This window comes from Solidesulfovibrio sp. DCME, assembly GCF_049995385.1.
Lineage (GTDB): Bacteria > Desulfobacterota > Desulfovibrionia > Desulfovibrionales > Desulfovibrionaceae > Solidesulfovibrio.
The window spans coordinates 3,503,396-3,560,815 of the sequence record NZ_CP188261.1 but is presented as its reverse complement, the minus strand read 5'-3'; the positions used below and the strand labels follow the sequence as shown (position 1 = coordinate 3,560,815).

Sequence of the window (57,420 nt, the reverse complement as noted above, 5' to 3'; positions counted from 1 at the left end):
GGCGGCCAGGACCGCCTCGAAATAGTCGGCCAGCGCGCGTTCGGCCGTGAGCACGTCGGCGTCGTACTCGGACAGCCCCAGGGCCGCAACGAAGCGCGCCCGCCGGGCGGCCGGCAGTTCCGGCAGTTCGCCCTTCCAGCGGGCGAGGGTGGCGGCGTCAAGCGTCAGGGGCACCAGGTCCGGGTCCGGGAAGTAGCGGTAGTCGTTGGCCTCTTCCTTGGCCCGCATGGAGGCGGTGATGTTTCTGGCCGCGTCGTAGAGCCGGGTCTCCTGGACGACCGTGCCGCCGTCGTCGAGGATGTCGGCCTGGCGTTCCACTTCGTATTCGATGGCCTTTTGGACATGGCGGAAACTGTTGAGGTTTTTAAGCTCCGCCCGGGTGCCGAAGGCCTCCTGGCCCACCGGGCGCAGGCTCACGTTGGCGTCGCAGCGAAACGAGCCTTCCTCCATGTTGCCGTCACAGATGCCGAGGTAGACCAGGATGGCCCGCAGGGCCTTCAGGTAGGCCACGACCTCCTCCGGGCCGCGCATGTCCGGCTCGGAGACGATCTCGATAAGCGGCACGCAGGCGCGGTTTAAGTCCACGTAGCTCAAGTTGTCGGCGGCGGAGTGGATGTTCTTGCCGGCGTCCTCTTCCATGTGGATGCGGGTGATGCCCACGCGCTTCACCCGGTCGTCCACCAGAACGTCGACATGGCCGTGCTCGCAGATGGGCTGCTCGTACTGGGAGATCTGGTAGGCCTTGGGCAGGTCGGGGTAGAAGTAGTTCTTGCGGGCGAAGACCGAGACGGGGTTGACGGCGCAGTCCGTGGCCAGGCCCATCTTGGCGGCGTATTCCACGGCCTTGGCGTTGAGCACGGGCAGCACGCCCGGCATGCCGGAACAGACCGGGCAGACGTTCTCGTTGGGGGCGTCGCCGAAGCGGGTGGAGCAGGAGCAGAAGATTTTGCTCTCGGTTTTGAGCTGCGCGTGCACCTCGACGCCGATGACCGTCTCGTACCTGGCCATGGAGGGCTCCTTGGGGGGCGCCCCTTTTGGGGGGCGCCGTGAAATTTCGCCCGGGGGTGTACCCCGCATCCGGCAAAAGGGTCAATGGCGCGCCGGGCGCGGGGTTGCGGCTTTAAGGCGGTTGTTTTTTCGCAAACAGGGGCCTACAAGAAATCGGTCCGGTTGCGGCCCGTCACGGCCGGCGGACAATACTTTTCATCGCGAGGCATGCCATGGGCAACTCCATCATTCCGGCCGGCCGCGGCTTCCGTATCGCGGTCCTCGCCCTGTTCCTGCTCACCCTGTGCGCCGCTCCCTGCCTGATGCCGTCCCTGGCGGCCGCCCAGGAGGATTACGAGGCCATGATGCCCGAGAGCCTCAAACGGGAACTGCGCCACGCCGAAAGCGACTACCGCGACGCCATCCACGCGGTCAACGCAGCCACGGCCGAGCGTATCGCCCGCAAGGCCGCCGGCGCGGCCGAGGACGAACTGCGCGCCCTGGACGAAAAGGTGGGGCAGCTGGTGACCAAGGCCGAGAAGCTCAAGGTCAAGGCCGATTACATCGAGGAACTCTACGAGGCCAAGGTGAAGGAATACAAGACCAAATAGGGCGCCGGACCATCGCGTCCGCCCATTGCCCGACCGTCCTTCCGAGCGCACTGGCTTGCGGGAAGGGCGGTCGGGTTTTTCATGTGCAGCCGACAGTGGCGAGGAGGGTGAAGGGGCTACCGGTGCGTTGGGCCATGTGGAGGCTGTCCGCCAAGCTGGTCGCGGCCTGGCGGGCCAGGGCGCCCAGGGCCGGATTTTCGGCCTCGAGGTTTTTTGCGGCCAGGGCTGGGCTGTCCGCGGCATACCAGGTGACGTAGAACACCGAGCCGTCCTGGCGCGCGGCCGAGCCCTCCAGGGTCAGCAGGTTCGTGTCGTAGCTCCAAAGGGTCGCGCCCGCGGGCGAGACCGTAAGCAGGTTTCCCGCATCGCCCACGGTGACGAGGGTCGTGCCGTCGGGCAGGCGCTGGGCGCCGCTCATCTTGGACGAGTACATGTCCGTGGGCCTGGCCGCGACATAGGACCAGACGATGCTGGCTGCCTTGTCGCCCAGGCCGGGGCTGGCCGCGGCCGCGTCCGGCACGTTAATTTCCAGCACCCGCGAATAGGTTCCCTGGGGCCGGTCCACGCCGTTGTCGAAAACCAGGATGTCGCCGGCCCCGGGCAGGCCGTCGTCGATCCATTTGGCGTTGTGCTGGCCGAAAAGGACCTGGTCGGCGGCGGTGCCGGCCCGGTAGGCTCGCGGGTTGCCGTAGCGCCACAGCAGGTCGCCGGCCGGCCCGGCCGCCCCGGCCGTGGTGGTGCCGTGGTCGATGACCCACAACTCGTTGTAGTTGCGCGAGCTTACAAGGATGGTGTCGGTCGCGGCGTCGTAGTCCACGCCGTTGATGTGGGTCCAGCCGTCGGGGTAGAGGCAGCGGCCCTGGTAGTTGACGTCGATGCGTTCGGGATGGGCGGCCACGTCGCCGTAGTTGGCCTTGGTTGGGGCGTTGTCCTGGATGATGTGGTCGATGGCCCGCCACTCCCAGACCACCACGCCGCCCGTGGCCCCCACGGGCATGACCTCCACCATCTTGTCGGCCACCAGCACGCCGTCGCGCAGTTGCGACGGGTCGCGGCCCAGGGCGATGGCCTCCTCGGCGGGGATGACCTCGGCGGCGATATACAAGATGTTGCCGTTGGGCAGGACCGTGAAGTCGTGGTGCTGGAATTCGTGATCGCTGGAGTCGAAATACTGCCACACCAGCTTGCCGTCCCAGTCGTATTCCTCGATAACCCCGCCCATGCCATGCAGCATGTAGTCGCTGCCGACCTTGCCGGCCCGCAAAAGATGGCCGTCGTCGGTGAGCACGGCGGTCAGGCCGGCGGTGTAGTCGCTTTTCCAGGTGTGGACCACGCCACCCGTATCGGGGTCGACCAGATAGGTGTAGGTCGAATCCTGGGGCGCGATCAGAACATAGCCTGAGGCGGAAGATTCGCTCATGCGCAGAGTACCGGGCTGGGCGGTTGCGCGGCGGGACGCATGCCGTGGTTCCCCGTTACAGCATGTCGCCCGGGTTTTCCAGTCTCCAGGCCCGCCAGGCGGCGGCGAAATCGAGGAAGCCGGCCACCCGGTTTTGCCGGTCGTAGGCGTGGGATTCCTCGGGGCTGGGGGCGATGGACCAGCACCAGGCCCGGTCGGGCGGCGGCAGGCGCAAGCCTTCCAGGGCGTCGCGGCTTTCGAGCAGGGCGCCCGCGGCCACGCGTTCCCAGGCCGTGTCGCACACCAGGCAGACCCGGCCGGGAAGCCCGGCCAGCCAGTCGCAGTGGGCCGCGACCAAACCCCGGTAGAAGGCCTGGCGGTCCTGCTCCGGTATTGCGCGGCCAAGCAGGCCGTAAAAGGGGATGGGCAGCTGGGAAGCCAGGTTGACCGAAGCCGTGAAATCGGGCCGCAGCCCCGGCACGGGGTCGGGCGGCGGCACGGGCAACGGCAGGGGCAGGCGGCCCTTGGCGGCCAGCCGGGCCGTCTCGGCCAGGCCCGTGGCATCGGCGGTCACCAGCCGCACCTGGGGGTGTTCCCGGGCCAGGCGCCGGGCCGGCCGGGGATGATGGGCGTCGACCAGCACGACCTCGGCGAAACGAGCGGCCAGCCCGGCCACGGGCACGTCCAGGCAGGCCCCGGAGCCGAGGACGAGTGCCGTGCCGTGACCCGGGGCGGTGCCGGCCGCCTCCAGGACCAGGGCCTTGGTGGCCTCCAGATGGGAGGCCCAGGCCGCCCGGCAGCGCCGGTGGCGGGCGTCGATGGACACGGCCTCCCGGTCCTGGCCCAGGCGCCGGGCCACGGCCGAGCCCCGGTCCCGCCACAGGGCGAACAATTCTCGCAGCATCGTCAGCCTCCCCGGCCTGGGTAAAACACGGCAGCCTTCGGTGCAAGCGGTCGCGGCAGCGGGTTCCTTGACAGCCGGGACGCCTGCTCCTAGGGTCGAAAATACTGCGGAAAAACGGTTCGCCAAGGCCCGGCCGGCCGGCCGGCAAGGAGGATTGCATGCGTTACTGCGGTTGGATTTTCGGCCTGCTCCTGCTTCCGCTTCTGGCCGCGCCCGTGGCCCTGGCCGCCGGCGAGGCTGGTCAGACCCAGGCCGCGCCCCAGGCCCGGGACATCGCCCCCGAGGCGGCCGGTTCCATGGAGGCCATGTGCGGCTACCTCAAGTCCCTCGCGAGCTTCCGCTTCGTCGCCGAAGTGGAAACCGACCAGCTCTACCCCAACGGTCAGGCCATCCAGGTCTCCCGCACGGCCACCGTGGCCGTCAAACGGCCGGACAAGGCCTATTCCCACGTCGTGGGCGACGACCGTGACCGGGTCCTGGTTTACGACGGCAAGACCGTGACCATCGCCGACCTCGACCGGGGCGTCTATGCCGTGGCCGACGCGCCGCCCACCCTCGACGCCACCATCGACATGCTGTCGGAAAAATACGGCCTGAGCGCCCCCCTGGGCGACCTGCTCTACGCCGACCCCTGTCCCGAGATGCTCGAAAACGTGCGCACCGGCGACTGCGTCGGCACCCACCAGGCCATGGGCAAGGCCTGCGACCACCTGGCCTTCACCCAGAAAAATGCCGACTGGCAAATGTGGGTGGAAAAGGGCAAGGCGCCCGTGCCGCGCAAACTCGTCATCAACGACAAGGAACTCATGGGCTGGCCGCAATACCAGGTGACCTTCACGGATTGGGAAGCCAATCCGCGCCTGCAAGCCGGGCTTTTTACCTTCAAGCCCCTGGAAGGCATGCGCCGGATCGAGTTCCTGCCCCTGGTCGAAACCTCGGACAAATCCAAGTGAGGCGGCCGACATGAGACAGTCATCCCCGTATCGTCGCGCATGCGCCGTTTTCGTTTTCGTGGCGGCGCTGTCCCTGGTGTTCGATGCCCCCCGCCTGCTGACGTTCTCGGGGCTGTTCGCCGCCGCGGCCGAGGCCCGGTTCGGCGGTGGTGGCGGCCCCCATGGCGGTGGCGGCGGGCCGCATATGGGTGGTGGTGGCGGCGGTGGGCCGCATGTCGGTGGGCCGCCGCCCGGCGGCGGGTTGCGCTTCGGCGGTGGCCCGCCCGTGGCACCCCGCCCGTCGGTCCGTCCGCCGGTAGCCCCGCGCCCCGGCGGCCCCGGCTTCGCCCCCGTGCCCGGGCCGGTGCCTGTCGCCCCCGGCTTCGCGCCGCGCCCGGTCGGCCCCGTGCCCGGCCCGCGCCCTGGCTATCCGGTCCCCGTGCCCGTGCCGGGTCCGCGTCCGGGTTATCCGGTACCCGTGCCGGTGCCGGGGCCGCGTCCTGGCTATCCGGTACCGGTACCCGTCGGCCCGCGCCCGGGCTACCCGGTTCCGGTGCCGGTTCCCGTTCCCGGCCCGCGCCCGCCCATCGGCCCCGGCCCTTGGCTGTGGACCCTGCCGGCGGCCGCCGTGGCGCTCACCGTGGCCGGCGTCACCTATTACAACTACCATAATACCTGCTACATCGAACAATACCAGGGCGACCGCGTGGTCTACGTGCCCGTCCAGGGCCCTTGCCCGCCGCCCGGGTATTGATGCGCAGACGAGGGACGGGAAGCGGGGGGAGGGAAGATGCCTCCGGCGGCCAGGAGGGGCGTTGCCCCTCCTGGACCACCCCACTGGGGGGCGTGACGCCCCCCAGGCCCCCCCGGCGGCGTCGGTGGCGGGGGGACTGCGGTCACCGGGAGGGCCGGCCCTGTGCGGCCCGAAGATGCGAGGCCGGAATTTCGCCTTTCGATGCCGTCGCTGCGCTCCTGGCTCGAAAGGCGAAATTCCGGCCTCGCCCAGCCGTCGGCCCTTCGGGCCGAGGGGTGTGGAATTTTACTTTGAAAGCCTTTTTATAGAGGAAAAAGTCTTTTCATAAAGTGCGGCGCTTCGCCGCTGGCGCCCGTGGTCGCGCAATGGGGCCTTGCGTGCTGGCCGGCTTTGCGGTCAGTGCCGCAAGGCCCCATTGCGCGACCACAACGACCGACGCCCCGCCGCCCGACGTTCCCGGCCATGCCCCTGCCCGCCCCATTGAGGGGGTCCGGGGGGTATCATGCCCCCCGGCCGCCGGAGGCATCTTCCTTCCGCCCTCCCGCCTCTCCGCCGTTCCTCTTCCCTTCGCCGCTCTTCCCGCTCGCCTATCCCTTCGCCTTGCCCTGGGCGGCCACGGCGGCCACGCTTTTGGCGATGGCCTCGGGGTCGCCCAGGTAGAAGTGGCGCAGGGGCTTGAGGGCGTCATCCAGTTCGTAGACCAGCGGCACGCCGGTCGGGATATTGAGATCGCTTATGGCCTCGTCGCTGATGCCGTCGAGGTATTTGACTAGCGCCCGCAGGGAGTTGCCATGGGCGGCCACGAGCAGGCGGCTGCCGGCGGCGATGGCCGGGGCCATGGTCTCGTGCCAGAAGGGCAGCACCCGGGCCACGGTGTCCTTGAGGCATTCCGTGGTGGGCAGTTCGTCCGGGGTGAGGCCCGCGTAGCGGCGGTCGTGGCCGGGGAAGCGCGGGTCCTCGGGCGTGAGTGCCGGCGGGCGGGTATCGAAGCTGCGCCGCCAGACGAACACCTGCTCCTCGCCATATTTGGCGGCCATTTCCGCCTTGTTGAGCCCTTGCAACGCCCCGTAATGCCGTTCGTTGAGGCGCCAGTCCTTGGTCACCGGCAGCCACAGGCGGTCGAGGCCGGCCAGCACGATGTCGAGCGTCATGATGGCCCGGGACAGCACCGAGGTCAGGCAGGCGTCGAAGTCGTAGCCGCCCTGGCCGAGGAGGGTGGCGGCCGAGGCCGCTTCGGCCTTGCCCTGGTCGGTCAGGCCGACGTCGGTCCAGCCGGTGAAGCGGTTTTCCAGGTTCCAGGCGCTTTGTCCGTGCCGCAGCAACACCAGGGTGTGCATGGGTTCCTCCGCGAGGGGTTCGGCCGTATGGCCAGGGCTATTGGGGTGCGTCCTTGTCCTTTTCCGGGCACTGGAAGTTGTCGCCGGTCATCATGCGCATGGCGCACAGCGCGCCGCACATGGCGCATTCCTTTTCCTGGCTGTGCTTGGCCCGGCGCGTGCGCACGAGTTCCGGGTCCAGGGCGAAGCCGGTCATGGCTTCCCAGTCCAGGGCGGCCCGGGCCTGGGACATGCCCAGGTCGCGGGCCACGGCCGCCGGGCGGCCCAGGGCGGTTTCGGCGCTCTGGGCGGCCACGAGGCTGGCCTTGATGCCGGCCCAGACGTCGTCGGGCGCGGGCAGGGTCAGGTGCTCGGCCGGGGTCAGGTAGCACAGGAAATCCGCGCCAAAATAGGCGGCCAGCGCGCCGCCGATGGCTCCGGCGATATGGTCGTAGCCCGGGGCGCAGTCCGTGGTCAGCGGCCCCAGCACATAGAGCGGGGCGCCGTCGGTGAGGCGCTTGATGCCCTGGATCTGGCCCTGGACCAGGTGCAGCGGCACGTGGCCGGGGCCTTCGATCATGGTCTGCACGCCCTTGGCCTTGGCCCGGCGGGCCAGCTCGCCCAGGTTGATGACCTCCTCCCATTGGGCGCCGTCGCCGGCGTCGGCCCCGCAGCCGGGGCGCAGGCCGTCGCCGAGGCTGATGGTCACGTTATGGGCCAGGCAGATGTCGAGGATGTCGTCGTAGCGCGTCAAGAAGGGGTTTTCCGCGTCGTGGCGGCGCATCCATCGCCCGAGGATGGAGCCGCCGCGCGAGACGATGCCGGTGACCCGGCCGGCGGCGGCCAGGTGCGCCCCCCGGCGGGTGATGCCGCAGTGCAGGGTCATGAAGTCCACGCCGGCCGCGGCCTGTGCGGCGATTTCGGCCAGGATCTCGTCCTCGGTGAAGTCGCTGGGGTCGCCGCCGCGGCTGACGTGGCGCTGGGCCAGGGCGTACAGGGGCACGGTGCCCAGCGGCAGCGGCACGGCGTCGAGGATGTCGCGCCGGATGGCCTCGAGGTCGCCGGCCGTGGACAGGTCCATCAGGGCATGGGCGCCGGCTTTGCGGGCGAGCCGGGCCTTGTCCAGTTCCATGGCCACGTCGGTGACGAACATGGAGGTGCCGATGTTGGCGTTGACTTTCACCGTGGCCGGCTGGCCGATGAGGGTGGGGATGACGCCCTTGTGGGCGGGGTTGGCCAGAACGACCATGGTGCCGGCGTCCACGGCCGCTTCAATGGTCTGGGGAGCGAGTCCCTCGGCCTCGGCCAGGGCGGCGAGGTGGTTGCGCAGGATGCTGGAACAGATCGGATTCTTGCTTCGGATGGACATGGGATATCCTTGCGATGGGTTGCGGATGGACCGGGGTAGCACGAAGGCGGCGAAAGCTCAAAGGCGCGGCGCAGCGGGTTCGGGGCTCGCGCGGCCGGGCGATCGGTTTCAAGGACCATGCCGCTGGGGATGCCGCATCAACCCGACTCTGGGTTTTCTCCCCCTGGCCCGCAACCACGCGTCCGCGCGGGGCCTCGGCTGCGGCCGCCCCGGCGCGGAGGCTCCGCCCGGTAGCGGATGCGTTGCGCCATTGGGTCAGCTATATGGGCAGCCCGTCGTGTTCTGGATCGGGGGGGCATCTCTTTGGAATTGTTACACGCTCAAAGTTATTATTGCAACGTTGTGGCTTTGCCGGGTATAGGCCAAACAACAGGCCGACACCTGTGGCCGCTTGAGGTCTTCCCAGACGGGAAACATGGCAGCTTTGCTTGTTTTGTCAATGAGATCAGTGGAGTGCATCTCGTGATGCGTCTGCTTTTACATCAGGGAAAGACCGTGAAAGGAGTGACTCATGGGGCGCCGAGTTGATTCGCCTGACTTGGAGTTTCCTCTCTTACTCGTGGGATTCTTGTTATGCCTGGCCGTCGTGGCGGGGGAGAGCCGCTGGGCCTCGGCCTACAGCCTGCCGACCACGGGGCAGACGCTTTGCTATAGCGACTCTGCCCAGATCACCTGCCCGCAGGCTGGCGAGGACTATTTTGGCCAAGACGGGTACTACCAGGCCGGCATGCCCATGTCCTACACCGTACCGGGCGACGGAACAGTCAGCGACAACGTGACGGGCCTCTTGTGGGACAGGAATCCTTCCACGACGCAGGTGAGCTATACGAACGCGTTCACCTATTGCGGGACGTTGTCCCGTGGCGGGTATGGTGACTGGCGGGTGCCGTACGAGCGGGAATTGGTCACGCTCATCGACCTGGGAACATCCCAACCGACATGGAACAGCATTTTTAGCGGCTTGTATACGAATGCCGGCTACTTTTCCGCCAATGCCTATGCCGGCGACGCCACGAAGCAGGTCGGTGTCTATTTTCGATATGGAAACCTGCTTATCGAGGAGGCTGCCGATCTGGGCTATGTGCGATGCGTGCATGGCGATGCCGTTTCGAGTTCATTCACGAACAATGGCGATGGAACTGTTTCGGACACCACGACAGGGCTTCTGTGGGAACAAGAGGGAAGCGCGTCCACGATGTCCTGGAAGGATGCCCTGGCCTACTGCGAAGCGCGGGAAACGGCAGGCTTCACGGATTGGCGTTTGCCAAATTATAAGGAATTGTTATCCATCGTTGATTATACGAAATACAGTCCGGCAATATATTCTGAATTTTCCGCGAACTCCAGTTCGTATTGGACCAGTTCGACTCGGTACGGGTATCCGAATAACGGAATATATGTGAGTTTCGATACGGGTTACGCGAGTTATTATTACCAGAAAACGTACACCGAGTACGCCCGTTGCGTGCGCGGCGGCACGACCAACGTCGTCGTCGCTGTCTTGTCCGGTACGCCTCCCTCGCCGACGCCGGCGCGCACGGCGACGATCACCGTGGGCGGCAGCGGAGTTGTGGCCTATAAATATAGCCTCGACAGCGGCGGCTGGAGCGAGGCGGCCTCCATCTCCACGCCGATCGCCCTGACCGGGCTGTCCGTCGGCAACCACTCCCTGTCCGTAATCGGCGAAAACGGCAACGGCGTCTGGCAGTCCACGGACGCGCCGACCACGGCGGCCTGGACGGTCATCGCCACGGACACGGCTACCGTGCCGTTGCTGCTGCTCGGGCAGTGAGCCCGGTGGCCCGCCCGCCGGAAATCCGCCGGGAAGGGCTTGCCAAGACCATAAAAAGGCGTTAGTTGACCTCGCTTGCCCGTATGGGACATTCAAGGAGTCGCGAGATGAAAAAAGATATCCATCCGAAAACCTTCAAGGCGACCATCCGCTGCAACTGCGGCTACGAGGCCCAGGCCCTGTCCACCAAGGGCGAGCTGATGCTCGTGGAAGTCTGCTCCCAATGCCATCCGTTTTACACCGGCAAGCAGCGTTTCCTCGACACCGCCGGCCGTATCGACCGTTTCCGCAAAAAGTACGCCAAATTCGAAAAGAAGGCCTAGCCTGGCCCCGTCCCGCGACCGCCGGGCCGGACGGCCCGGCGGCCCAATCAGGGAAGTCGCCATGAAACGCGCCGCGCTCCTCTTGCCGCTGTTGGCCGCCAACCCCACCGTGGGCGGCCAGGCCGTCATGGAAGGCGTCATGATGCGCGACCGGGAACAGTTGGCCATCGCCGTGCGCAAACCCGGCGGCGACATCCTGCTCGATGTCCGCCCGTGGTTTTGCCTCACCGCCGCCAAGCTGCTGAAAAAGCCGTTTCTGCGCGGTTTTCCCATTTTGCTGGAGACGCTGGTCAACGGCATCAAGGCGCTCAACTATTCGGCCCAGGTGGCCGTGGAGGAGGAGGAGGGCGAGATCAGCCCCATGGCCATGGGCCTGACCCTGGCCGCCTCCATCGGTTTCGCCTTGCTGCTGTTCGTGGTCACGCCGCACCTGTTCACCCTCGGGCTCAAGGCGGCCGGCCTGTCCGGCGGCGTGGAGGCGCTCAGCTTCCACGTCTGGGACGGCTTTTTCAAGCTGGCGCTTTTTATTGGCTACATCGTGGCCATCTCGTACCTGCCCGACGTGCGCCGGGTGTTCGAGTACCACGGGGCCGAGCACAAGGTCATCTGGGCCTACGAACAGGGCGCGGAATTGTCCCCGGCCGGGGCGCGCGGTTTTTCCCGGCTGCACCCCCGCTGCGGCACGGCCTTCCTGCTGTTCGTCCTGGCCATCTCCATCGTGCTCTACACCGGGCTTGTGCCGTGGCTGCTCACGTTTTACGCGCCCGAGACCGGCTGGATCAAGCAGGCCTACATCGTCGGCCTTAAGCTCGTCCTCATGGTGCCGGTCAGCGCCCTGGCCTACGAAGTCATCAAGGTGGCCGGCAAGTTCCACACGAGCCTGGCCTGCCGCCTGATTTCGGCCCCCGGGCTTTTCATGCAGATGCTCACCACCAAGGAGCCGGACGACCGGCAGATCGAGGTGGCCCTGGCCGCGCTTCGCGGCGCGGTGGAGCGCCCCGCCGCTTCCTGACCCCGCGCCGTTTCGCCCGGTCTTCGCCAAACCCCAGCCGGGGGACGCAACTGCCGCGTCCCGCTCCCCCGCTTCGGAGTCCCTTCCATGTACGCCAAGCTCGAAAGCATCGAACGCAAATACGAGGAACTGGAAAAGCAGCTGTCCGAGCCCGACGTGGTCACGGACCAGGAGCGTTTCCGCAAGCTTTCCAAGGCCCACAGCGATTTGGCCGAAATGGTGACCGTGTTCCGGGACTATAAGAAGCTGCTGGCCGACCTGGAGGAAAACCAGGAGATGGCCCAGGACCCGGACCCGGAAATGCGCGAGCTGGCCCTGGCCGAGGTCAAGGCGCTCAAGGAGGCCGTCCCCGAACTGGAAGCCCGGCTCAAGGTCCTGCTGCTGCCCAAGGACCCCATGGACGAGAAGAACATCCTCCTGGAAATCCGCGCCGGCACCGGCGGCGAGGAGGCGGCCATTTTTGCCGGCGACCTGTTCCGCATGTACTGCCGCTACGCCGAGACCAAGCGCTGGAAGGTCGAGATCATGAGCCAGTCCGAGACCGGCTCGGGCGGCTACAAGGAAGTCATCGCTTCCATCTCCGGGGACAAGGTCTACAGCCGGCTCAAGTACGAATCCGGCGCCCACCGCGTCCAGCGCGTGCCGGCCACCGAATCGCAAGGCCGCATCCACACCTCGGCCGTGACCGTCGCCATCATGCCCGAGGCCGAGGAAGTCGACGTGGCCATCGACCCCAATGACCTGCGCATCGACGTCTACCGCTCCAGCGGCCCCGGCGGCCAGAGTGTGAACACCACCGACTCGGCCGTGCGCGTCACCCATATCCCGTCGGGCCTGGTGGTCATCTGCCAGGACGAGAAGTCCCAGCACAAGAACAAGGCCAAGGCCCTCAAGGTGTTGCGCGCCCGGCTGCTGCAGATCGAACAGGAAAAGCAGCGCCTGGAGCAGGAAGCCAGCCGCCGCTCCCAGGTCGGCTCCGGCGACCGCTCCGAGCGTATCCGCACCTACAACTTTCCCCAAAGCCGCGTCACCGATCACCGCATCAACCTGACGCTGTACAAGCTCGAAGCGGTGATGGAAGGCGACTGCGACGACCTCTTCGACGGGCTCATCGCCCACTACCAGGCCGAGGCCCTCAAGGCCCAAGCCGACGCGGCTTAGGAAAGAGAAAGATGCCTCCGGCGGCCGGGAGGGGGTTACCCCCTCCCGGACCCTCCTTTCCTGGGGGGCGATTATCCGTCGGCCGTCAAAGCACGGCCGACGGATAATCGCCCCCCAAAAAATGAGCTTCCGGAACTTGGGATCGAGGCGGGAAGAACATGGCTGACGACCGCAGGCGGGCGCCGACGATTCGGGAAATACTGGGAAAGACCGAAGGGTATTTTCGGGACAAGGGCGTGGATGCGCCCCGGCTTTCGGCCCAGTTGCTGCTGGCCAAGGCCTTGGGAATGGACCGGCTGGGCTTGGTGCTGGCCATGGATCGGCCGCTGACGCCCGAGGAGCTCGACGGCTACCGGCCGCTGGTCGCCCGGCGGGGCAAGGGCGAGCCGGTGGCCTATCTGCTCGGCGCACGCGAGTTTTTCGGCCTTGATTTCAAGGTGACGCCCGAGACGCTCATTCCCCGGCCCGAGACCGAACTGATCGTCGAGCGCGCCCTGGAACTCTTTGCGCAAGGCGCGCTTTCGCGTTTCGCCGACCTGGGCACCGGTTCGGGCTGCCTGGCCGTGACCCTGGCCGTGAAATTTCCCCAGGCGCGCGGCTTGGCCCTGGACGTGAGCCCCGGCGCCCTGGCCGTGGCCCGGGAAAACGCCGTGGCCCACGGCGTGGCCGACCGGGTGGCATTTGTGGAAGCCGATTTCGCGGCTTTGCCCGAGGCGGCCGGGGGCTACGAACTCGTCGTGTCCAATCCGCCCTACGTGACCGCCGCCGAATACCGCGAGTGCTCGAAGGAAGTGCGCGATTTCGAGCCCCAAGGCGCGCTCGTGCCCGGCGAGACCGGCCTCGAGGCCGTGCCCGTGGTCGCCCGGTCGGCCATGGCGCGGCTGGCCCCGGGCGGCGTGCTTCTCGTCGAAATCGGCTGGAAGCAAGGTCCCGATGCGGCGGCCCTCCTGACCGAGGCCGGCTTTGTCGACGTGAGCGTGCGCCGCGACCTGGCCGGGCACGACCGGGTGGTCGAGGGGCGCAAGCCCGCCTAGCTCCTCTGGGTTATTGGGACCGCATCCCCACGCTTGGCGCGAAGCCCGGCCCCAGGTCGGTGAGCCCCGTGCCGTCGGCGTTGACCCGGTAGAGGCGGTGCGGGCCGTTGGGTGGCGTATCGGGCAGGGCGGAAAAGTAAATCCGTTTCCCGTCCGGGCTCCAGGCCGCGCTCGCGACGGCGAGGTTCCGGGGCGTCAGCCGGTAGTTCGTGCCCGAAGCCATATCATATATATAAAGTGCTCCGGAACTGTCGCTGGCCCAGCGGTGAAAGGTGTCCGTGCCTGCCGTGGTGCCGACGAGCAGCAGCAGGTTCGCCTCGGCCGGGCTCGGAATGTATGCGTCCGAACTCGACCCTTCCTCTGCGTTGGTGAACGAACCGACCGGCAGGCTGCGTAGTCTCTTGCCGTCCAGTCCCAGCCATTGCACCGTGTCGCCGTTGTGGATCACCACGGCGTCGCATTCCTTGGTGAATCCCTGCAAGGACGCGAACCGTTCGAGGGCGCTGGCCACGGTCGCCGGTTTGGCCTGCGGCCGGGCCAGGTCCAGCACGAGCACCTGCCCGTCCACGAACCAGGCGAGCTTCGAGCCGTCCGGGCAAAACGCCTTCTGCCGCACCGGTTCCTTGCCGCTGCCCAGGCGTGTCGGCTTGCCTTCCCCGCCGAGGGGGACGAGCACGAGCCCCGCGCCCTTGTCCGGGGTGTAGGCCAAGCGCGTGCCGTCCGGCGACACGGCCGGCGCGGTGCCCTTGGCCACGGCCTTGGTGTTGCCCCCGGCCGAGACGACGATGGAGCCGCCTTTTTCAAAGGCCACCACGTCCCGGTTTACGGTCGCGGCCGGGGCCGGCGCCGACAGCCAGGCCGGCCGGTCCAGGTGGGTCTTGCCGGGCAGATACGTCACGGCGGCCATGGGCACGCGGTAGAGGAAGTCGCTCGACATGCCCACCTGGGGGTCGGGGGCGGGCACGGACACCAGGCCCTGGCCTTCCTTGACCTCGAGCAGGTGTACGCGCTGCCCGGTCGTCAGGGGCGGCGCCTTGGCCTTGGTGGCGCCGGTGGCCACGGCCTTGGCCGGATCGGTCACGGCCAGGACCGGGTCGCCGTATTCGGTCAGGACCTGGGCCCGGACCGGTGCGGGCAGGCAAAGGACCAGCAAGGCGAGCAGGGCGGGGGCACGGCGGGAAAAAAACATGGCGCATCCTCCCGGACGGTCTGGCTGTGGCGGCGACGATAGCGACCATGCCCGGGCGCGGCGGCGAAGGCAAGTCGCGACGGATAGCTTGATCAGGCGGCGTCGGCCCCCTTGACCAGGGCCGTGAATGCCGCCTCGTCCAGGGTCTCCTTGTCCAGAAGCGCCTTGGCCACGTTTTCGAGCAGGTCCTTTTTGTCGGCCAGAAGGGCGGCCACCCGTTCCTGGGAGGCCTCCAGGATCTCCTTGATCTCGGCGTCGAGCTTGGCCGCCGTGGCTTCGGAGTACTCCCGCCCGGCCAGGCCGCCCTGGTCGCCGCCGAGAAACACCGGCCGGGCCTGGCGCGGGAAGGTCGCCGGGCCGAGCGTGCGGCCCATGCCGTATTCCGCCACCATGGCCCGGGCGATGTCCGTGGCCCGTTGCAGGTCGTTGTGGGCGCCGGTGGAGATGTCGCCGAAGATGAGGCGCTCCGCCCCCCGGCCGCCCAGCAGCACGTCTATTTTGCCGAGAAGTTCGGTCTGGGTCATGAGGTAGCGGTCCTCGGTGGGTAGTTGCTGGGTCCAGCCCAGGGCCCCGATGCCGCGCGGCACGATGGAAATCTTGTGCACGGCGTCGGCCCCGGGGGTGAAGGTGGCGACCACGGCGTGGCCGGCCTCGTGGTAGGCCACCACCCGCTTCTCCTTGGGGTTGATCACGCGGTTCTTCTTTTCCAGGCCGCCCATGATGCGGTCCACGGCCTCTTCCAGGTCGGCCATGCCCACGGCGTCCTTGTCCTTGCGGGCGGCCAAAAGCGCCGCCTCGTTGATGGCGTTGGCCAGGTCCGCCCCGGAAAAGCCGGGCGTCTTGCGGGCGATGACTGACAGGTCCACGGCCGTATCCAGAACGACCTTGGCCGCGTGGACCTTGAGGATGGCCTCGCGGCCGGTCACGTCGGGCCGGTCCACCAGCACCTGCCGGTCGAAACGCCCGGCCCGCAGCAAGGCCGGGTCGAGGGTCTCGGGCCGGTTGGTGGCGGCCATGATGATCACGCCCACCCGGGGGTCGAAGCCGTCCATCTCGACGAGCAACTGGTTGAGGGTCTGCTCCCGCTCGTCGTGGCCGCCGACGATGGCCCCGGCCCGGGACTTGCCGATGGCGTCGAGCTCGTCGATGAAGATGATGCAGGGCGCCTTTTCCTTGGCCTGGACGAACAGTTCGCGCACCCGGGCCGCGCCCACGCCTACGAACATTTCCACGAATTCCGAGCCGGAGATGGAAAAGAACGGTACCCCGGCCTCGCCGGCCACGGCCCGGGCCAGCAGCGTCTTGCCCGTGCCCGGCGGGCCGATGAGCAGCACGCCCTTGGGCATCTGGCCGCCCAGGCGCTGGAAGCGCTCGGGGGTTTTCAGGTAGTCGACGACCTCCACCAGTTCGGCCTTGGCCTCGTCGCAGCCGGCCACGTCGGTAAAGCGTGTCTCCAGGTCCTTTTCGGCGTAGACCCGGGCCTTGTTCTTGCCGAAGGCCATCACACCCTGACCGGGGTTTAAGCGCTGCATGAGCACGTACCAGATGGCGAAGAAGATGAGGATGGGGATGACCCAGGACAGGATGTCGCGCAGGAAGGTGGACTCGGGCTGGGCCCGGAAATGGACGTTGTACTTGGACAGTTCGTTGGACAGGTTCTGGTCCACCCGGCGGGTGACGAACTCCACGGCCTTGGCTTCGGGGGCGGCCTTGTCCTTCATGGTGCCGGCGATGACGTCGCCGGTGATGGAGACTTCCTCGACATCGCCGGCTTGCAGCTTCTGGAGGAATTCGGAGTAGGGCAGGTTTTTGGGGCCGTAGGTGGAGACGATGAAGTTGTTTAACAGCAACACGCCCCAGATGGCGATCAGGACGTACCAAAGGGAGAATCGGTGATGCTTCTGGAGATTTTTCAAGAGGTTACTCACGATGGGGTTGAAGGTACGGTTCGGATTGCTAGGAAATATAGGTCGTTTCCGGGGCTATGACAACGCGCCCCGGGCGTTGTCGGCCTGGGGGAGGGAAAAAAGCGGCGGATGTTGAAAAAAGTTGTTGCCAAGGCCCCGGGGAGGAAGTAATAACACCACTTCGCGTCCGCGAGAAACGGACGAGGCCGGGAGCGAGGAAAAAAGATTTGACACGCGACCGTGGTTGGGCTAACCCACTGCCTCTTGGGCAGCTGGCGTAGCTCAACTGGCAGAGCAGCTGATTTGTAATCAGCAGGTTGCGGGTTCGAGTCCCATCGCCAGCTCCAGTTTGGAGGGGTTCCCGAGTGGCCAAAGGGAACAGACTGTAAATCTGTCGGCGTACGCCTTCGGAGGTTCAAATCCTCCCCCCTCCACCATAACGCGCGAATGTGTAGGAGACAGGAAGCCCTGTCGCATGGACTACGTGTGACATACGCGGGAATAGCTCAATTGGCTAGAGCATCAGCCTTCCAAGCTGAGGGTTGCGAGTTCGAGTCTCGTTTCCCGCTCCATAAAAGCCTCCCGTGTCCTACGCATGATATAGGCCCACGTAGCTCAGTCGGTAGAGCACTTCCTTGGTAAGGAAGAGGTCACCGGTTCAAATCCGGTCGTGGGCTCCAGTCAAATTCACCTCAAAATCCGAAAGTCAAACCGCTTGAGCAGGGGGACGACATGGGCAAGGCGAAATTCGAGCGGAAAAAGCCGCACGTCAACATCGGCACCATCGGCCACATCGACCACGGCAAAACCACGCTGACCGCAGCCATCACGCGTCTGGCCAGCATGAAGGGCTTTGGCGAATACATTCCCTTCGACCAGATCGACAAGGCTCCGGAAGAAAAAGAGCGCGGCATCACCATTGCCACGGCCCACGTCGAGTACGAGACCGATAAGCGCCACTATGCCCACGTCGACTGCCCCGGCCACGCCGACTACATCAAGAACATGATCACCGGCGCCGCCCAGATGGACGGCGGCATCCTGGTCGTGGCCGCCACCGACGGCCCCATGCCCCAGACCCGTGAGCACATCCTGCTCGCCCGTCAGGTCGGCGTGCCCCAGCTGGTCGTGTTCATGAACAAGGTCGACCTGGTCGACGACCCCGAACTGCTGGAGCTGGTCGAGCTGGAAGTGCGCGAGCTGCTCTCCAAGTACGGCTTTCCCGGCGATGACATCCCGGTCATCAAGGGCTCGGCGCTCAAGGCCCTGGAAGCCGGCGACATCAAGAGCGACGACGCCGCCCCGATCTTCGAGCTGCTCGACGCCTGCGATTCGTTCATCCCCGAGCCCAAGCGCGACATCGACAAGCCGTTCCTGATGCCCATCGAGGACGTCTTCTCCATCTCCGGCCGCGGCACCGTCGTGACCGGCCGTGTCGAGCGCGGCATCATCACCGTGGGCGACGAAGTGGCGATCATCGGCATCAAGGACACGGTCAAGACCACCTGCACCGGCGTCGAGATGTTTCGCAAGATCCTGGACCAGGGCCAGGCCGGCGACAACGTCGGGGTGCTGCTGCGCGGCGTCAAGCGCGACGAGGTCGAGCGCGGCCAGGTGCTGGCCAAGCCGGGCTCCATCACCCCGCACCGCAAGTTCAAGGCCGAGGTCTACGTCCTGAACAAGGAAGAGGGCGGCCGCCACACCCCGTTTTTTTCCGGCTACCGTCCCCAGTTTTACTTCCGGACCACCGACATCACCGGCGTGGTTACCCTGGCCGAAGGCGTCGAGATGGTTATGCCCGGGGATAACGCCACCTTTAACGTGGAACTGATCGCCCCCATCGCCATGGAAAAGGGCCTGCGCTTCGCCATCCGCGAAGGCGGCCGTACCGTTGGCGCCGGCGTCGTGTCCGAAATCGTGGAGTAGGGAATGCGCATCAACATCCAGCTGCAGTGCACCGAGTGCAAGCGTAAGAACTACGCCACGGAAAAGAACAAGAAAAACACCACTGGCCGCCTCGAAGTCAAGAAGTACTGCCCGTTCGACCGCAAGCATACGGTCCACCGGGAAACGAAGTAACGAGGCGCCGGGTTTACACGCAGGGCAGTAGCTCCAACGGTAGAGCATCGGACTCCAAATCCGAGGGCTGGGGGTTCGAATCCCTCCTGCCCTGCCATTTTCGAACAAGGCGTAGGTCATGGCCAAAGAAAAGACACAGGCGACCCCTGGGGCGCCGACCGAAACTCCGGGCGACAAGCCGGCCAAGGCCAAGGCGGCCCCGGCCAAGGCGGCCGCCAAGGGTGGCGAGGCGGCGACCGGACAGAAATCGGGCCTCGTCGCCCGCGTCGAGTCGGCCAAGGAGTTCTTCGAGCAGTCCAAGGTCGAGCTCAAGAAGGTCACCTGGCCCACGCGGCAGGAAACCGTCAAGACCGGCATCGCGGTCCTGGTTTTCAGCGTGGTCATGGCCATCTACCTTGGCGTCGTCGACATGGCCCTTTCCAGGCTCGTGGCGCTTATTCTCTCCTAACGGGTCGTTAACGGGATCGGTCATGGCAGCAAACGAAGGCTCCGGCGGAGAGCGCGCTCCGGCCAGATGGTACATCGTCCACACCTATTCCGGTTTTGAGAATAGGGTGGAACAGACCATCCGCGAGATGATGCGCACGGGTCAGGACGGCGGGAGCATCGAAGAAGTGGTCGTTCCCACCGAGAAGGTCATCGAGCTGGTCAAGGGCGAGAAGAAGACCTCCACGCGCAAGTTCTATCCCGGTTACGTCATGGTCAAGATGTCCATGAACGATAACTCCTGGCACTTGGTCCAGTCCATCCCCCGCGTCACGGGGTTCATCGGCGGCAAGAACCAGCCGACGCCCATGCGCGACAGCGAGGCGGACAAGATTTTGAGCCTCATGGTCAGCCGCCAGGAGCAGCCCCGGCCCAAGTACCACTTCGAGCGGGGCGACGACGTGCGGGTCATCGACGGCCCCTTCGGGGGGTTCAATGGCGTGGTCGAGGACGTCAACTACGACAAGGGCAAGCTTCGCGTGTCGGTTTCCATCTTCGGCCGCCAGACGCCGGTGGAGCTCGATTTCGTCCAGGTGAGCAAAAACTAGGGGCTCGCCCCTTTTTGAAGGATATTCGCAATGGCCAAGAAGATCACCGCCAAGGTCAAGCTGCAGCTTCCGGCCGGCTCCGCCAACCCGTCCCCCCCGGTCGGCCCGGCCCTCGGCCAGCACGGCGTCAACATCATGGAATTCTGCAAGGCGTTCAACGCCCGGACCATGGAGCAGAAAGGCACCATCATTCCGGCTTTGATCACCATTTACGCCGACCGCTCCTTCACGTTCATTACTAAGACCCCTCCGGCGTCCGTGCTGCTGGTCAAGGCCGCCAAGATCGAGAAGGGCTCGGGCGAGCCCAACAAGAACAAGGTGGGCAAGGTTACCAAGGACCAGATCGAGGAAATCGCCAAGCTCAAGCTGGTGGACATGTCGGCCAAGGACCTGGAGGCTGCTTGCCGCTCCATCTCCGGCACCGCCCGCAGCATGGGTATCGAGATCGTCTAACCGGCGCGCGCGCAAGAGGAATTTGCAAAATGGCCAAATACGGCAAGAAATACCGCGAAGCGGTCAAGGACATCGACCTGCAGACGAAATACGATGTCAGCGAGGCCATGGCCCTGACCGTGAAAACGGGCGTGGCCAAGTTCGACGAGACCGTGGACGTGGCCCTGTGCCTGGGCGTCAATCCCAAGTATTCCGACCAGATGGTGCGCGGCGCGGTGTCCCTTCCCCACGGGCTCGGCAAGACCGTGCGCGTGCTCGCCTTCTGCAAGGGTGACAAGGAGGCCGAGGCCCGCGAGGCCGGCGCCGACATCACCGGCAGCGACGAGCTCATCGAGAAGATCAAGGGCGGCTTCCTGGATTTCGACAAGGCCGTCGCCACCCCGGACATGATGGCCACCGTGGGCAAGATCGGCAAGATCCTCGGCCCCCGCGGGCTCATGCCCAACGCCAAGACCGGCACCGTCAGCTTCGACATCGGCAAGGCCGTGCAGGAACTCAAGGCCGGCAAGGTCGAGTTCAAGGTCGACAAGGCCGGTGTGCTCCACGTGCCGCTCGGCAAGCGCTCCTTTGGCCCCGAGAAGCTCCTGGACAACTTCCGGGCGCTGATCGACACGGTCATGCGCCTCAAGCCCTCGGCGGCCAAGGGGACCTACCTGCAGGCCATGGCCCTGGCCACGACCATGGGCCCGGGCATCAAGGTGGACACCCAGTCCGTGCGCAAGTTCCTCGAGGGCTAACCGCCCCGCGAAACCGTAAGCAATTGTCCCGGGCCAGAGGTACGTCCTTTGGCCAGGGACGATTTTTCGATATACAACAGGGCATGGAAGGCGAGTTGAAGACAGCGGGTGGGGACGTTCCCCTTAATTTCCCGCCGAGACCCGGCTTTGGCTCCCTTGAAGGCCCTCCAACCCGCATGTGGAGGTAGGTACCGTGCAACGTGCGCAAAAAAACGAGATCATCGAGAAACTGCGCGCTAAGGCGGACCGGGCCGGCATTGCGGTGGTCACCGACTTTCGGGGCATGACGGTCGAGGAGCTGACGGATCTGCGCGTCAAGCTCCGCGCCGCGGGAATCGACTATCAGGTCGTCAAAAACACCCTGGCCCGTTTGGCGGTGAAAGGCGGCGTCCACGACGCCCTCAAGGACCATCTGAAGGAAAACAACGCTGTTGCCTTCGGCTACGACGACCCCGTCGTCGCGGCCAAAGTCCTTGTGGAGTACGCCAAGACCAGCAAGAAGTTCTCGGTCAAGCTGGCGAGCCTGTCCGGCAAGGTCATCGACGCCAAGGGCGTCACCGATCTGTCGACGCTCCCGAGCCGACCCGAGATGCTGGCCAGGACACTCGGCACCATGAACGCCGTCCCCACCAACTTCGTCGGCCTGTTCGCGAACGTCATTCGCGGCATGCTGTACGCCCTGTCGGCCATCAAGGAAAAAAAGGAAGCCGCCTAATTCGGCTTCCGCCAAAGCGAACGTTTCAGGAGGAACCATTTCATGTCCGAGATCACCAAAGAACAGGTTGTCGATTTCATTGCCAATATGACCGTCCTCGAGCTCTCCCAGTTCATCAAGGAGCTTGAGGAGAAGTTCGGCGTCTCCGCCGCCGCCCCGGCCATGGGCATGATGATGGCTGCCCCGGCCGCCGCCGAAGCCGCCCCGGCCGAAGAGGAAAAGACCGAGTTCGACGTCGTGCTGACCAGCGCCGGCGGCAACAAGATCGCCGTCATCAAGGTCGTGCGCGCCCTGACCGGTTTGGGCCTCAAGGAAGCCAAGGCCAAGGTCGACGAGCTGCCCTCCACCATCAAGGAAGCCGTGTCCAAGGCCGAGGCCGAAGACGCCAAGAAGCAGCTGGATGAATCCGGAGCGACCACCGAGATCAAGTAAGCGCCCCGCGCTTTCGTTTGCAACGGAAAAGAGCGCCCCCTTTCCACAGGGGCGGGGCGCTCTTTTCCCCTTTTTTGTCTTTTGCCCGCTTTCCGAAGCCCCGGCCGGACGTCCCGGCCCGCCCGGGGCGTAACCGGCGCGATGCGCGCTTCGCAAGGCCGATGAGGGGCGCTTTTTAGCCCCCGATCAGAAACGTCGCAGCCCTGCCACAGAGGAAAAAATGGCCCAGCTGACCAAACATTTCGGCAAGATCGTCAAAACGCTGACCATTCCCCATCTGCTCAACCTGCAGATCGACTCCTACGAGCTCTTTCTGCAAAAGGATGTCCCGCCGGCCAGCCGCGAGGACGCTGGGCTCGAGGGTGTGTTCCGTTCGGTCTTTCCCATCGAGGACTTCAATCGAACCGCCTCGCTGGAGTACGTCAGCTATGAAATCGGCGAGCCGAAATACGACGTTCCCGAGTGCATCGCCAAAGGCCTCACCTACGAGGCGCCGCTGCGCATCAAAGTCCGCCTGGTCGTCTACGACGTGGACGAGGAGACGGAAAACCGGACCATTCGCGACATCAAGGAGCAGGTCATCTATTTCGGCACCGTGCCGCTGATGACCGAAAAGGGTACCTTCATCATCAACGGTACCGAGCGCGTCATCGTCAACCAGCTCCAGCGCTCCCCGGGCATCATCTTCGAGCACGACTCCGGCAAGAGCCACACCAGCCGCAAGGTGCTTTATTCCTGCCGCGTGATCCCCATGCGCGGCTCCTGGCTCGATTTCGACTACGACCACAAGGACATCCTGTACGTGCGCATCGACCGGCGCCGCAAGATGCCCGCCACCATCCTTTTCAAGGCCATGGGCATGTCGCGCGTCGACATCCTGCGCTATTTCTACGAAATCGAGCACTTCACCGTCGAAGGGCCCCGCGTCTACCGCCAGGTCCACCCGGATTTCTACCGCAAGGAAAAGGCCTACGCCGAGGTGCGCGACGCCGAGGGCAAGACCATCGTGGCCGTGGACAAGCCCATCACCAAGCGCGCCTGGCGGCTGATGCTCGAAGCCGGCATCGAAAAGATCGAGGTCGACCCCACGACCCTGACCGGCCTGTTCCTGGCCGAGGACATCGCCGACCCGGCCACGGGCGAGGTCATGGCCGAGGCCGCCGACGAACTCACCCCCGATGTCATGGAAAAGCTCAAGGACGCCGGCATCAGCGACCTGCCCGTGCTGCACACGCGCGGCGTGGATACCTCCTCGTCCATTCGCGACACCCTGGTCCTCGACAAGACCACGGACACCATCACGGCCCAGGTCGAAATCTATCGCCGGTTGCGTCCGTCCTCGCCGCCGACGCCGGAAATCGCGGCCAACTTCTTTGAAAACCTCTTCCGCAACCCGGACTACTACGACCTGTCGCCCGTTGGCCGCTACAAGCTCAACGCGCGCCTGAAGATCGACCAGCCGCTCGATTTCCGCACCCTGGCCAACGACGACATCCTCAAAGCCGTCAAGCACCTGACCTTCCTCAAGGATTCCCACGGCCCGGCCGACGACATCGACCACCTGGGCAACCGCCGGGTGCGCCCCGTGGGCGAGCTGGTGGAAAACCAGTACCGCATTGGCCTGGTGCGCATGGAGCGGGCCATCAAGGAGCGCATGAGCCTCCAGGAAGTGGCCACGCTCATGCCCCACGACCTCATCAATCCTAAGCCCGTGGCCGCGGTGCTCAAGGAATTCTTCGGCACCTCCCAGCTGTCCCAGTTCATGGACCAGACCAACCCGCTGTCGGAAGTCACCCACAAGCGCCGGCTTTCGGCCCTTGGCCCGGGCGGCCTCACCCGCGAGCGGGCCGGCTTCGAGGTGCGCGACGTGCACACCTCCCACTACGGCCGCATCTGCCCCATCGAAACGCCGGAAGGACCGAACATCGGGCTGATCGTGTCGCTGACCACGCACTCCAAGGTCAACGACTTCGGCTTCATCGAGACGCCCTACCGGGTCGTGCGCGACAGCCAGGTGACCGAGGAGGTGGTCTACCTCGATGCCACCCGCGAGATCGACGAGGTCATCGCCGGCGCCAACGCCGAACTCGACGAGGAGGGGCGCTTCGTCCATCCCATGGTCGGCGCCCGCATCCGCGGCGACCTCATCATGACCCCGCGCGAGCAGGTGACGCTCATCGACATCTCGCCCAGCCAAATCGTGTCCGTCTCGGCCGCGCTCATTCCGTTCCTCGAGCACGACGACGCCAACCGGGCGCTCATGGGCTCGAACATGCAGCGCCAGGCCGTGCCGCTGTTGCGCTGCGAGCGGCCGCTGGTCGGCACGGGCATGGAAGGCCCGGTGGCCAAGGACTCGGGCTCGTGCCTTTTGGCCGAGGCCCCGGGCGTGGTCCACTACGCCGATGCCGAGCGCGTCATTGTCTGCTACGACGGCGACTTCGCCCCGGAAACCGGCGGCGCGCGCACCTACGAACTGCTCAAGCACCACAAGTCCAACCAGAACACCTGCTTCGGACAGGTGCCCCGCGTGCGCGTGGGCCAGCGGGTGGGCAAGGGCGACGTGCTGGCCGACGGCCCGGGCATCCGCGACGGCGAACTGGCGCTGGGCAAGAACCTCCTGGTCGCGTTTATGCCCTGGTGCGGCTACAACTACGAGGACTCCATCCTCATCGCCGAAAAGGCCGTGCGCGACGACACCTTCACCTCGGTCCACATCGAGGAGTTCGAGGTCGTCGCCCGCGACACCAAGCTCGGGCCCGAGGAGATCACCCGCGACATCCCCAACGTGGGCGAGGAAATGCTCAACGACCTCGACGACTGCGGCATCATCCGCATCGGCGCCAAGGTCGCCCCGGACGACATCCTGGTCGGCAAGATCACGCCCAAGGGCGAAACCCAGCTGACGCCGGAAGAAAAGCTCCTGCGCGCCATTTTCGGCGACAAGGCCCGCGACGTCAAAAACACCTCGCTCAAGGTCCCGCCCGGAATCGAGGGCACGGTCATCGACGTGCGCGTGTTCAACCGCCGTTCCGGCGAGAAGGACGAGCGCACCCGCCAGATCGAGGACTTCGAGCTGTCGCGCCTGGACATCAAGGAAGGCCAGCACATCGATGCCATGGCCACGAACATGCGCCGCCGCATCTGGCCGCTGGTCCAGGGCAAGTCCGTGTTCCAGACCATCAAGGGGCAAAAGAAGGGCGACGTGTTGCTCGAGGCCAACCATCCCGTCACCTGGGAAGTGCTGGAGGCTTTGCCGCTCAAAAAGCTCTCCGGGATCTTCTCCTCCAAGGAAACCAACGAGGCCGTGGCCGAGATCCTCGACGAGTACGACCGCCACGTGCACTTCGTCAAATCCGTCTACGACCAGAAGCGCGAGAAGACCACCGAGGGCGACGACCTGCCGCCCGGCGTCATCAAGATGGTCAAGGTCTACGTGGCCGTCAAACGCAAGCTCAACGTGGGCGACAAGATGGCCGGCCGCCACGGCAACAAGGGCGTCGTCTCCTGCATCCTGCCCGAGGAGGACATGCCCTTTTTCGCCAACGGGCGGCCCGTGGACATCGTGCTCAATCCCCTCGGCGTGCCTTCGCGCATGAACATCGGCCAGATCATGGAGACCCACCTGGGCTGGGCCGGCATGGAACTCGGCCGGCAGCTGGCCGCGCTCATCGATTCCGGCAAGGCCATGGAGGGCGTGCGCGCCGACGCCAAGGCCGTCTTCTCCGATCCCGAGACCGGGGCGCTCATTGACGACATGACCGACGACGAGCTCAAAAAGGCCCTCAAGAGCCTGCGCAACGGCATCGTGGCCAAGACGCCGGTCTTCGACGGCGCCACGGAAGACGAGATGTGGGGCTGGCTCAAGCAGGCCGGCCTGCCCGAGGACGGCAAGGTCACCCTCTACGACGGCCGCACCGGCGAGGCCTTCCACCGTCCCGTCACCGTGGGCTGCATGTACATGCTCAAGCTCCACCACCTGGTCGACGAAAAGATTCACGCCCGCTCGACCGGCCCGTACTCCCTGGTCACCCAGCAGCCGCTGGGCGGCAAGGCCCAGTTCGGCGGCCAGCGTTTGGGTGAAATGGAAGTCTGGGCGCTCGAGGCCTACGGCGCCTCCTACCTCTTGCAGGAGTTTCTCACCGTCAAGTCCGACGATGTGGGCGGCCGCGTCAAGATGTACGAGAAGATCGTCAAGGGTGACAATTTCCTGGAAGCCGGCTTGCCCGAGTCCTTCAACGTCCTGGTCAAGGAACTCATGTCCCTGGGCCTCGACGTGGACCTGATCCAGGACGAAAAAAAGATCGCTAAGGCCCCGCCGCGACGCTAGCGGCGCGTCCGGGAACCCGCCGCCGCCGCCGATCCTCCGGGTCGGCGGCGGGCGGGGGACGACCCCAGACCCGCTCGCCCCTTGTCGCACGGGCCTTCGACATACGCTTCGCGTCCCAACCGCCCGCCGGCGTGCCGGCCGGGCCAGCTGCGGGGAAGCCCTCCCGCCATACGAGGTAACCGTATGTCCCTGGACGAATTGTTCAGCATGCGCGGCCTCGGCCAGACCGCCGTGTCCAGCCGAACGCTCAAATCCATCCGTATTTCCATCGCCGCGCCGGAAAAAATCCGCGAATGGTCCTTCGGCGAAGTCAAGAAGCCGGAAACCATCAACTACCGGACCTTCAAGCCCGAACGCGACGGGCTTTTCTGCGCCAAGATCTTCGGCCCGGTCAAAGACTACGAGTGCAACTGCGGCAAGTACAAGCGCATGAAGCACCGGGGCATCGTCTGCGAAAAGTGCGGCGTCGAGGTCATTGCCTCCAAGGTGCGCCGCGAACGCATGGGCCATATCGAGCTGGCCGCGCCCGTGGCCCACATCTGGTTCCTCAAGACCCTGCCCTCGAAGATCGGCACCCTGCTCGACATGACCATGGTCGACCTGGAAAAGGTCCTCTATTTCGACTCCTACATGGTCCTCGATCCCAAGGACACCAACCTGTCCAAGTACCAGGTCATTTCCGAGGAGCAGTACATCCAGGTCATCGACCACTACGGCGGCGAGGATGCCGTCGAGGTGGGCATGGGCGCCGAGGCCGTGCGCTCGCTGCTGGAAGAGCTTGACCTCGTCAAGATCCGCACCGAGCTGCGCGAGGAGGCCATGACCACCAAGTCGCAGACCAAAAAGAAAAAGATTATCAAGCGCCTCAAAATCGTCGAGGCCTTCCTCGAATCCGGCAACAAGCCCGAGTGGATGATCATGGAAGTCATTCCGGTCATCCCGCCGGAACTGCGCCCGCTGGTCCCCCTGGATGGCGGCCGCTTCGCCACCTCCGATTTGAACGACCTTTACCGCCGGGTCATCAACCGCAACAACCGCCTCAAGCGCCTGATCGAACTCGGCGCCCCGGACATCATCATCAGAAACGAAAAGCGCATGCTCCAGGAAGCCGTGGACGCGCTTTTTGACAACGGCCGCCGGGGCCGGGCCATCACCGGCACCAATGGCCGGCCGCTCAAATCCCTGTCCGACATGATCAAGGGCAAGCAGGGCCGCTTCCGCCAGAACCTGCTCGGCAAGCGCGTTGACTACTCCGGCCGTTCGGTCATCGTCGTCGGCCCGCGGCTCAAGCTCCACCAGTGCGGCCTGCCGAAAAAAATGGCCCTGGAGCTGTTCAAGCCCTTCATCTACGCCAAGCTGGAGGAAAGGGGGCTGGCCACCACCATCAAGACCGCGAAAAAGATGGTGGAACGCGAAGAACTGGTGGTCTGGGACATCCTGGAAGACGTGGTGCGCGAGTACCCGATCATGCTCAACCGCGCCCCGACGCTCCACCGCCTCGGCATCCAGTCCTTCGAGCCGACCCTGGTCGAAGGCAAGGCCATCCAGCTCCATCCGCTCGTCTGCTCGGCCTACAACGCCGACTTCGACGGCGACCAGATGGCCGTGCACGTGCCCCTGTCGGTCGAGGCCCAGATCGAGTGCCGCGTGCTCATGATGTCCACCAACAACATCCTGTCCCCGGCCAACGGCAACCCGATCATCGTGCCCTCCCAGGACATCGTCCTTGGTTTGTACTACCTGACCGTCGAGCGCAGCTTCGCCAAGGGCGAGGGCAAGATCTTCGCCGACACGGGCGAAGTCGTCTGCGCCGTGGACGCCGGCGTGGTCAGCCTGCACGCCCGCGTCACCTGCCGCATCGACGGCAAGCGGGTGCAGACCACGCCCGGCCGCATCATCGTGGGCGAACTGCTGCCCGAGGGCCTGCCCTTCGAGCTCGTCAACACGGTGCTCAACAAGCGCAGCATCGGCAAGCTCGTCGGCGACACCTACCGCATGGCCGGCACCAAGGCGACGGTCATCCTGTGCGACCGCCTGAAAGACCTGGGCTACGAATACGCCACCCGGGCCGGCGTCTCCATCGGCGTCAAGGACCTGACCATCCCGGACAGCAAGGCCCGCATCCTGGACGCCGCCCAGACCGAGGTGGACGACATCGAGGTCCAGTACGGCGAGGGTATCATCACCCGCACCGAGAAATACAACAAGGTCGTGGACGTCTGGACCAAGGCCACCAACGACGTGGCCTCGGAGATGATGAAGCAGATCTCCTGGGACATCCTGCGCGACGAGGCCACGGGCCGCGAGGAACGCAACACCTCGGTCAACCCGATCTTCATGATGATCCACTCCGGGTCGCGCGGCAACCAGGACCAGATGCGCCAGCTGGCCGGCATGCGCGGCCTTATGGCCAAGCCCTCGGGCGAGATCATCGAAACGCCGATCACCTCCAACTTCCGCGAAGGCCTGTCCGTCGCCCAGTACTTCATCTCGACCCACGGCGCCCGGAAAGGCCTGGCCGACACGGCGCTCAAAACCGCCAACTCCGGTTACCTGACCCGCCGCCTGGTCGACGTGGTCCAGGACGTCATCATCACCGAGATCGACTGCGGCACCGTGGACGGCCTGGAGATCTCCCACTACGTCAAGGCCGGCGACATCAAGCAGCGCGTGTACGAGCGGGCGCTCGGCCGCGTGACCATGTTCGACATCCTCGACCCCGAGACGGACGAGGTGCTCATCCCCTACAACACCGTCGTCGACGAGGGCTACGCCCAGATCATCGAGGACAAGGGCTTCAGCTCCCTGACCATCCGCTCCACCCTGACCTGCCAGTCCAAGCACGGCGTGTGCGCCATGTGCTACGGCCGCGACCTGGCCCGGGGGCACCTGGTCAACGTCGGCGAGACGGTGGGCATCATCGCCGCCCAGTCCATCGGTGAGCCCGGCACCCAGCTGACCATGCGCACCTTCCACATCGGCGGCACGGCGGCCCGCGAAATCGCCCAGTCGTCGGTCACGGCCCAGCACAACGGCCGCATCGCGCTCTCGCGCGTCAAGTCCATCGTCAACCGCCAGGGCCACACCATCATCATGGGCAAGTCCGGCCAGGTGTCGGTGGTCGACGACCAGGGCCGCGAACGCGAGCGCTACAGCCTGCCGTCGGGCGCCAAGCTCTATGCCGTGGCCGGCCAGGAAGTCAAAAAGGACCAGCTGCTGGCCGAATGGGACCCGTTTAACGAGCCCTTCGTCACCGACGTCGCCGGCATCATCAAGTTCACCGACATCGTCGAGGGCAAGACCTACCAGGAGAAGGTGGACGACGCGACCAAGCGCGCGACGCAAACCATCATCGAGTACCGCACCACGTCCTACAAGCCGGCCGTGTCCATCGTGGACGACCACGGCGCGCCGAAAACCCGGCCCGGCACCAACAGCCTGGCCGTGTTCTCCATGCCCGTCGGCGCCCTGCTCATGGTGCGCGACGGCCAGGAGGTCTTCGAAGGCGACATCATCGCCCGAAAGCCCCGCGAGTCGTCCAAGACCAAGGACATCGTCGGCGGTCTGCCGCGCGTGGCCGAGCTGTTCGAGGTGCGCAAGCCCAAGGAGATGGCCGTGGTCTCCGAGATCGACGGCATCGTCTCCTTCGGTCCCGAGACCAAGGGCAAGCGCAAGATCATCGTCACGCCCGAGGCCGGCGACGCCAAGGAATACCTGATTCCCCGCGGCAAGCACGTCACGGTCCAGGAAGGCGACTTCGTGGAGGCCGGTGAACTGCTGACCGAAGGCTATCCGGAGCTGCACGACATCCTCAAGATCAAGGGCGAGAAGTTCCTGGCCAAGTACCTCGTGGACGAAATCCAGGACGTCTACCGGTTCCAGGGCGTGGCCATCAACGACAAGCACATCGAGATCATCGTCCGCCAGATGCTCAAAAAGGTGGCGGTCCTCGATTCCGGCGAGACCAACTTCCTCATCGGCGAGCAGGTCGACAAGATCCGCTTCATGGAAGAGAACATGCGCTGCATCGAGGAGGGCCTCAAGCCGGCCGTGGCCGAACCGCTGGTGCTCGGCATCACCCAGGCCTCGCTGTCCACGGATTCCTTCATCTCGGCCGCCTCGTTCCAGGAGACGACCAAGGTGCTCACCGAAGCCTCGCTGATGGGCAAGGACGACGCCCTGCGCGGGCTCAAGGAAAACGTCATCGTCGGCCGCCTCATCCCGGCCGGTACCGGCTACCGCCGCTACATGGACAGCGAGATCCACGTGCCGCGCCAGCCCGAGCGGCCGGACCGCTTCCTGGAGGAGCTGGAGGAAAGCCCGCTGCTCGTGGGCGACGGCCCCATGGAATAACCGGCCGGCCAGCCGAAACGGGCAAGGGACGCCGCAAGGGGCCTCGTCCATCCCAAACACGCAGGGGACTCCGCAAGGGGTCCCCTTTTTGTTGGTTGCGCCCCGGGGAGGGAAGGGGTGCCCAGGTCACCCCCAGGGGCCTGTGTTCCGTAAAAGTGCCTTCTTGCCAGCCTGGTCCCGGGTTCTGCTATTGTGGTCCCCCAAAGAGGGTTTTGCACCAGTCCGATTCCCCTGGGCGAGGCCCCTTGTCGGGAGGGCAACAGGTTGGAATCATGCTGGGATTCCAAAGGGCGGCAGCTCGTTGGCCGCCGGGGGCTTCCCCCTGGCGACGGTGGCAAAAGCCTCGATAAAACAGGCCGGGCGGTTCGCGCCCGGGACAACGGAGGGATGGGCAATGGTCAGCAGGCGTGTGTTGCTGCATGGGGCGGCCCTGGCGGCCGTGACCGTGGCCGGGGGCGGTTTTGCAAGGGGGCCGCGTCCGGCCCTGGGTTCCGACGTGGCCGCTGCGGGCCGGCAGGCGCCGGGCTATTTCCGCCTGCGCCTGGGCGATGGGGCGGTGACCGCCATCTACGACGGCGGCGTATACATCCCGCCCAAAATCCTCCATGGGGCTTCGACGTTGGTTATCGACGCGGCCTTACAGGACAGCTTTATCGATCCCGCCACCGGCGCGCCCACGGCCATCAATGCCTTTGTCGCCGAAGCCGGCGGCAAGGCGGTCCTGATCGACACGGGTGTGGGGACCTATTTCGGCGACAAGGCCGGGCTGTTGCCGGCCAATCTGGCCGCCGCCGGCTACGAGCCGGGGCGGATCGAAGCCGTGCTGCTCACCCACCTGCATTCGGACCATGCCCTGGGGCTGGTGGACGGCGCGGGCAAGGCGGTTTTCCCCAAGGCCACGGTGTATGCCCACGAGGCCGACGTCGCCTACTGGCTGGCCCCGGGGGCGGAAAGCCGCGTGACCGAAGGGCAGCGCAAGGTGCTGCCGGCGCTGCGGGCCGCCGTGGCCCCGTACCAGGCATCCGGCGCCTTCGTGGCCTTCGCCGACGGCGCCCAACCGGCCGGCCTGGAGGCGCAACGCCTTCCCGGCCATACTCCGGGGCACACCGGCTATTGGCTGGGCTCGGGCGAAGGGCGGCTGCTGGCCTGGGGGGACGTGGCCCACGTCATGGCCGTGCAGTTGCCCCATCCCGAGGTGACCATCGACTTCGACGCCGACCAGCCCAAGGCGGCGGCCGACCGCCTGGCGCTGTTGGCCCGGCTGGCCAGGGAGCAGTGCTACGTGGCCGGGGCCCATCTGCCGTTTCCCGGCATCGGGCGCATCCGGGCGGCCGGGGCGGGCTATGTCTGGGTACCGGCCCTCTACCAGGCCGGATAGTGGCGACCGATCCCGGCCCGGCGTTGCACCGGGCCGGCCGAAAACGGGACCGGGGAGGTGCGCGCCGCGTCCTCGAGACACGGGAGCTTTTTCGGGGAACGGGCCATAACGCGTTTTTTTACAATACTGCCGTATTGTCAGGGCGCAGCACGAGGCGGGGGAGGTGCGGCAGCGTCGCCAAGCAACGTGTCCCGGCGATAGAGTTCCTGGAAAAGCAGCAGCCACAGCCCGACCACAACCAGTGTGCCCACCCCGCCGGCCACGGTCGCCCCCACGGTGCCCAGAAGCGCCGCCGTCAGTCCCGATTCGAAGTCGCCGAGCTGGTTGGACGTGCCGATGAAGACCGCGTTGACGGCGCTGACCCGGCCGCGCAGGGCGTCGGGCGTGTCGATCTGGATCAGCGTGGAGCGGATGACCACGCTGACCATGTCGCTGGCCCCGAGCACGGACAGCGCCGCCACGGACAGCGGCAGCCAGCGCGACAGCCCGAAAACGATGGTGCCGCAGCCGAACAGGGCCACGGCCGCGTACATCGTCCGGCCCACCCGGCGCGACAGGGGGAAGCGGGTGAGGTACAGTGACATGGCCAGCGCCCCGATGGACGGCGCCGCCCGCATGACGCCAAGCCCCAGCGGCCCGGTGTGCAGGATGTCCTTGGCGAAGACCGGCAGCAAGGCCGTGGCCCCGCCGAGGAGCACCGAGAACAGGTCCATGGAGATGGCGCCGAAGATGACCGGCCGTTTGCGGATAAACCCCAGGCCTTCCAGGGCGCTGTTCCAGGTGGCCGCCGGCCGGCCGGCGGCCCGGGCCAGCCGGGGCAGTCCGGCGGCGGTCAGGGCGGCCAGCAGGAAGATCGCCGCCGCCGTGGCGTAGACCGTCCCCGGGCCGGCCAGGTAGAGCAGGCCGCCGGCGGCCGGGCCGAGGATCATGGCCGCTTTCCAGGCCGAGGCGCTCAGGGCCAGCATGCGGGGAAAAAGCCCGGGCGGCGCGATGGTCGGCAGCAGGGCCTGCATGGAGGGCGTCTCGAAGGCCCGGGCGGCGCCGATGGCGGCCACGCAGCCAAAGATGCCGCCCACGCCCAGGAAGCCGCCGTGGACGCCGGCCAACAGCACGGCCAGGGCCAGGCCCTGGAGCGTCTGGCAAACGCAGACGATGCGGCCCCGGTCGAAGCGGTCGGCCACTTGCCCCACCACCAGGGTGAGCAGGAACTGGGGCAAAAATTCGACCAGGCCGACCAGGCCCAGGTCGAGCACGTCGCCCGTGAGGGCATAGACCTGCCAGCCGATGGCCACGGCGGACATGTGGTAGGCAAAGCCCGAGGCGGCGCGGGAGGACCAGAAACGGGTAAAGGCGGTGTTTCGCAACAGTTCCGACGGCATAGGGTACGACTGGCGGGCGCGGGAATTCCGCCCGGGCGGCTGCCCGGGCAAGGCGCGAGGGCGTCGCCTAGCACGCCCGGTCGGTGTCGTCGAGTTACAGGCGTGCAGGGGCCAGGAGACTCCGTGCCCACCGCCCGTCGGTCCGGCCCATGCCGCCAGGGATAGGCCTTCGGCGCGTGGCCCCCTCGATGGGCCGGAGCGGGCTGTGGCGAGGCTGCCCTCGCCCGACTGGCCAGGGGGGGGCCGCGCCGGGGCCGGCTTTGTCCGGGGGTCGTCGGCGCCGTCGGGGCCGCCCCGGGGGGGCTTACAAGCCCGGCAGGGGTTCCTCGCGGGAAGGGGCGTCCCAGATGTGGGCCAGCAGGCGCTTGGCCTCGGCTAGGTCGGGATTGAGCGCCAGGGCCTCGCGGGCGGCGGCCTCGGCCTCGGTCAGCCGGTTTTGCTCGAAATAGACCCGGGCGATGTTGAGCAGCAGGTGGTCGTCGTCCTGGGACAGCTCCCTGGCCCGGAAATAGTATTTGAGGGCTTCGTCGAACAGGCCCTTCTTGCGCAGGTTGATGCCGAACTCGTTGAACAGGTGCTTGTGCCGGGGCTCGAAGGTTTCCTCCAGGCCCACCAGCCGGTCGAAGATGTACACGGCCTTGTCGGCCTTGTTCATGGCCAGGTAGACCAGCCCCAGGCCGAAGTTGGCCCGGATGTTGTCCTCGTCGATGCCCTTGATCTTCAGGTATTCCTTTTCCGCGTTGGCGTACTTGGCCGTGACCCGGTAATGGTCGCCGACGAGCAGGGGTTGGCTCAGAAGCCGGTAACTCAAGTCCGGCTCCAGGTGGTAGTCCTCGAAGAGCTTGTCCCGGCTGATCTCGATGGGCGTCCCCTGGGGCTTGAAGTTCATGTCCAGGCTTTGCACCTGGAAACGGCCGCTCTCCAGTTCCTTGACGAACCAGAAGGTCTCCGAAAGCGCGGCTCGCTTCGTGACGCCGAAACCCACCTTGATGGTGGCCTTGCAGGAAAAGATGCCGGAGATGCGGTTTTCGGCGTCCATGCTCACTGGTCCCGGGTCAGGCGCCCGTGGTCGTCTTCGGCCGGGCCGGGGTCCTTGGCTATGGTCAACTGATCATATTGTTTGGCCTTGAGGCGGTCCAACAGTTGCCGGGCTTCGTCGAAGTTCACGCGAAGGGCCACGGCCTGTTCCAGATGGTGGGTGGCTGTGGCGTAGTCCTTGGCGAAGATGCTGGCCTTGGCGATGTTGTAGTGCAGGTTCTCGTCGTCGGGCGTCAGGTGCAGGGCCTGGGTGTAGGCGTGCAGGGCGCCGACGTAGTCGCCCTTCTTGCGCAGGTCGATGCCCATGGTGTTGTAGGGGTTGACGGCTTCGGGGTTGGCCGAGATGATTTCGACAAAAAGTTCCTTGAGTTCGTCCAGCCGGTCCTGCATGGCCAAAATCGCGGCCGACTTGTCCAGATAGGCCCGGTAGTTGCCGTCGTCGCCCTTGCCCTTGTAGGCGTGGGCCATGCCGGCATAGGCCTCGGCGTACATGGTGTTGAGGGCCACGGCCTTGTTGAAGGCCAGGATCGCCTTGCCGAATTTCTTGCGGTGCAGGTAGTCCATGCCCTTGTTGAAATAGGTCACGGCCTCGTTTTCCTCTTCCACGATCTCGGAGAATTCCTCGATGGCTTCGTCGAAGAGGCCTTGGGCGACCAGTTCGCTGCCCAGGGCCAGTTGCTGCGTTTCGATGTCGTCGGCGCTTAGGGTCTCGCAGGCCAGGTGGAGGTGGCGCTCCAGGGTCTCCAGGGAGTAGGGCCGGATGACGTACCCGTTGCAGCCGGCGGCGATGGCGCCGAGCACGCTTTTGAGGTTGCTGTCCTGGGTGACCATGACCGCGGGTACGACCACGGTGCGCGAGGCCTTGCGGATGGCGCGCAGGCAGGCGCAGCCGTCCATGTCCTTGATGGAGGCGTCGATGAGCAGCAGCGTGGCGTCCTGGTGGCGCACCGGCTCCAGGGCATCGGCGACGTCGTCGAAAACCCGCACGTTGTGAAATTTGAGCTTGATGCAGCACTGCTTGTCACGGGCGGCATGATGGGCGTTGTTGGTCAGGATGGCGACGGAGTGTTCCCGGCAGTCCATGATGTCTCGCAGTGGCCGAAGGGCTGAAGTTCCCGAAATTGGAAGCAGTCCGACGCGATATGATGCAAGAACCGGGCTTGGCCCAGGCAAGTACGGCGGCCCTGGTCGCTTTTGGGCGTCGCCCGGCCTGCCGCCCGCGCCGCCGCCCGGATGCGCGGTCACCTCTCGCCGCAACGGTGCGACAGGCGGGCTGCGGCACAAGGAGCGTCGGCGGCCTCTCCCGAAGAGTCCTAGCATGAGGCGCGGGTGAAACCAAGGCCCTTTCGGGCGGCCAGCCTTCGGCCCCGCGTTCGGCATTTTGACGGCATGGCGGCAATGTGCCTGCTTTACGCCGTCGTTATGGCGCGCGCCGGATGGACGGGAAGCGCGACGCGGCAGCGTGACGGCCTGTGGCACCGGTTGGCGGGCGCGGCATGTGTTGTGCATTCTTCCAGGCGTCGGGGTCCCCAACAGGGGGGACCGGCAGGATCGGCGCAAACCGTACTGCACGCGACGACGGGGATCGCCGCGACCTGAAGGGGATCTCGACGGCCGCGCCCAGGGCAGGGCGCAGGGCGGCAACGCCGGCGCCGGAGGGCGGTCTTTCGGGAGGGGCTTTGGGCCCCTCCCTTGTCGTGTCGGCCGTCTGCCAGCCGTTGCAGTTGCCGCTGTCCCCCCGCCGTCCGAAGAACTGCCGCTGCCGCGACCTTCCCCACCGCCGCCCGGCCGCGTGGGCCGACGAGGAAACGGCCTGGGCTTACCAGCCGCCGCCGCCACCACCGCCCCCGCCGCCGCCCGAAGAACCACCGCCGCCGCTGCCGGAGGCACTTCCCGGTGCCGTGGCCGCGCTGGAAATGGTGGCGGAAAACCCCTCGCCCAGGCCCCCGGCGAAATCGCCATAGTCGCCGGAAGCCCAGCCCGGCCCCGTATACCAGGACGGCGTGTAGCCCGCGGCCGCGGCCAGGGCCAGCATGCCGGCGAACTGGGCCGCCCAGGCCACCTCCACGTCCAGGGCCAGGGCGTAGGGCAGGTATTTCTCGAACAGCTCCGGCGTTCGGTCCGGCGGGTTGAGCAGGTTGAGCCGTTCGCGCTCGCCCACGGACAGGTAGAGCCGGAAGCCTTCCAGGGCGTCCATCACCCGGCGCCCTTCCGGGGTGGGGGCCTTGAGCAGCCGGCGGAAGGCCGCGTTGAGCAGGGCGATGAGGGCCAGGGCCACGGCGGCCGGCAGGGAAACCGCGATGGTCAGGAAGGTCGCGCCCACCACTTCGCCGATCCAGAACGGCACGGCAAACAGCAGCAGGCCCAGGGCGGTGGCGATGGAGCGCAGGCCGGGCCGCCGCCGGGCCTTGGTGAGGGCCGCGCCGGCCCGCAGGGTCAGGGCGGCCACGGCGAAGGTCCAGCCGGACAGCCAAAAAACGAAGACCATGGCCGTGTTGCGGTCCTCGGCCACCCAGGCGGTCAGGGCCATGACCCCCAGCGACAGGGCCGCGCCCAGGGCGAAGGCCAGGGTGTTGGCCTCGAAGAGCGTGCCTTCGTAGCGGTCGACCAGGGCCTTTGTGAGGGCCTTGCGGGCGGCGGCCACAGCGGCGTGGTTGGCCTGTTCCAGGCGGATCACCCCGGCCGGGCCGAGCAGGGCGTCGCAGACCGCGCGCTGCCACGAGCCGACCTCGAAAACCCGCTTGCCGCGCGAGACGATGGTGACCTCGGCCGATTCGTCGATGGCCACCCCGCCGCCGACCGCCATCTCCACCAGGCCGGCGGCCAGGGCCTTGTCGTCAAAGCCCATGCGCCGCACGAACCGCGCCGCCGGGGCGTCCAGGCCCTGGGGCGGGGCGAACAGCGGCACCACGGGTCCGGCCCGGGGGTCGCGCCCCAACCGCCACCAGGCCAGACCGAAGTAGACGGCCACGGCGACCAGGCCGCCCAAAGCCGTGACCGTGGCCGGCGCGGCGAGCAGGCGCCGGGCAGGCGAGGGGGGCGTGACATACCCCGGGGGGAAGGCCACGGCCACGGTCAGGCCCTGGCCGGGCGGCAGGGGGGCGGTGGTGGCGAAAAAGACCACGTCGCCGGCGTTTCGCACGGTGAAATCCGTGCCCTTGGCCCCGGTCGGGCCGGTGTAGGCGGCGGTGTTGCCGGCCGCCGCCCCGGGGGGCAGGTGCACGGCCGCCGTGGCCAGGTCGATGGGCAGCCGCCAGCCGTTGCCCGTGACGTTCCAGTACAGTTCGTCGTAGCCCGGAAACCGCCCGATCTGGCCGTCGGTGGCGTAGGTCAGCTCGTAGGTGTGGCGTCCCGGGGGCAGGCTGGCGTCTTTTCGGCCCATGTAGACGTTTTTTCCGTTGGACACGCGCTTGATGTGGTAGTCTTCCTCCCGGCCGTCGCGGCGCACGGACAGGACGCGAAAGCCCACGTCCACGGCGCGGCCGTCGGGGCCCTTGTAGCGGGTGGGGAATTCGCGCACGATGCCGTGGCGGATGGAGGCGCCCGTGGCCTGGACGGTCAGGGTCTCGGTGACGGTGAGCCCGGCGTCGGCGCCGATGACGATGCGGCTGCCAAACGACAGGATGCGTTCCGTCTCGGCCGCCAGGGCCGGGGACAGCCCGGCCAGGAGCGCGGCCAGGCCGCACAGCAGCAGGCGCGCGCCCCGGGTCACGAGCCGGCCCCACTGCCGAAGTCGACCTTGGGCACGGCCCGGTCGGCCGGGTCGTCGATAACGAAGGAGGGCCTGGGCGCGAAGCCGAAGCCCGAGGCCACGATATTGGACGGAAAGGACTGGACGCGGTTGTTGAAATCGCGCACCGCGCCGTTGTAGTAGCGCCGCGACAGCTGCAACTCGTTTTCGATGGCCGCAAGTTCCTGTTGCAGGGACAGGAAATTTTCGCTGGCCCGCAGGCCGGGATAGTTTTCGGCCACGGCGAAAAGCTTCCCAAGGGCCGTGGTGAGTTCCCCTTCCAGCCGTAGCCGGTCGGGGGTGTCGGCGGCGGTGGCGATTTGGGCCCGCAGTCCGGTCACCGATTCCAGGACGCCGCGTTCGTGGCCCATGTAGCCGGTAACGGCCGCGACGAGGTTGGGGATCAGGTCGCAGCGGCGTTTGAGTTGCACGTCCATGCCGCTTTGGGCCTCGACCACGAGGTTGCGTCCCCGCACCAGGCCGTTGTAGATGGCGATGCACCAGGCGCCGGCAAGGACGCACAGGCCGAAGACGACGAGCAGGACGGTCATGGGTTTCTCCTTGGAAAAGTGCTGGCCGGTGGAGCGGCACCATGTCGTATAGAACATGGGGGCGCGGCGAAGCAATGCCTGTCTCGATTTGTTGCAGAAATGATGCCGGGCGGCGCGGAGGGTGGGCATGGACGTGATCGGTGTATGGCTTGACGACGCGGCTGCGGCGCGCTTGGCCCGGGGGTTGGCCGCCTTGGGCTTCGACCCCCGGCCTGTCGCCGGCGCAGCGGCGTTGACGCCCCGGCTCGATGGCCTGGTGATCGGGGCCGGTGTGCTTGCGGCCCATGGCCCGGCCGTGCGGGCCTTTCGCGAGGCCAGGGGGGAGTTTGGCGCGCCGGTTGTGGCCGTCCTCGACCGGGATGCCGATGAGGCCGACGTGGCCCGGGCGCTGGAACTGGCCGACGAGACGGCCCGGGAGCCGGTGGGCGCGCGGGAACTGGCGGCGCGGCTGCGGCTGCTTGGCCGGCTGGGCCGGGCCGTGGCGGCCGGGGCCGCCGGAGGCGCCCCGAAAACGGCCGCCACGCCGTGGCCCATGCCCGTCCTGGCCCGGCTGGTCGCCGGCATGGCCCGGGAGATCGGTTCGCCGGTCCAGTACGTGGGGGGCAACCTGGAATTTCTGGCCAACACCTTCGCCCGGCTCGTCGAGGCCCTGGATGGCCTTGGCGCCGTGGCCCTTCGGGCCGACGGGGACGAGGCCGCCCTGGCCCAGGCCCTGGCCGGGCTGCTCGACGACGAGGAACTGCGCTTTTTCCTGGAGGAAACGCCGGCGGCCATCCGGGAATCGCGCGAGGGCCTGGACCGGGTGACGGCCATCGTCCACTGCGTCGGCCGGCTGGTCCAGGACGACGGCCAGGCCCCCCGGGGCGTGGATGTGGCCGGGGTCGTGCGCGACATGCTGGTGGTCTCCCGCAGCCTGTGGAAGTACGCGGCCGATGTGGAAACGGACCTCGAACCCGGCCTGCCGCCGGTGCTGTGCGCGCCGGGGAAGCTGTGCCAGGCGGTTTTGGCCTTGCTGCTCGGGGCGGCCGATGCCATCGCGGCCCGCCAGGGCGGCCGTGGCGGCAAGGGGCGCATCGACGTGGCCGCCTTGCGCCGGGGCGAAACCGTGGAAGTGGTGGTGCGCGACGGGGACGCGGCGGGAGGGGCTGGTGACACGCCCCTCCCGCCGCGCGAAGGCCTCGCCCTGGTGCGCTCGCTCCTGGCCGGCCAGGGCGCCGATCTGGAGGTGCTGTCCGGCCGGGAGGGGCAGGCCACGGTGATCCTGCGCCTGCCGCTGGCCCCGGGGCCGGTGGCCATCGGGGCCTAAGGCCCCGGCCTGGCCAGGGTCCGGCGTGACCGTGAGCGGTTGCCTCGGGAGGCTTTGCCCGTTATCTTCCGATTTTGGCGCGTTATCGTTTCGGTCACGCGTCCTTTGGAGGATGCATGTCGCCTGCCGTTTCGCCCGTTCCCGTCACCTGCACCCGGGATTGCCCCAGCGCCTGCGGCCTGCTCGCCCACGTGGAGGGTGGCAGGGTGGTGCGCCTGTCCGGCAACCCCGACCATCCCGTCAATTGCGGCACGGCCTGCCGCAAGGTGCCGGCCTTTTTGCGCCGGTTTTACAGCCCCAAGCGCGTGCTGACACCGCTTCGCCGCCGAAGCGGCGCCTGGGTGCCCATCGGCTGGGACGCGGCCCTGGACGAGCTGGCCGATCGGCTCAAGGGCGCCGTGGCCCGCCATGGCCCGGAATCGATTCTCTCTTACATGGGTTTTGGCGAGCGCACGGCGCTGAAAATCGTCAACGCCCGGTTTTTCGCCCTGCTCGGCGGCGTAACGACCCTGACGGGCACCCTGTGCGGCGGCACGGGCTATGCCGCCCAGGGCCAGGATTTCGGCCCCCGCGTCTCCCACGACCCCCTGGACCTGGAAAACGCGTCCACCATCGTGCTGTGGGGCCGCAATCCCGCGGCCACCCAGCCGGGGCTCCTGCCCCAACTGCGCCGGGCCAAAAAGCGCGGCACGCGCCTGATCCTCGTCGATCCCCGCCAAAGCGAATCCGCTGCCCTGGCCGACCTCCACCTGCGGCCCAAGCCCGGCCGCGACGCCTTCCTGGCCCTGGCCGTGGCCAAGCACATCCTGGAGGCCGGCTGGGAGGACCGGGAATTTCTGGCCAGCCACTGCGACAACCTGGACGGCTACCTGGATCTGCTTGGCCGCCATGGCCTGGAGGAGCTGGCCCGGTCCTGCGACGTGGATATCCCCGCCATCCGCGAACTGGCGCGCGCCTACGTGGCCGGCAAGCCCACGGCCACGCTGCTTGGCTGGGGCCTGCACCGGTACACCCTGGGCCACGAGCTCGTGCGGTCCGTGGACGCCCTGGGCGCGGTGTCGGGCAACATCGGCCTGCCCGGCGGCGGCGTGTCCCAGGGCTTCGAGGAGTGGGGGCCCTACGACCCCGAGCTGTGGGGCGAGGGGCTGCATCCGCCGCGGCGCAAGTTCCTCATGCCGCGCATCGGCCGGGAGATCCTCGAAGCCCGGGACCCGGCCATCGAGGTGGCCGTCATCACCGCCGCCAACCCGGTCTGCATGGCCCCGGACAGCGACCGGGTGGCCCGGGCCCTGGACAGCATCCCCTTTGTCGTGGACATGAACCTGTTTCTCGACGACACCTCCGACCACGCCGACCTGTTCTTGCCCTGCGCCGCCTTTTTCGAGCAGCGCGACCTGGTGGCCAGCTTCGGCCACAACCACGTCGGCCCCCTGAACCGGGCCGCGCCGCCGCCCGGGCAGTGCCGCTCCCAGTTCGACATCTTCATGGACCTGGCCGGCCGCTTTCCCTTTGCCAAGGACTTCGTCAAGACGGAGGAACAGTGGCTTAAGCTGCTCATCCGGCCGCTGCTGGAAAAAGGCGTGGCCTTCGACGACCTCTGGGGGGGGCCGGTGCGCATCCCGGACGCGCCCATGGTGCCCTGGCGCGACAAACGTTTCGATACGCCCACCGGCAACTTCCAGCTCCTGACCGAAGTCACGGCCTGCCCGGACTGCCGATTGGCCATTCGCTACCCCTACCATTTCCTGACCCCGGGCGCGGCGGCCCACCTGTGTTCCGAGCGCCTGCCCGGCGACCACGGCGGCCCGGTGGAGGTGGCCATGGCCACGGAAGAGGCCCTGCGCCTGGGCATCGCCGACGGCGGGCCGGCCCGGCTGGTGAGCGAACTGGGAAGCCTGGCCGTCACGGTGCGCCACGATCCGGGCCTGCGCCGGGACGTGGTGACCTGCCCGCGCGGCGGCTGGCTCAAGGCCGGCCAGGGGGTCAACCGCCTGATCCCGGACCTGGTCAGCGCCCTGGGCCAGGGCACGCCCTATTACGAAGCCCTGGTGGACGTGGAAAAGGCGTCCTGATCCGGGATGGCCGCCCGGGCCAGGGGCGGCAGCACGGGCCGTCGGTCGGCCCGGACCAGTCCCCATCGGCGCGTTGCCAGGCGGGCCAGGAAGACCGGCGGATAGACGAGGCCGGTGGTGAGGATGCAAAAAAGGCCCCGGCCGAGGGCCAGGCCGTGGCGTAAGCGCAGGGCCAAGGCCATGCCGAGCACGGCCGCCGTCAAGGCCGCGAGCGTCGGCCGGGGAAAAAGCACCAGCACGATCAGCCCGGCCAGCCAGGCGAAGGGCACGCCGTGCAGCAGGCGGAAAAAGCCGTGGATGGCCAGGCAGTCCGCCTGGCTGCGGGCGTAGCTGGCCAGCATGCGCAGCCAGGCCCGGGCGTTGGGCGGCCGGCGATGGGCGATACGGGCCGTGGGCGTGAACCAGACCGAAAACCCCGCATCGGTCAGCCGCTTGTCCAGATCCACGTCCTCGCCCGGGAAAAGCCCCGGCCGGAACCCGCCGGCGTGCAGGAAAATCTCCCGCTTGTAGGCGCTGTTGCACGAGGCATTGTGCCCGACCCGGGTCACGGCGGCATGGGGTTTGACGTAGTCGGCCACGAACCCGATGGCGCGCAGGAACACTCCGAGATCCCGGGCGAAGTTCGCATCGTCGGGGTGTCCCGCCTGGGGGCCGCCAAGGCCGGCCAGGCGCGGGTCGTCGATGGTCTCGAAGGCCGCGAGCAGCGCCCTGGCCCAGTCCGGGGCCGGTACGGCGTCGGCGTCGATGAAGGCGACGATGGCCCCCCGGCTTGCCTGCACGCCCAGGTTGCGAGCCTGGGCCGGCCCACTTCGGGGAAGGCGCAGACAACGAACGCCGCGTCGCGCGGCCAGAGCAGCCGTTTCGTCCGTGGAGGCGTCGTCGGCCACGACGATTTCCAGCGTCCCGGCCGCTACGTCCTGTCGCAGAAGGGCGTCGAGGCAGGCGCCGATGCAGCCGGCCTCGTTGCGGGCCGCCACCACGACACTGAGACGCGGCATGTTTTCCATGTCAGCAGCGTTTTCCCTGAGAGGACAGCAGGTAGCGCATGAAATTGTAAAAACCCCGCAGCTTGCGGTAGAGGTCACGCTTGGAGCGCGTTTCGAGCAGGAAGCGCAGCATGTAGGACGGCCGGAAGTAGAACTGCCGCAAGCCCTTGTCCACGGCAGCCACCACCGCCTCCCGGCCGAGGTTCGGATAGGCCACCACCGCGCTTTGTTCGCCGTCGGCCAGCCAGTCGTCCCAGCTTTTGGCCGTCAGCAGGCCCTGAGCCTTGATGGTCTCGAAGTAACGCGTGCCGGGAAAGGGCACGGCCGCCGAGAACTGGGCGGTGGTCAGCGGTACGCGCAGGGAGAAATCCAGGGTTTCCTGCATGGTTTGGGCCGTCTCGCCGGGCAGGCCCAAGACGAAACAGCCGTGCACGGCCAGGCCCGCCTCCCGGCAGGACCGCACGAAGCGCTCCATCTGGCCCACGGTGGTCTTTTTGCCCATGGCGTCGAGCATGGCCTGGGAGCCGGATTCGAAACCGACCAGCACCAGGCGGCAGCCGGCGCGCTTGAGGTGCCGCAGCAGGGCCGGATCATCCACGTCGGCCCGGGAGTTGATGGAAAAGGGGACGCCCAGGCCGCTTTGCTCGATGGCCGTGCACAGGGCGTGGGCCCGGTCGGCGTTGACGGTGAAGGTGTCGTCCTCGAAAAAGAACTCCCCTTGTCGGATGGCCGGCCAGCGCGAGACCACCCATTCCATTTCGGCCACGATGCTTTGCGGCGAGCGGGTGCGGTAGCGCCGGCCGTGCATGACCTGCGGCCACAGGCAAAAGCTGCACCCGTACGGGCAGCCCCGGCCGCCGATGACCGTGACGTAGGGTTGCAGCTTGGAGCCGTCGAAATAGCGCATCAGGTCGAGCTGATCCCAGGCCGGGAAGGGCAGGCCGTCCAGGTCGCCGATGAGGGGCCTGGCCGCCGTACGCACGGGCCGTCCGTCCACCGTGAAGGCCACTCCGGCCACCTCGGACAGATCGTCGTTTTCGGTGTGCCAGCGCACGGCCACATCGCGCACGGTGTAGTCGTATTCGCCAATGGCCACGGCATCCACGGCCCCGGCGGCGGCCATGAGGCTCTCCTCGGGCAGGGCCGAGACATGGGGGCCGACCATCAGGACCTTCGTGTCCGGGCTTTGGGCCTTGATGCGGCGGGCGCAGTCCAGGTCGGAATGAAACGACGGGGTGGTGGAGTCGAGCACGGCCATGAAGGGACGCGTCTCCTTGGCCAGGGCTTCGAGTTGCGGCTTGTCCCAGCCCTTGGCCGGGAAGTCGAACAGCCTGGCATCGAAGCCGTCGCGCACAAGGACCGCCGTGGCGTAGGCCAGCCAGTCAGGGGCGCGCAGCACCCGTCCGCGCGTGCGGGCGGCCCAGCGCTGGGTGCGGCAGAAATCGGGCACGAAGGGTTCGTTGACGACGAGGATGGTGTTGTTGGTCATGGGGGTTAGGGGCGTTTTGGCGGTGATATGGCGGATTCGCTGAAAAAGACGAACAGGAAACCCGAGAAAAAGGTCAGGATGCCCATGGTCACGAGCATGGCCCCCAGGGCCATGACCCGCACCATGCTCAGGCCCTGGGCCAGGGTGGACACCCAGATGACCACCACGTAGCCGAGGATGGCCAGCCCGACCAGGCACAGCCCGCCGCCGATGAGGCACATGTTCTCCACGGTGACGAACCGGGTCAGGCGTCGCACCCAGGGCGGTTGGGGCACGAAGGTCTGGTTGGCATGGTAGGCCAGGGCGGCCACGCCCAGGATGCCCAAGTAATAGCCGATGGTGATGGCGCTCGTGCCGATCACCAGCCAGTGATCGCCCATCCAGAACGGGCCGAAGCGGAATTCCTGGCCCGAGGGCACGGAAAGCAGCGCCGTCAAAATGGCGCAACCGGAAAGGACGCTCAGGGCGGCGGGCACGAAAAAAAGCCACAGCGGGCTGTACAGCAGCAGGAATTTGAGCGTCCGCCAACCGTCGCGCCAGGGGTTTAAATGGGGCGGGCGGCCGCGCGCGTCCTTGCGCAGGCTGATGGGGATTTCCGTGACGCGCAGCCCCAGCAACCCGGCCTTGACCACCATTTCGGTGGCGAATTCCATGCCGGCGGAAGTCTGGTGCATGCGGTCGTAGGCTTGCCTGGTGAAGGCGCGCAGGCCGCAATAGACATCGCTGCAACGGGTGCGGAAAAAGAGGTTGAGCAGGGCCGTCAAGGTCGGGTTTCCGATGTAGCGGTTCTTCCAGGGCATGGCCCCGGGATGGATCACGCCCCGGAAGCGCGAGCCCATGCACAGGTCGTAGCCCTGGGCCAGTTTGTCGATCATGGGGGCGGCCTCGCGAAAATCATAGGAACCGTCGGCGTCGCCCATGACGATGTACTGGCCGTTTGCCGCCTCGATGCCGTAGCGCAGGGCGTTGCCGTAGCCCTTGTCCGGGCAGTGGACCACCCGGCAGCCGAGGCCGGCCGCGATGAGCGGGCTGCCGTCGGTACTGCCGTTGTCGCTGACCAGTATCTCCCCGGAAAACCCCTTGGCCTCCAGGCGGGTCAAGGCTTCCCGGGCCATGGCCAGGGCCACGGGCAAAGCCTTGGCCTCGTCGAGGCAGGGGAGCACGAAGGTCACGTCAAGGGTCGGCATGGCACGGTCCCTAGGCTAAAAGTCGGATCACGATGACAACTCCCTAACAGCTTTTTTTCAGCCTGTCGCCTGGTTGGGGCGACGGGATCAAGGGGGGCCGGGGGGGGGTGGCTGGCCGGAGGGTGGCGCCGAGCCGGGGCAGGGGCCGAAATCGACGTTGGCCGCGCCGACCGTGGCGCACCAGAGGTGCCGGTCCTTGAAGTAGGCCACGAGGGCGGCGTTTTTTTCCGGCCCCAAGTCCCTGGCCCAGACGATCCGGGCATGGTCGATGTCGGCCCGGTTGTAGACCCATTCGGCGTGAACGTTGCTGTCCGGCCGGTAGGTGACGATGACCAAGTGGTCGCCGGGCAGGGCTTCGAGCCTGGCTTCGACCTGTTGCCGCACCGCCGCCTGGAGCTGATTGCCGCTTGGCTGGCGGCGGGGATAGTCGCGCACGCCCAGGACCGTGACCGCGGCCAGGACGCAGGGCAGCAGGCGCACCAGGGACAGGCCCACGGGCCGGCCAAAAAGTTTGACCGCCCGCAGCCAGCGGAAAATGCGCAGCCAAAGGACCGAGAACAGGCCCAAGGCCGGGGCGAAATAGTGTGGCAAGCTCCACATATAAAAAAGCGAAGCCGCAAGGACGGCCAAGGTCGCCAGAGCGGGCGCACGGGTAGGGCGGCTGGCGAAAAAGGCCAGCGGCGCGAGAAAGGCTGGTAAGAAAAAAATAGGATACAACAACGAGGACAGCATATCGAAGCGGTGGGGGAGGCTTGCAAGTCTGCCCCGGAGTGTGGCTGCCTGGGCGGCGGCGGGATAGCCCCACTCCGTATGATAGCGGCGCATTTCCCTGGGCATGTCGGCCGGAAAAGGGACGCTTTCCGGTTTGCCCGTAGCATAGGCAGCGTCGTATTGCTTGGTATAGGCCACATAGGGAAAGGTGAATGCTTCTCCCGTGACATTGTAGTTAAAGTACAGCAACCCGCCACAGCCAAGGGCCAAGGGTAAGGCCATGGCGGGCAGGGCCGTCCGCACCAGTGCGGGGAAACTCCCGCGGCCGCGCTGCCAGGCCGCCAGCATCAGCCAAATGAGGAGGACACAAGAAAGCACGGACCCTTCGAACGGCCTTGTCGCGGCCAGGATGACCCCGCCGACGCCGAACAACAGCCCCGATTTCCGGTCCGGGGTGTTCAGGAGCCTCCCGACAGCGCCTACGGCCAGGCAACCGCCAATGGCCGTTACCGCGCCGCCCCAATAGGATGAGGCCCAGTAGTGGATTGTCGCAAACTGCAAGGCCGCAATCATGCCCCCCAGAAAAGCGTAGCCCGGGGAAAGAAATCCGCGCAGGCACCAGACAAGGGCCGCGCACATGGCCGCCACGGACAGGAGCACACCCCACCAGGGATGGCCGAGAAGCTTCTGCCCCAGAGCCAGGAATGTCGCCTGCCCCGGAAAGAACTTGGAAGCGTATGTTGGATGTTGGAGGACGTGGAAGCTTTGGAAATGCTCCCACAGGGGGTGGGGCGGCATGGCCAGGTGGCCCGAGGCGAAGGTGTCGGCCTGGAGCAGGTAGCTGTATTCGTCATGGATGACCGGAAAACCCGGCGGGACGAGGGGGAGGACGGCGACCCGCAGCGTCAGGGCGAACAGGAAGGTGATGACGATGGCGAACAGGTCGTTGCGGGCGAGCCTGCCAAGGAACCATTCGACATGGCGAAAGAAGCGTCCCCCGAGCATCGGCCTCGTCAGGCCCGGTATGGCTGCGGCGGTGTGCAGCAGGAGAAGGAACATCGCCCCGCGCTCCTAGGAGGCCCTATTTCGGGTGTGGCCGGCATTTGATGCCGAAAGGGCGACGGCCGGGTCACGGGTCGCGATGTAACATTTGTAGAACGACCAGTTGCTGTGACGCCTTGGCCGGAAACCCTGGTTTTCCAGGACGCGGATGAATCTGTCCCAGGCCTGGCAAAAGGCGCGCTGTTCGTCTTTCTCAGCCAGCGCATTCCGGTACATTGGCGGAAAAAGGCGCAAGAACGTGTAGTAAAAAAAATGGCCGATGGGCGTGGCCATGTTGGGTTCGTAGATGTAAAGGCTGCCGCCCGGGGCGCACAAGCGCGCCAGATTGCGGGCGGCCTCATCCAGGTCGGTCACGGGCAAATGATGTAGCACGCCTTGCACGAAGACATACGGATAGCGGCGGCCGACATCGAGGCCCGGGCTGCAAAGGGAGTTCCGATAGAAGACGACCCGGTTCGCCGCCTCGGGATACAAGGCGTTGTCGATATCCAGTCCAGAGAGGTCGCTATAACCGCGGCGGGCCATGTCGAGGAGAAATCGCCCCCGGCCGCAGCCAACATCGATAAGGCCAGCTGTTTTATCGGCCGGCAAGGGGAGAATAAACCGGTATTTGATGTTCTGGAACAGGCGGACGCAGGGATTGCGGTCCACCGTCCGATAGAGTTCCTGGAGATGTTTATCGTCAATATTGTGGATGGCCATGCCGGCAGTGCTCCGCGAAAAAGAGTTGCAAACGGGCGACACTCCAGCACGGTCCCAGCGCCCAGGGCGCCAAGGCCACTGATCCGTGCACTCGCCATATTGCCTGTACCCGGGCCGGCCGGGCCTGTCAAAGCGGCCGGGACGTCAGCGCGGCCGTTTGACCAGGCACAGCGACAGGTAGTGGGGCTTTTCCGGGGCCGCTTCGAGGTCGGGGATGACGGCTTCGCCGTCGTGGCCCAGGCGCGTGACGAAGATCGCCCCACCCGCCAGCCCCAAGCGCCGCAGCAGTTCCCGAAGCCTGGGGAAGTTGCGGTAGGCCTTGAGGATGACGGCGTTGTCGGCCGCCTCCAGCGCCTTTTCCAACCGGCCGTCGCCGTCGATGCCCGAGGCCACGAGCAGGTTTTCCCCGGCCTCGGCCAGGGGCTGGCCCGTGGTGGCGGCGGCCGCCTGGAAGGAGGTGATCCCCGGCACGACGACCACGGGCAGGCCCGGCAGGCGGCGGCGCAACAGCGGCAGCACGTAGCCGAAGGTGCTGTAGAGCAGCGGGTCGCCAAGGGTCACGAAGGCGGCGTCGCGCCCGGCGGCGAGCACGCCGGCCATGGCGGTGGCGTTGGCCTCCCAGGCTGCGGCCAGGGCGGCCGGGTCGCGGGTCATGGGGAAGCCCAGCCGGGTCACGGCCGTCCCTCGGGGCAGGTGGGGCGCGATGATGGCCTCGGCGATGGAATAGTCGTTTTTGCTCGACGAGGCGGCGAAGACGTCGGCCGTTTGCCGCAGGATGCGCACGGCCTTGATGGTCAGCAGTTCCGGGTCGCCCGGTCCGACGCCCAGGCCGTAGAGCGTGCCCAGGGCGGTCATGGCCGGGCCTCCGTGGCCGGGGAGGCGGCGAGCAGCCCGGCCAGTTCCTCCACGGCGTCCACGCTCCCCGGGCCGGGCCGGGAGAAGACGGCCTCGTCCACCAGGAAGTCGCGGCCTGATTGCACGCAGGGAAGGGTTGCGTAGGCCGGGCGTTCGCGCATGGGCCGGGCCTCGGGATTCATGGGGCCGCGCTGGGTGAGGCAGACTTGCGGGGCCAGGCGCAGCAGTTCCTCGTCGGCCAGGCGCACGATCTTCTTGTCCGCCGTCACGGCGTTTTTCCCGCCGGCGGCTTCGATGACCGCGTCGACCATGGAGCCCTGCCCGGCGGCGAGCAGGCTTCCCGAGCGGACCTCGAAAAAGACCGTCGGCCGTTCGCCCTGGCCGCCCGCCCTGGCCGCCACGGCCTCCAGGCGGGCCGTAAGGCCGGCGACGAGCCGGGCGGCGCCGTCTTCGCTTGCGGTCAGCCGGCCGATGCGGTCGATGGCGGAAAATAGCCCCGGAAAATCGTTTATGGCGAAAACGGCCGTGGGCAGGCCCAAACGGGCCAGGCTTGCGGCCGCTTCCTCGGCCTCGCCGCGCCCGGCCGCCTGGAGCACCAGGTCGGGTGCCACGGCCAGGACGCGCTCGATGTTCGGCCGCATGTGGGTGCCGATGACGGGCAGGCCGGCGATGGCCGGCGGCCGGGTGTCGGCCTCGGTGCGGGCCACGATGCGATCGGTAAGCCCCAGTCCGGCGAGGATCTCGTTTAGGGCGCCGTAGAGGGCCACGATCCTCTGGGCCGGCTTTTCCAGCCGGACCTCATGGCCCAGGTCGTCGGTTATCGTCACGGCCGCCAGGCCGGGGGACGGTTGCGGCAGCAGGAGGGCCAGGAGGGCCAGCAGGCACGGCCAAAGCCTGGGGGCAGCCGTTTCGCGGATGGGGGATGACCAGGATGTCGGCATCGTAAATCCTTGACAGGGTTTGGCCGGTGAAGACGTCGGCGGTGGGGCCGTCGGCGACGATATGGCCGTCTTTTAAAAAAATGAGCCGCTTGCAGAAAAGCGCCGCCAGGTTGACGTCGTGCAGGGCGGCCAGCACGGTGGTACCGGCGGCGTTTCGCCGGGCAAGCAGGTCGTAGAGTTCCATTTTTCGGGCAATGTCCAGGCTGGCCGAGGCCTCGTCCAGAACAAGCGCCCGGGCGTCCTGGGCCAGGGCCCGGGCGGTGAGCACGCGCTGGAATTCGCCCCCGGACAAGGCGTTGAGGCGCCTTTCGGCGAGATGGTCCACGCCCACGGCCGCCATGGCCTCCCGGCAGGCCGCCTCGTCGGCTTCGGTGTAGCCGGCCAGGAAGCGCAGGTAGGGATAGCGGCCCAGGCGCACCAGGGCGGCCACGGTGAATTCGCCGGCGCTTTCGGCCCGCTGGGGCACGGCGGCGACGAGCCGGGCGCGCTCCCGCGAGGCCAGGCCGGCCACGTCGCGGCCGCTCAGGGCGACGGTGCCGGCGGTCGGGGCCAAAATGCCCGTGGCGGCCAGCAGCAGCGTGGTCTTGCCCGCGCCGTTGGGGCCGAGAAGCCCCACCATTTCGCCCGGGGCGATGGCGAGGTCGATGGCGTGCAGGACCTCGACGTCGCCGTAGCCGGCCCGAAGGCCCGTAAGGCGGATCACGCCCGGCCTCCGCCCCGGGGGGCGAGCAGCAGGAAACAAAAAAACGGGCCGCCCAGAAGGGCCGTGACCACGCCCACGGGCAGCTCGGCGCCGCCGGGCAGGATGGTGCGGGCCAGGACGTCGGCCAGGACCAGCAACGCGCCGCCGCACAGGGCGCTTTGGGGCAGCAGCCGGCCATGCTCGGCCCCGTAGAGCCGGCGGCAGGCGTGGGGGGCGATGAGCCCGACGAAGCCGATGACCCCGGAGACGGCCACGGCGGCGGCCGTCAGCAGGCTGGCGGCGGCCAGCAGCGTCAGCCTGGCCCGGCCGGCGGCAACCCCCAATTGGCGGGCTTGCGTGTCGCCCAGAAGCAGGATGTCCAGTTCCCGGGCAAAAAGGGCCACCAGGGCCAGCCCCAGCAGGCAGCAGGGCAGGAAAAGCCCCAGTTCCGCCTGGCCCCGGCCCTGGAAGCCGCCCATGATCCAAAAGACGATGCCGGCCACGGATTCCTCGTTGAGCGCCTTGACCAGCGACAGCAGGGCCGAAAGGAAGGTGGCGGCGATGATGCCGGAAAGGACCACCGTTTCCCGGCGCAGTCCCCCGGCCAGACGCGACAGGGCCAGGACCCCGGCCAGGGTCGCCGCGCCGCCGGCCAGGGCGCAAAGGGGTGTGGCGAAGCGCCCGCCCCAGGCGGCCGCCAGGCCCAGGGTCAGCGACAGGGCGGCCCCGAAGGCCGCGCCGCCGGAGACGCCCAGGGTGAAGGGGTCGGCCAGGGGGTTTCGCAACACGCCCTGGAAGACGCCGCCGGCCACGGCCAGGGCGGCGCCCACGCCGTAGGCCAGAACGGCCCGCCACAGGCGCAGGTCGAGGACCACGGCCGGCAGGGCCGGGTCGGCCGGGGCGGCCAGCGGCAGCCCCATGGCCCGGCCGAGGACCGTGGCCACGTCGCCGGGTGCGGCCGGATAGGCCCCGGCCAGGCAGGCCGCGACCAGCGCGGCCAGCCCGGCCAGGGCGGGAAGCAGGGCGGCGGTCCGTCCGCCCGGTCGGCCTGACGTGGCGGGCATTATTTCCCGGGCAGGGCGTCGAAGGTCGCCTTGAGGTGGTCCAGCCAGATGGCGGCCACGGCTTCGCGGTCGGCGTTGCCGGTGAGCACGGGCACGGCCTCGACGCCGGCCTTTTTGAGCAGCGAAGCCAGGGAGTCGTTCTCCTGGCCGGCCATGTCGTTTCGGGCGTGGTCGCCGGCCACGGCGAAAAGCGGCACGAGATAGGCCTTTTTGACGCCCCGGGCCTTGAGTTCGGCGGCGACGTCCTCGAAGCTCGGCGTGCCCTCGACCGTGGTCACGAAGGCGTTTTTGTCCTCGCGCCACAGCGTGTATTGCAGGGCGGGGTAGGCCATGTCGGCGAAGTGGTCGGTGCCGTGGCCGACGAAGACGAGCGCGTCGACGGGCTTGCGCTCCCTGGGCGCGGACGCGAGGAGCGCCTTGGCCACCCGGGGGAAGTCCTCGCGGGAAAAGAGCAGCGGCGCGCTGACTTCCGCGTGGGAAAGCCCCTTGGGCAGGCCGGAGAAGGCCTTGGCCAGGCTGACCAGGTCGTCGTATTCGTGGCCGGGGATGGTTTGCAGGGACAGGATGGCCACGTCGGTGACGCCCTGGTCGGGCAGGGCGGCCAGGGCCTCGGCCGGGGAGGGGAAGACCTTGCCTTCCTTGGCCAGCTTATGCCGGATCATGGCCGCGGTGTAGCACAGCGACACCGGCACGCCGGGATAGGCGGCCTTGACGCGCTCGACCATCTTCTGGATGGCCGGGGCGGCTTCGGGCACGGTGGTGCCGAAGGCGGCCACGACGATGGCCCGTTTGGCTTCCTTTTTGGCCTCGTGGCCGGCCAGGGCCGGTACGGACAGGAACAGGCACAGCGCAAGGCAGGTGAGCGTTTTCAGGGGACGCGTCATTGGGGGTGAACCTCCATGGGCATGGAGGGCTCTTGAAGAATGGAAAAGGACCGCGCCGCCAAATGGGGACGCCCGCCCTTTCCCTTGAGCCCGGCCGGCAAAAGCCCTCGTTGCCGACGGGTTGGCCTGTGACCGGGCAGGTCTTCCGGCTCGTCCCATCGGCCCCGGCCTTCCCGGGAGAAGCTCCCAGTGGCGCGCGTGGAGGCCGACCTTTTCGGGGACTGACGGCGGCGGGTCCGCTCCCGACTTGCACGGGATTCCCTATTGAGCCCCGACGGGGCACCCTGGTCGTTTCCGGGCAGTAGCCGGGGGCAGGGGCGGTGTCAAGGATTGGCCGGGGTACGGCTGGGCTTTATGACGCCGCGGTCGAGCAGGGCCTTGTAGTCGGCTTTCTTGGTGAAAAGCGTGGGCACGTGAAGGTTTTCCAGCAACTGGAGCAGGGTCTGGACCGTGGCCGGCTTGGAGTTTTTCCCGAGGACCACCACGGCCGTGTCCCGGGCCACGGCGATTTTCTCGGCCACCTCCCAGGCGCCGGTCATGGGCCGGCCGCCGTCGAGGCTGTAGGCGTCGTTTTCGATCACGACCACGCCGGCCAGGGCCGTGGCCTCGGGCCGGGCCAGGCCCAGGGCGGCCAGGCAGATCAGGGCCGGCAGGGCGGCCAAAAAGGGGTTGCGTCTGGACATGGGCTCGTTTTGGGGTTAAGGATTTTTTTCACGAAATACATCCGCCCAGGGGGTTCGCCGTGCAATTCGACTTCTCCGGCCTCATCGTGCTGTTCGGTTTCGTCTCGGTCTTCGTCGCCCTGCTCGTCATCAAGGCCCAGCAGGAAGCCAAGCCCCAGGACCAGGACTGGTAGCCCCCGGCCACCCAGCCATTCCGGCGGCGGCGGGCCACGGCCTGTCGTCGCCTTCGTCGTTGCCCGTCTTCACTGTCCGCCCGCTCCTTCTTCCCCATCGGGGAGGTCCAGGAGGGGATCATCCCCTCCTGGCCGCCGGAGGCCTCTTCCCTGCCTCCCCGCCTGCTCCTTTCGCCGCTACTTTCCGCGCAACTGCCGCTTGTCGCCGACGCGGATGGTGATCTTTTCCTTGTCCAGGTATTCGAGCAGGGCGATGAGGAACTTGCGCGACAGCCCGGTCAGTTCCCGGAATTCGGCCGGCCCCATGTCCGTGGCGCCGCCGGCGTAGTAGGCCCGGACCTTCGCGATGAGCGCCGCGATGGCCTCGGCGCAGAAATACATCCCTTCCTGGGCCTTGACGATGCGCCCTTCGTCCATGAGCACCTTGTAGACCGGCTGGGCCTCCTTGAAGGTCAGCGACAACGGCTCCAGGATGTCCTTGACGTTGGGCGGGGTCAGCCCACCTTTCTGGTAGACATCGAGCAGCGTGGCCCGAAGCGTCGCCTGGTCCGAGGCCAGGGACACCTTGTGGCCGGCCAGGCGCAGCACGTCCTGTTCGGTGGCCAGTACCCCGGCGCGCAGTTGCCGTTCGACCACGTAGTGAAAGAGCTTGGGCGCAAGGGCCTTGCCCCAGGTGGAGGCCAGTTCGCTGCGGGAGATGCCGAGCTTGAGCGGTTCGCGGGTGTGGAAGGCGGCGACGTATTCGGCAAGGGTGGCGGCCAGCTGCGTGAGGACGGCGCCGGCGACGAAATGGCGGCCTTCCTTGCCGTCGCGCTCGACCAGCGCCGCCCGGCCCTTGTCGCAAAGGCCGGCCAGGGCCTTGTCCAGGGCCTTGGATTCGAGGTCGGTGAGCGTCATGAGCCGCGCAAAGCCCAGCCCCTCGATCCCGGCCCGGTCGAGCTGCAAGGCGACCAGTTCCGAGCCCGTTTCCGTGGCCAGGGCGGCCAGCATGGGCGCGGCGGCGGGGTCGAAGCGCTTGACCTTGCGGCCCATGGGCGAGAGCACCCGGCCGCCGGCCATGGTGCGCAGCGGCGCGCCCGAGCGCACCACCACCCGGTCGCCGTGGACCCCGGCCAGGGGCTCGGGAAAACGCATCTGGCACACGGCCGTCTGGCCGGGTTCGAGCTTTTCGCGGTCGAGCAGGTGGATGCGGGCCAAAAGCTCCCGGGTGCCGTGGTGGAAATGCACCTCGGTGCGGTGCTTGATGGCGCGCGGGGCCGAGGCCAGGCAGGCGAGCTCCACTTCCCAGACCGTGTCCGGAAAAAGGGTTCCGGGCCGGGCCAGCACCTCGCCGCGTTCGATGTCCTCCACCTCCAGGCCCGTCAGGTTGACGGCCGTGCGCCGGCCGGCCGGGGATTCCTCCACCGTCTCGCCGTGGGATTGCAGGCCGCGAATCTTGGAGCGTTTGTCCGTGGGGAAAAGCTGCACGTCCTCGCCCAGGCGAAACGAGCCGGCGATGAGCGTACCCGTGACCACCGTGCCGTGGCCCTTGAGCGTAAAGACACGGTCGATGGGCAGCCTGGCCAGGTCCGAGCGGCGCCGGGGGGCGAAGTCGGCCACGAGCGCGGCCAGGGCGTCGCGCAGGGCGTCGAGGCCCGTCCCGGTGTGGGAGGAGACCGGAAAAAGGGGGGCGTCGGCCAGGAAGGTGCCGGCCAGTTCGGCCCGCAGATCGTCGGTGACCATGGCCAGCCAGTCTTCGTCCACCATGTCGGCCTTGGTCAGGGCCACCAGGCCGGTTTGCACGCCGAGCAGCGTACAGATGTCCAGGTGCTCGCGGGTTTGCGGCATGACGCCTTCGTCGGCGGCCACGACCAGCATGACGAAGTCGATGCCGGCCGCGCCGGCCACCATGTTCTTGACGAAGCGTTCGTGGCCGGGCACGTCGATGACCCCCAGGCGCGCCCCGCCGGGCAGGTCCATGAAGGCGAAGCCGAGCTCGATGGTGATGCCGCGCTTTTTCTCCTCGGCCAGACGGTCGCAGTCGATGCCGGTAAGCGCCTTGATGAGCGTGGTCTTGCCGTGGTCGATATGCCCGGCCGTGCCCATGATGACAGGCATGGATGCTCCTTTGGAGGAGGGGAGGGAAGAGGCCTCCGGCGGCCGGGAGGGGATGATCCCCTCCCGGACCCTCCCCGATGGGGCGTCGCCCGGGCGCGGGCCCGGGCGACGCCCGGGGGTTAGCTCGACAGAAAGGCCTTGTAGGCCAGCATGGCGGCGTAGATGTCGGCCACGCTGGTCAGTTCGAAGGGGCTGTGCATGGACAGCACCGACGGGCCGAAGTCGATCACGTCCATGCCGTAGACGGCCAGGAACTTGGCCACCGTGCCGCCGCCGCCGAGGTCCACCCGGCCCAGTTCGGCCATCTGCCAGGGCACGCCCGCCCCGTCGAGGAGGTTGCGCAGCCAGGCCACGTACTCGGGGTGGGCGTCGTTGGCCCCGACCTTGCCCCGGTGGCCGGTGAACTTGCAAAACACCGGCCCGAAGCCCAGGATCGAGGAATTGAGTTTTTCGTGCAGGTCCTGGTGGTCCGGGTCGATGGGGGCGTGGACGTCGGCCGACAGGGCCTTGCCGGCGGCCAGCACCCGGCTTTTGCGCGCGCCGGGGTCCCAGGCCTCGATGAGGTCGTCCAGGCAGTATTCGAAAAAGCGGGACTTGGCCCCGGTGGAGCCTTCGGAGCCGATCTCCTCCTTGTCCCAAAAAAGCACGATCTGCGTGTGTTCGGGCTGGGGCGCGGCCAGCAGGGCGGTAAGCGCGGTGAAGACGCAGGCCCGGTCGTCCTGGCCGTAGCCGCCGATGAGCGCCTCGTCCAGGCCCACGAACCGGGCCGGGCCGGCCGGCACGGCCTGCAGTTCGGCGCTGTAGAGGTCGGCCTCCCCGATGCCGTACTTGTCGTGCAGCAGGGCCAGCACCTTTGTTTTGATGGCATCCTTGCCGTTTTTGGCGGCGTCCGTGGGCGCGGCCGCGGCGCCCTCGGCCTCCTCGGTCGCGGCCGGGGGATCGGCCGGGCTGTGGCCGATGAGGATGTTGAGTTTTTCGGCCTCGAAGGCGTCGGCCAGCTTCTGTTCGACCTGCCGGTAGGCCAGGTGCGGCAGCAGGTCCGGGATGGCGAAGACCGGGTCGGCGGCGTCCTCGCCGATGGTCACCGGCACCACCGTGCCGTCCTTTTTGGCCACCACGCCGTGCAGGGCCAGGGGCCGGGCCAGCCATTGGTGCTTGCGGATGCCGCCGTAGTAGTGGGTCTTGAGCTGGGCCACGCCACAGTCCTGGTAGAGGGGGTGCTGCTTGAGGTCGATGCGCGGCGTGTCGCCGTGGGCGCCGACTAGGCGGAAGCCCTCGCGCAGGGGGGTTTTGCCCTTGCGGGCGACGAACACGGTCTTGCCCTTGAGCACGCGGAAGACGGCGTCGCCGGCGAAATCCCCGTCCGGGCATTCGGCGAAGCCGGCCTCGGTCAGGGCCGCGCGCACGTAGTGCACGGTTTCCCGTTCGGTCTTGCAGGTGGACAGGAACGCGATGTAGCGCCCGGCCAGATCGCGCATGGCGGCGCGTTCCTCGGGCGAGGCGTAGGTTTCCCAGCAGCTCTTGGCCTGGGTGGCCAGGGAGGGGGTTTCGGTCTTGGTCTCGTTTGGCTCGGACATGATGCGAAGGGCTCCTTCAATATGGCAATTGCAAGATGATAAGCGTCCGACGC

The 57,420-nt window shown here is 67.2% G+C and carries 46 protein-coding genes, 5 tRNA genes and 1 riboswitch (1 of these 52 running past the window's edge); of the genes, 26 read left to right on the top strand and 25 right to left on the bottom strand.

Annotated features, from left to right (window positions below; translation table 11 throughout):
• A protein-coding gene (gatB, locus tag ACP59X_RS15755; protein WP_428560090.1) for an Asp-tRNA(Asn)/Glu-tRNA(Gln) amidotransferase subunit GatB crosses the window boundary here: on the bottom strand, positions 1-1,008 show its 5' portion. Its footprint begins 423 nt before the window's first position; the window shows 1,008 of its 1,431 coding nt (coding positions 1-1,008); the start codon lies at positions 1,006-1,008; its stop codon lies beyond the left edge, outside the window.
• A gap of 212 nt (positions 1,009-1,220) precedes the next feature.
• Here gatB and ACP59X_RS15750 point away from each other — a divergent pair, with 212 nt between their 5' ends.
• Positions 1,221-1,598 carry a hypothetical protein gene (locus ACP59X_RS15750; RefSeq protein WP_428560087.1) on the top strand — a complete coding sequence of 126 codons (378 nt, stop codon included), beginning with the start codon at positions 1,221-1,223 and terminating at the stop codon, positions 1,596-1,598.
• A gap of 79 nt (positions 1,599-1,677) precedes the next feature.
• Here ACP59X_RS15750 and ACP59X_RS15745 read toward each other — a convergent pair whose 3' ends face one another.
• Entirely contained in the window at positions 1,678-3,018 is a 1,341-nt protein-coding gene (locus ACP59X_RS15745) for an aryl-sulfate sulfotransferase (RefSeq protein ID WP_428560085.1), read from the bottom strand.
• Positions 3,019-3,073: 55 nt separating this feature from the next.
• Entirely contained in the window at positions 3,074-3,901 is an 828-nt protein-coding gene (locus tag ACP59X_RS15740) for a hypothetical protein (RefSeq protein ID WP_428560082.1), read from the bottom strand.
• Between the two features lie 158 nt (positions 3,902-4,059).
• On the opposite strand from ACP59X_RS15740, the gene ACP59X_RS15735 reads away from it, so the two are divergent.
• Both ACP59X_RS15735 and ACP59X_RS15730 read left to right on the top strand, forming a co-directional pair.
• Positions 4,060-4,854 carry a DUF2092 domain-containing protein gene (locus ACP59X_RS15735; RefSeq protein WP_428560080.1) on the top strand — a complete coding sequence of 265 codons (795 nt, stop codon included), beginning with the start codon at positions 4,060-4,062 and terminating at the stop codon, positions 4,852-4,854.
• 10 nt (positions 4,855-4,864) lie between these two features.
• On the top strand, positions 4,865-5,587 hold the full coding sequence (locus ACP59X_RS15730) for a hypothetical protein (RefSeq protein WP_428560078.1): 723 nt from the start codon (positions 4,865-4,867) through the stop codon (positions 5,585-5,587).
• A 587-nt stretch (positions 5,588-6,174) separates the two neighbouring features.
• Here the strand turns inward: ACP59X_RS15730 and gpmA are convergent.
• Both gpmA and thiC read right to left on the bottom strand, forming a co-directional pair.
• Positions 6,175-6,924, bottom strand: coding sequence for a 2,3-diphosphoglycerate-dependent phosphoglycerate mutase (gene gpmA, locus ACP59X_RS15725; protein ID WP_428560076.1), 750 nt, complete (start codon positions 6,922-6,924; stop codon positions 6,175-6,177).
• Positions 6,925-6,961: 37 nt separating this feature from the next.
• Positions 6,962-8,272: a phosphomethylpyrimidine synthase ThiC gene (thiC, locus tag ACP59X_RS15720; RefSeq protein ID WP_428560074.1), complete on the bottom strand. Its 1,311-nt coding sequence runs from the start codon at positions 8,270-8,272 to the stop codon at positions 6,962-6,964.
• 511 nt (positions 8,273-8,783) lie between these two features.
• On the opposite strand from thiC, the gene ACP59X_RS15715 reads away from it, so the two are divergent.
• The 5 genes from ACP59X_RS15715 (at position 8,784) to prmC (ending at position 13,594) form a co-directional block, all read left to right on the top strand.
• On the top strand, positions 8,784-10,064 hold the full coding sequence (locus ACP59X_RS15715; RefSeq protein ID WP_428560072.1) for an Lcl C-terminal domain-containing protein: 1,281 nt from the start codon (positions 8,784-8,786) through the stop codon (positions 10,062-10,064).
• Between the two features lie 107 nt (positions 10,065-10,171).
• Positions 10,172-10,387, top strand: coding sequence for a 50S ribosomal protein L31 (gene rpmE / locus ACP59X_RS15710; RefSeq protein WP_428560069.1), 216 nt, complete (start codon positions 10,172-10,174; stop codon positions 10,385-10,387).
• 61 nt (positions 10,388-10,448) lie between these two features.
• Entirely contained in the window at positions 10,449-11,399 is a 951-nt protein-coding gene (locus tag ACP59X_RS15705; RefSeq protein ID WP_428560066.1) for a DUF1385 domain-containing protein, read from the top strand.
• Positions 11,400-11,486: 87 nt separating this feature from the next.
• The gene (gene prfA / locus ACP59X_RS15700) at positions 11,487-12,560 is read left to right on the top strand and encodes a peptide chain release factor 1 (protein ID WP_428560063.1); all 1,074 of its coding nucleotides are present in this window, start codon (positions 11,487-11,489) and stop codon (positions 12,558-12,560) included.
• A gap of 158 nt (positions 12,561-12,718) precedes the next feature.
• Entirely contained in the window at positions 12,719-13,594 is an 876-nt protein-coding gene (prmC, locus tag ACP59X_RS15695) for a peptide chain release factor N(5)-glutamine methyltransferase (RefSeq protein ID WP_428560061.1), read from the top strand.
• Between the two features lie 10 nt (positions 13,595-13,604).
• Here the strand turns inward: prmC and ACP59X_RS15690 are convergent, their stop codons facing one another.
• Both ACP59X_RS15690 and ftsH read right to left on the bottom strand, forming a co-directional pair.
• Positions 13,605-14,783, bottom strand: a complete 1,179-nt coding sequence (locus tag ACP59X_RS15690; protein ID WP_428560060.1) for a TolB family protein — start codon at positions 14,781-14,783, stop codon at positions 13,605-13,607.
• 92 nt (positions 14,784-14,875) lie between these two features.
• Positions 14,876-16,699, bottom strand: a complete 1,824-nt coding sequence (ftsH, locus tag ACP59X_RS15685; protein ID WP_428560058.1) for an ATP-dependent zinc metalloprotease FtsH — start codon at positions 16,697-16,699, stop codon at positions 14,876-14,878.
• Positions 16,700-16,961: 262 nt separating this feature from the next.
• Between ftsH and ACP59X_RS15680 the strand changes: the two genes are divergently transcribed.
• The 16 genes from ACP59X_RS15680 to ACP59X_RS15605 all read left to right on the top strand — a co-directional run bounded on the left by ACP59X_RS15680 (position 16,962) and on the right by ACP59X_RS15605 (position 32,198).
• Positions 16,962-17,037 (top strand) — tRNA-Thr (locus ACP59X_RS15680).
• A gap of 4 nt (positions 17,038-17,041) precedes the next feature.
• Positions 17,042-17,127, top strand: a tRNA-Tyr gene (locus ACP59X_RS15675).
• Positions 17,128-17,185: 58 nt separating this feature from the next.
• Positions 17,186-17,262, top strand: a tRNA-Gly gene (locus ACP59X_RS15670).
• Positions 17,263-17,294: 32 nt separating this feature from the next.
• Positions 17,295-17,370: transfer RNA gene (locus ACP59X_RS15665), tRNA-Thr, on the top strand.
• Positions 17,371-17,422: 52 nt separating this feature from the next.
• Positions 17,423-18,616, top strand: coding sequence for an elongation factor Tu (gene tuf, locus ACP59X_RS15660; protein WP_428560057.1), 1,194 nt, complete (start codon positions 17,423-17,425; stop codon positions 18,614-18,616).
• Positions 18,617-18,619: 3 nt separating this feature from the next.
• The gene (rpmG, locus tag ACP59X_RS15655) at positions 18,620-18,769 is read left to right on the top strand and encodes a 50S ribosomal protein L33 (protein ID WP_009179755.1); all 150 of its coding nucleotides are present in this window, start codon (positions 18,620-18,622) and stop codon (positions 18,767-18,769) included.
• A gap of 21 nt (positions 18,770-18,790) precedes the next feature.
• Positions 18,791-18,866, top strand: a tRNA-Trp gene (locus tag ACP59X_RS15650).
• 21 nt (positions 18,867-18,887) lie between these two features.
• Positions 18,888-19,217: a preprotein translocase subunit SecE gene (gene secE / locus ACP59X_RS15645; RefSeq protein ID WP_428560054.1), complete on the top strand. Its 330-nt coding sequence runs from the start codon at positions 18,888-18,890 to the stop codon at positions 19,215-19,217.
• Between the two features lie 22 nt (positions 19,218-19,239).
• The gene (gene nusG / locus ACP59X_RS15640; RefSeq protein ID WP_428560051.1) at positions 19,240-19,803 is read left to right on the top strand and encodes a transcription termination/antitermination protein NusG; all 564 of its coding nucleotides are present in this window, start codon (positions 19,240-19,242) and stop codon (positions 19,801-19,803) included.
• A 30-nt stretch (positions 19,804-19,833) separates the two neighbouring features.
• On the top strand, positions 19,834-20,256 hold the full coding sequence (gene rplK / locus ACP59X_RS15635) for a 50S ribosomal protein L11 (RefSeq protein WP_428560049.1): 423 nt from the start codon (positions 19,834-19,836) through the stop codon (positions 20,254-20,256).
• A gap of 29 nt (positions 20,257-20,285) precedes the next feature.
• Positions 20,286-20,993, top strand: coding sequence for a 50S ribosomal protein L1 (rplA, locus tag ACP59X_RS15630; RefSeq protein WP_428560047.1), 708 nt, complete (start codon positions 20,286-20,288; stop codon positions 20,991-20,993).
• A gap of 193 nt (positions 20,994-21,186) precedes the next feature.
• On the top strand, positions 21,187-21,708 hold the full coding sequence (gene rplJ / locus ACP59X_RS15625; RefSeq protein ID WP_428560045.1) for a 50S ribosomal protein L10: 522 nt from the start codon (positions 21,187-21,189) through the stop codon (positions 21,706-21,708).
• Between the two features lie 42 nt (positions 21,709-21,750).
• Positions 21,751-22,140, top strand: a complete 390-nt coding sequence (gene rplL, locus ACP59X_RS15620) for a 50S ribosomal protein L7/L12 (RefSeq protein WP_428560043.1) — start codon at positions 21,751-21,753, stop codon at positions 22,138-22,140.
• Between the two features lie 220 nt (positions 22,141-22,360).
• A complete protein-coding gene (gene rpoB / locus ACP59X_RS15615) occupies positions 22,361-26,467 on the top strand; it encodes a DNA-directed RNA polymerase subunit beta (RefSeq protein ID WP_428560041.1) in 4,107 nt (1,368 codons plus the stop codon).
• Between the two features lie 183 nt (positions 26,468-26,650).
• On the top strand, positions 26,651-30,820 hold the full coding sequence (gene rpoC, locus ACP59X_RS15610; protein WP_428560039.1) for a DNA-directed RNA polymerase subunit beta': 4,170 nt from the start codon (positions 26,651-26,653) through the stop codon (positions 30,818-30,820).
• 394 nt (positions 30,821-31,214) lie between these two features.
• Positions 31,215-32,198: an MBL fold metallo-hydrolase gene (locus tag ACP59X_RS15605; protein WP_428560036.1), complete on the top strand. Its 984-nt coding sequence runs from the start codon at positions 31,215-31,217 to the stop codon at positions 32,196-32,198.
• Positions 32,199-32,335: 137 nt separating this feature from the next.
• Here ACP59X_RS15605 and ACP59X_RS15600 read toward each other — a convergent pair whose 3' ends face one another.
• From ACP59X_RS15600 to ACP59X_RS15580, 5 genes are all read right to left on the bottom strand, one after another.
• Positions 32,336-33,577: an MFS transporter gene (locus ACP59X_RS15600; RefSeq protein WP_428560034.1), complete on the bottom strand. Its 1,242-nt coding sequence runs from the start codon at positions 33,575-33,577 to the stop codon at positions 32,336-32,338.
• 304 nt (positions 33,578-33,881) lie between these two features.
• Positions 33,882-34,616, bottom strand: a complete 735-nt coding sequence (locus ACP59X_RS15595; RefSeq protein WP_428560032.1) for a tetratricopeptide repeat protein — start codon at positions 34,614-34,616, stop codon at positions 33,882-33,884.
• Positions 34,617-34,618: 2 nt separating this feature from the next.
• Positions 34,619-35,698, bottom strand: a complete 1,080-nt coding sequence (locus ACP59X_RS15590; RefSeq protein WP_428560030.1) for a tetratricopeptide repeat protein — start codon at positions 35,696-35,698, stop codon at positions 34,619-34,621.
• Between the two features lie 736 nt (positions 35,699-36,434).
• Positions 36,435-38,327 (bottom strand): DUF2207 domain-containing protein, encoded by a 1,893-nt coding sequence (locus tag ACP59X_RS15585; RefSeq protein ID WP_428560028.1) that lies wholly within the window; start codon positions 38,325-38,327, stop codon positions 36,435-36,437.
• Positions 38,324-38,896, bottom strand: a complete 573-nt coding sequence (locus tag ACP59X_RS15580) for a LemA family protein (RefSeq protein WP_428560026.1) — start codon at positions 38,894-38,896, stop codon at positions 38,324-38,326. Before ACP59X_RS15580 ends, ACP59X_RS15585 begins: the two co-directional genes overlap by 4 nt.
• Before the next feature lie 127 nt (positions 38,897-39,023).
• On the opposite strand from ACP59X_RS15580, the gene ACP59X_RS15575 reads away from it, so the two are divergent.
• Both ACP59X_RS15575 and ACP59X_RS15570 read left to right on the top strand, forming a co-directional pair.
• A complete protein-coding gene (locus ACP59X_RS15575) occupies positions 39,024-40,202 on the top strand; it encodes a sensor histidine kinase (protein ID WP_428560023.1) in 1,179 nt (392 codons plus the stop codon).
• Between the two features lie 116 nt (positions 40,203-40,318).
• Positions 40,319-42,274 carry a molybdopterin-containing oxidoreductase family protein gene (locus ACP59X_RS15570; RefSeq protein WP_428560020.1) on the top strand — a complete coding sequence of 652 codons (1,956 nt, stop codon included), beginning with the start codon at positions 40,319-40,321 and terminating at the stop codon, positions 42,272-42,274.
• Here the strand turns inward: ACP59X_RS15570 and ACP59X_RS15565 are convergent.
• From ACP59X_RS15565 to ACP59X_RS15505, 13 genes are all read right to left on the bottom strand, one after another.
• Positions 42,238-43,272: a glycosyltransferase family 2 protein gene (locus ACP59X_RS15565; RefSeq protein ID WP_428560017.1), complete on the bottom strand. Its 1,035-nt coding sequence runs from the start codon at positions 43,270-43,272 to the stop codon at positions 42,238-42,240. The two genes, ACP59X_RS15570 and ACP59X_RS15565, sit on opposite strands and share 37 nt — an antisense overlap.
• 10 nt (positions 43,273-43,282) lie before the next feature.
• Positions 43,283-44,749, bottom strand: coding sequence for a radical SAM protein (locus tag ACP59X_RS15560; protein ID WP_428560014.1), 1,467 nt, complete (start codon positions 44,747-44,749; stop codon positions 43,283-43,285).
• Between the two features lie 5 nt (positions 44,750-44,754).
• A complete protein-coding gene (locus ACP59X_RS15555) occupies positions 44,755-45,936 on the bottom strand; it encodes a glycosyltransferase family 2 protein (RefSeq protein WP_428560011.1) in 1,182 nt (393 codons plus the stop codon).
• Between the two features lie 87 nt (positions 45,937-46,023).
• Positions 46,024-47,706 carry a hypothetical protein gene (locus ACP59X_RS15550; RefSeq protein WP_428560008.1) on the bottom strand — a complete coding sequence of 561 codons (1,683 nt, stop codon included), beginning with the start codon at positions 47,704-47,706 and terminating at the stop codon, positions 46,024-46,026.
• A gap of 12 nt (positions 47,707-47,718) precedes the next feature.
• Positions 47,719-48,411, bottom strand: a complete 693-nt coding sequence (locus ACP59X_RS15545; RefSeq protein ID WP_428560005.1) for a class I SAM-dependent methyltransferase — start codon at positions 48,409-48,411, stop codon at positions 47,719-47,721.
• A 144-nt stretch (positions 48,412-48,555) separates the two neighbouring features.
• A complete protein-coding gene (gene cobI / locus ACP59X_RS15540) occupies positions 48,556-49,266 on the bottom strand; it encodes a precorrin-2 C(20)-methyltransferase (protein ID WP_428560002.1) in 711 nt (236 codons plus the stop codon).
• Entirely contained in the window at positions 49,263-50,033 is a 771-nt protein-coding gene (locus ACP59X_RS15535; protein ID WP_428569924.1) for an ABC transporter substrate-binding protein, read from the bottom strand. The genes cobI and ACP59X_RS15535 overlap by 4 nt, the downstream gene beginning before the upstream one ends.
• Positions 50,034-50,064: 31 nt before the next feature.
• Positions 50,065-50,910, bottom strand: a complete 846-nt coding sequence (locus ACP59X_RS15530; protein ID WP_428559999.1) for an ABC transporter ATP-binding protein — start codon at positions 50,908-50,910, stop codon at positions 50,065-50,067.
• Complete coding sequence (locus tag ACP59X_RS15525; RefSeq protein WP_428559996.1) at positions 50,907-51,953, bottom strand: FecCD family ABC transporter permease; 1,047 nt, start codon at positions 51,951-51,953, stop codon at positions 50,907-50,909. Before ACP59X_RS15525 ends, ACP59X_RS15530 begins: the two co-directional genes overlap by 4 nt.
• Positions 51,953-52,837, bottom strand: coding sequence for a sirohydrochlorin cobaltochelatase (locus ACP59X_RS15520; protein ID WP_428559993.1), 885 nt, complete (start codon positions 52,835-52,837; stop codon positions 51,953-51,955). The genes ACP59X_RS15525 and ACP59X_RS15520 overlap by 1 nt, the downstream gene beginning before the upstream one ends.
• Positions 52,838-52,972: 135 nt before the next feature.
• Positions 52,973-53,121, bottom strand: a riboswitch (cobalamin riboswitch).
• 39 nt (positions 53,122-53,160) lie between these two features.
• Positions 53,161-53,520: a hypothetical protein gene (locus tag ACP59X_RS15515; RefSeq protein ID WP_428559990.1), complete on the bottom strand. Its 360-nt coding sequence runs from the start codon at positions 53,518-53,520 to the stop codon at positions 53,161-53,163.
• A gap of 350 nt (positions 53,521-53,870) precedes the next feature.
• A complete protein-coding gene (selB, locus tag ACP59X_RS15510) occupies positions 53,871-55,790 on the bottom strand; it encodes a selenocysteine-specific translation elongation factor (RefSeq protein ID WP_428559987.1) in 1,920 nt (639 codons plus the stop codon).
• A gap of 119 nt (positions 55,791-55,909) precedes the next feature.
• Entirely contained in the window at positions 55,910-57,367 is a 1,458-nt protein-coding gene (locus ACP59X_RS15505) for an aminopeptidase (RefSeq protein ID WP_428559984.1), read from the bottom strand.
• Between the last annotated feature and the right edge of the window lie 53 nt (positions 57,368-57,420).

Bases quoted from the DNA above. Each gene is read 5' to 3' on its own strand.
- ACP59X_RS15750 (WP_428560087.1), top strand. From the start codon at position 1,221: ATGGGCAACTCCATCATTCCGGCCGGCCGCGGCTTCCGTATCGCGGTC.
- ACP59X_RS15745 (WP_428560085.1), bottom strand. From the start codon at position 3,018: ATGAGCGAATCTTCCGCCTCAGGCTATGTTCTGATCGCGCCCCAGGAT.
- ACP59X_RS15740 (WP_428560082.1), bottom strand. From the start codon at position 3,901: ATGCTGCGAGAATTGTTCGCCCTGTGGCGGGACCGGGGCTCGGCCGTG.
- ACP59X_RS15735 (WP_428560080.1), top strand. From the start codon at position 4,060: ATGCGTTACTGCGGTTGGATTTTCGGCCTGCTCCTGCTTCCGCTTCTG.
- ACP59X_RS15730 (WP_428560078.1), top strand. From the start codon at position 4,865: ATGAGACAGTCATCCCCGTATCGTCGCGCATGCGCCGTTTTCGTTTTC.
- gpmA (WP_428560076.1), bottom strand. From the start codon at position 6,924: ATGCACACCCTGGTGTTGCTGCGGCACGGACAAAGCGCCTGGAACCTG.
- thiC (WP_428560074.1), bottom strand. From the start codon at position 8,272: ATGTCCATCCGAAGCAAGAATCCGATCTGTTCCAGCATCCTGCGCAAC.
- ACP59X_RS15715 (WP_428560072.1), top strand. From the start codon at position 8,784: ATGGGGCGCCGAGTTGATTCGCCTGACTTGGAGTTTCCTCTCTTACTC.
- rpmE (WP_428560069.1), top strand. From the start codon at position 10,172: ATGAAAAAAGATATCCATCCGAAAACCTTCAAGGCGACCATCCGCTGC.
- ACP59X_RS15705 (WP_428560066.1), top strand. From the start codon at position 10,449: ATGAAACGCGCCGCGCTCCTCTTGCCGCTGTTGGCCGCCAACCCCACC.
- prfA (WP_428560063.1), top strand. From the start codon at position 11,487: ATGTACGCCAAGCTCGAAAGCATCGAACGCAAATACGAGGAACTGGAA.
- prmC (WP_428560061.1), top strand. From the start codon at position 12,719: ATGGCTGACGACCGCAGGCGGGCGCCGACGATTCGGGAAATACTGGGA.
- ACP59X_RS15690 (WP_428560060.1), bottom strand. From the start codon at position 14,783: ATGTTTTTTTCCCGCCGTGCCCCCGCCCTGCTCGCCTTGCTGGTCCTT.
- tuf (WP_428560057.1), top strand. From the start codon at position 17,423: ATGGGCAAGGCGAAATTCGAGCGGAAAAAGCCGCACGTCAACATCGGC.
- rpmG (WP_009179755.1), top strand. From the start codon at position 18,620: ATGCGCATCAACATCCAGCTGCAGTGCACCGAGTGCAAGCGTAAGAAC.
- secE (WP_428560054.1), top strand. From the start codon at position 18,888: ATGGCCAAAGAAAAGACACAGGCGACCCCTGGGGCGCCGACCGAAACT.
- nusG (WP_428560051.1), top strand. From the start codon at position 19,240: ATGGCAGCAAACGAAGGCTCCGGCGGAGAGCGCGCTCCGGCCAGATGG.
- rplK (WP_428560049.1), top strand. From the start codon at position 19,834: ATGGCCAAGAAGATCACCGCCAAGGTCAAGCTGCAGCTTCCGGCCGGC.
- rplA (WP_428560047.1), top strand. From the start codon at position 20,286: ATGGCCAAATACGGCAAGAAATACCGCGAAGCGGTCAAGGACATCGAC.
- rplL (WP_428560043.1), top strand. From the start codon at position 21,751: ATGTCCGAGATCACCAAAGAACAGGTTGTCGATTTCATTGCCAATATG.
- rpoB (WP_428560041.1), top strand. From the start codon at position 22,361: ATGGCCCAGCTGACCAAACATTTCGGCAAGATCGTCAAAACGCTGACC.
- rpoC (WP_428560039.1), top strand. From the start codon at position 26,651: ATGTCCCTGGACGAATTGTTCAGCATGCGCGGCCTCGGCCAGACCGCC.
- ACP59X_RS15605 (WP_428560036.1), top strand. From the start codon at position 31,215: ATGGTCAGCAGGCGTGTGTTGCTGCATGGGGCGGCCCTGGCGGCCGTG.
- ACP59X_RS15600 (WP_428560034.1), bottom strand. From the start codon at position 33,577: ATGCCGTCGGAACTGTTGCGAAACACCGCCTTTACCCGTTTCTGGTCC.
- ACP59X_RS15595 (WP_428560032.1), bottom strand. From the start codon at position 34,616: ATGGACGCCGAAAACCGCATCTCCGGCATCTTTTCCTGCAAGGCCACC.
- ACP59X_RS15590 (WP_428560030.1), bottom strand. From the start codon at position 35,698: ATGGACTGCCGGGAACACTCCGTCGCCATCCTGACCAACAACGCCCAT.
- ACP59X_RS15580 (WP_428560026.1), bottom strand. From the start codon at position 38,896: ATGACCGTCCTGCTCGTCGTCTTCGGCCTGTGCGTCCTTGCCGGCGCC.
- ACP59X_RS15575 (WP_428560023.1), top strand. From the start codon at position 39,024: ATGGACGTGATCGGTGTATGGCTTGACGACGCGGCTGCGGCGCGCTTG.
- ACP59X_RS15570 (WP_428560020.1), top strand. From the start codon at position 40,319: ATGTCGCCTGCCGTTTCGCCCGTTCCCGTCACCTGCACCCGGGATTGC.
- ACP59X_RS15565 (WP_428560017.1), bottom strand. From the start codon at position 43,272: ATGCCGCGTCTCAGTGTCGTGGTGGCGGCCCGCAACGAGGCCGGCTGC.
- ACP59X_RS15560 (WP_428560014.1), bottom strand. From the start codon at position 44,749: ATGACCAACAACACCATCCTCGTCGTCAACGAACCCTTCGTGCCCGAT.
- ACP59X_RS15555 (WP_428560011.1), bottom strand. From the start codon at position 45,936: ATGCCGACCCTTGACGTGACCTTCGTGCTCCCCTGCCTCGACGAGGCC.
- ACP59X_RS15550 (WP_428560008.1), bottom strand. From the start codon at position 47,706: ATGTTCCTTCTCCTGCTGCACACCGCCGCAGCCATACCGGGCCTGACG.
- ACP59X_RS15545 (WP_428560005.1), bottom strand. From the start codon at position 48,411: ATGGCCATCCACAATATTGACGATAAACATCTCCAGGAACTCTATCGG.
- cobI (WP_428560002.1), bottom strand. From the start codon at position 49,266: ATGACCGCCCTGGGCACGCTCTACGGCCTGGGCGTCGGACCGGGCGAC.
- ACP59X_RS15525 (WP_428559996.1), bottom strand. From the start codon at position 51,953: ATGCCCGCCACGTCAGGCCGACCGGGCGGACGGACCGCCGCCCTGCTT.
- ACP59X_RS15520 (WP_428559993.1), bottom strand. From the start codon at position 52,837: ATGACGCGTCCCCTGAAAACGCTCACCTGCCTTGCGCTGTGCCTGTTC.
- ACP59X_RS15515 (WP_428559990.1), bottom strand. From the start codon at position 53,520: ATGTCCAGACGCAACCCCTTTTTGGCCGCCCTGCCGGCCCTGATCTGC.
- selB (WP_428559987.1), bottom strand. From the start codon at position 55,790: ATGCCTGTCATCATGGGCACGGCCGGGCATATCGACCACGGCAAGACC.
- ACP59X_RS15505 (WP_428559984.1), bottom strand. From the start codon at position 57,367: ATGTCCGAGCCAAACGAGACCAAGACCGAAACCCCCTCCCTGGCCACC.